This window comes from Pseudomonas sp. GP01-A4 (genome assembly GCF_058780865.1).
Genome location: NZ_JBYSWF010000047.1, coordinates 1 through 57098, shown reverse-complemented (window position 1 = coordinate 57098; position 57098 = coordinate 1). Strand labels below are relative to the sequence as shown.

The window sequence follows — 57098 nt, the reverse complement described above, 5'->3', positions numbered from 1 at the left end:
GACCGTCGAGGAGTACATGGAATACGCCGCGAAGATCAACACCATGGCCAGCGACGTGTATCGCTACCTGAGTTTTGACCAGATCGCCGAGTTCCGTGAAATTGCTGCAAGCGCCAACATCCCTGTGGTTCAAGCCTAAGGTTTTGTTGCTGTAAACGAACGCCGCGTATCGTCAGATGCGCGGCGTTTTTTTATGCGCCTCGATTGAGGCCCAGACCTTGTCCTGCGCCTGGGTGCACGGCGTGCCTTCCGGGTGTGCCTGGATCGTGGCGATCACCGCGCGTAACTCTGCCTTGCTCTGGTCCATTCGGGCTTGAAGCTCTTCTATCTGCGCAATCCTGCGCTCAAGCCTCAAGACGATATCGGCGCGTTTCGCCTCGCTCGGCGAATCGTCGGGCATCAGCGCCTTCAACTCCTGCAAGCTGAAACCGGCGCGCTGAGCGCCCTGGATCAATTGCAGCGTCTGCAACGTCTGCATGGGATAACGGCGATAGCCATTACCTTGTCGCTCGACCTGGATCAGCCCCTGGGCTTCGTAAAAACGAATCTTCGAGGCTGCCAAGCCGCTGCGTTCCGCCAGTTCACCAATATTCATCGCCAACTCCATTGACCTTAAAGTGACCTTTAAGCTTAGCCTGAGCGCTCCCAATGTGAGGAGTCAAGCATGTCGCCCTTTGAAGCGTTGCAATTGCCCAACGGCCAGCTCATCAGTAACCGCATCGCCAAGGCGGCGATGGAAGAGAACATGGCGGATGCGAACCAGGCGCCTTCCGAGGCCCTGATGCGCTTGTATCAAGCCTGGGCCGACGGCGAGCCCGGCCTGATCCTGACCGGCAACGTGATGATTGATCGCCGTGCCATGACCGGCCCCGGCGGCGTGGTGCTGGAAGACGAACGTCACCTGGACAAGTTTCGCCAATGGGCCGCGATTGGCCGGGCCAAGGGCGCGCAGTTCTGGGTGCAGCTCAACCACCCGGGCCGTCAGACCATGGCCAACCTCGGCCAGCAGGCCCTGGCACCTTCGGCGGTGGCCCTCGATCTCGGCGGCTTTTCGAAGATGTTCGCCCAACCCAAAGCCATGACCGAGGACGATATCCAGGACGTCATCACGCGCTTCGCCACCAGCGCGCGTCTCGCCGAAAAGGCCGGCTTCAGCGGCGCGCAGATTCACGCGGCCCACGGCTACCTGCTCAGCCAGTTTCTCTCGCCCTTGAGCAACCAGCGCACAGACCGCTGGGGCGGCAGCGTGGAGAACCGCGCTCGGCTGTTGCTGGAAGTGATCAAGGCCGTGCGCGCCGCCGTGAGCGCGGATTTCTGCGTGGCGGTGAAACTCAATTCCGCCGACTTCCAGCGCGGTGGCTTTGACGCCGCCGACGCCCACGCCGTGGTCGAGCTGCTCAACCCGCTGGCCATCGACCTGCTGGAACTGTCCGGCGGCAGCTACGAAGCCCCGGCCATGCAAGGCGAGGCTCGCGACGGACGCACCCTGGCCCGCGAAGCCTATTTCATCGAGATGGCCAGCGACCTGGCGAAAGTCGCCAACATGCCGGTGATGGTCACCGGCGGCATCCGGCGCTTGCCGATCGTGCAGCAAGTCCTGGACAGCGGCATCGCCATGGCCGGGATCGCCACCGCGCTGACCCTGGAGCCGCACCTGATCAAGCAATGGCGCGCCGGCCGCGATCTCAACCCGCAACTGCCGCCGATCCGCTGGAAGCGTAAACCCCTGGCCAGCCTGGCGAGCATGGCGGTGGTGCGTTATCAGCTTCGCCGCCTGAGCCGTGGCCGCCAGCCGAAACCCGGGGTGACGCCGCTGCTGGCGTTGATAAAAGACCAACTGTTTATCGCCCGCCGCACTCGGCAATATCGCGCCGCGATGACCAATTCTTCACATTGAGCGGGGAGCATTCAGCGCCATGGAACTGTCCTTAACTGATCAGCAGCTTTTTACCCTCACTGACGATTGGAGTTCTTCATGGCGAAAATCACCCTGGCCCAGCAATTGGCGACCACCCTTGAACAGGCGGGCATCAAGCGCATCTGGGGCCTGACCGGCGACAGCCTCAACGGCCTGACCGACTCCCTGCGCACCATGGACAGCATCGAGTGGATGCATGTGCGCCACGAAGAAGTGGCCGCGTTTGCCGCCGGTGCCGAAGCCGCCGCCACCGGCGAGCTGACCGTATGCGCCGGCAGCTGCGGCCCCGGCAACCTGCACTTGATCAATGGCCTGTTCGATTGCCATCGCAACCACGTGCCGGTGCTGGCCATTGCCGCACAGATCCCCTCCTCCGAGATCGGCCTGAACTACTTCCAGGAAACCCATCCCCAGGAGCTGTTCAAGGAGTGCAGCCACTTTATCGAGCTGGTGACCAACCCCGAGCAGATGCCTCACGTGCTGCACCGTGCCATGCGCTCGGCGATCCTCAACCGCGGCGTAGCGGTGGTGGTGATTCCAGGGGATGTGTCACTGTTGGAAGTAGAAGATAAATTCAAACCGTGGCCGGCCCTGCTGGCACCGCGCACGTTGCCGGCGGAACAGGACCTGCAACGCCTCACCGACATCCTCGAACACAGCGGCAAAGTCACCCTGCTGTGTGGCAGCGGCTGTGCCGGCGCCCACGATGAGGTGGTGGCCCTGGCCGACGCCCTCGGCGCGCCCGTGGTGCATGCCCTGCGCGGCAAGGAACATGTGGAGTGGGACAACCCGTTCGACGTCGGCATGACCGGCCTGATCGGCTTCAGCTCCGGCTACCACGCCATGCTCAACTGCGACACGCTGATCATGCTCGGCACCGACTTCCCGTATCGCCAGTTCTACCCGACCGACGCAAAAATTATCCAGGTCGACCGCAACCCACAGGCACTGGGCCGGCGTGCCACGCTGGACCTGGGCATTGCAGCTGACGTCAGCGAGACCATCCAGGCGCTGCTGCCGCGCCTGACCCGCAAGACGGACCGCAGCTTCCTCGAAACCTCGCTCAAGCATTATGAAAAAGCCCGCCAAGGGCTGGATGACCTGGCGGAACCGTCAAAGGCCGGCAGGCCAATTCACCCGCAGTATGTCGCGCGCCTGCTCAGCGAACTGGCGGACGACGACGCAATCTTCACCGCCGACGTGGGCTCGCCGACAGTCTGGGCGGCGCGTTACTTGAAAATGAACGGCAAGCGCCGGTTGATCGGCTCGTTCAACCATGGCTCGATGGCCAACGCCATGCCCCAGGCCATCGGTGCGCAAGCCGCGTTTCCCGGGCGCCAAGTGATTTCGATGTCCGGCGACGGTGGGTTCACCATGCTGATGGGTGATTTCATCAGCCTGGCGCAGCTGAACCTGCCGGTGAAGCTGGTGGTGTTCAACAACTCTTCTTTGGGCTTCGTCGCCATGGAGATGAAAGCGGCGGGCTACCTGGATACCGGCACCGAGCTGAAAAACCCGGACTTTGCCGCCATGTCCAACGCCATGGGCATCCTCGGTATTCGCGTAGAGCAGTCCGAAGACCTGGAACCGGCCCTGCGCCGCGCACTGGCCCACGACGGCCCGGTGCTGGTGGACGTGGTCACCGCCACCCAGGAACTGGTGATGCCGCCGAGCATCAAGCTGGAGCAGGCCAAGGGCTTCAGCCTGTACATGCTCAAGGCGGTGATGAGCGGACGCGGTGATGAGGTGATCGAGTTGGCGAAAACCAACTGGCTGCGTTAATAGCGCCGTAGTGGCCGACCACGCGGCCTGACCGCAGACAAAAAAGACCCCGCTTAAATAGCGGGGTCTTTTTTCGCACGGCTGATCAGCCGTGCTGTTTTTCCACCCACTTGCCATAGGCGTCGATAAACGCCTGCAAAAACGGCTTGGTCTTTTCCGAGACCTTGCCCGACTCATCGAACACGCTGCCCGCACCGCCCAGATAGGCTTCCGGCTGCTGCATGCACGGCACATCGAGGAACACAAGCGACTGGCGCAAATGGTGATTGGCCCCAAAACCGCCGATGGCGCCGGGAGACACACTGATCACCGCACCCGGCTTGCCGCTGAAGACACTTTGGCCATAAGGACGTGAACCAACGTCAATCGCATTCTTCAATACACCCGGCACGGAGCGGTTGTATTCGGGGGTCACAAACAGCACCGCGTCGGATGAACGCACGTGTTGACGGAAAGTACTGTAGGCTGCCGGCGGTGCAGCACCGTCGATGTCCTCGTTGTAGAGCGGCAAATCACCAATTTCGACAATGTTCAACTTGAGGTTGGCGGGCGCCAACTCGGCCAGTGCCAGGGCGACCTTGCGGTTGATCGACTCTTTTCTCAAGCTGCCGACCAGTACGGCAATCGTGTAGACCTTGCTCATTGGGGTTTCCCGATTTCTGACTTAAGGAGTTTGTAGTTATAGAGCCTGCGCGACGCTATCACCAGCGCGTTTTTGCAATCCCCAGGGACGTTTACACCGCAGATGGATTTGTAAGTAATGTCTGAAAAAGTCAACGAATAGTATTTTTTTTCAATAGGTAAACTACCCCGCTCTCCTACGGTCTACAGAACCGCAAATCGAGTGTTTATCTCCAGAGGTTCTAAACAGATGGCAGCAGTACTTGTCGGACAGTTCCATGCCAGAGACGCGGAAGGTCGCGTTTATTCGGTGCATGAGTTCCAGGAATCCAACCCGCCCCTCGACGGCCTGGCTGGCTCGGCGCCCACCACCACCTACAAGCTGGCCATTGGCGACCGCGTAGAAAAACTGGATGGCGATGAGTTCAGGCTGATTCAGTCGGGCACTATCATCACCCGCGAATCCGCCACGATCCACGCTTCATAAGACTTTATTCCCCATAGGCGATATCAACATTATCGCCGACGCCTCCCAGTGTCCGGTCCTTGCCGAACGAGAACAGATCAAAGTTGGTTTTGGCCTGGCTGGGAGGATAGTGGTACTGATAGGCCACGCCCCAAGGGTCCGTCAGCATGTCCTGATCCTTGAGATAGGGTCCCCGCCACTTCCCTTCTCCCGCTGGCTGAACCGTCAACACCGCCAGACCCTCCTCGTCGGTAGGATAACGCCCTACATCTTGATGAAAACGCTCGACTGCCTTGCCCAGCTCTTTCAACTGGACCTTGGCCGTGGCGATTTCCGACTGAGTCACGTCGCCGAAGATCCGCGGCCCCACCGCAACCGCCAACACACCGACCACCAGCACCACCACCAGCAGGTCCCACAACGAAAACCCGCGCGTGTCTGTTTTACCGAGCATCGATAAGGCTCCCCCGTGGATCCTCTGGTTGATACGCCCTTTGTATGACCTGCTGGTTGCAGGCGCCAAGGGACTTGATCGTGCAAGTCTAGTTGGGGCGCTGCCGTGGCGGGTCTTTTTTCCACGCCCGGGCCTGAGCCATTGAATCCACGTCGCGCTGAACATAGACTCCGGCCATGCGTTTACGTCATATCGAAGTCATTCAAGCGATTTTACAGACCGGACACCTCGGCACCGCCGCCGAATGGTTGCAACTGCCCGTGGCCGATGTGGACGCAACCCTCAAGGATGCCGAGCTGCAGTTGGGCTTCATGCTGTTCGCCAGTGTGCGCGGACGCTTGCAGGCCACCCGGGAAACCCTTGAGCTGCAGGCCGAAATCGCCCACCTCTATGCAGCCCTTGAGCCGGTGCAACGCCTGGCCAGCAGCCTGAAGCACCACCATGCCCCGCCCTTGCGCGCACTGTGCACCCCGCCGCTGGCCAATCAACTGCTGCCCCAGGCGATCGCCGTGCTGCGCCGACGTTTCCAAGACACGCCGTGCAACCTCTCCAGCCATTCCACCCGGGATATCGTCAAAAGCCTGCTGCTGCACGAAGCCGACCTCGGCCTGAGCCTGCACGACCCGGACCATCCGCAAATCCACAGCCAACCGCTGGCCCACGGCAAGTTGCAATTGCTCGCGCCCCATGGCTGGCTGAAGCCTCGGCAGAAGTACATTGCGCTACAGGAACTGGCCGGGCAGTCGATGATCGGCCTTGAAGGCCAGGACCCGCTGAGCCGCCTGCTGGACAGCAAGCTGCAAGCCCTGCGCCCGCTGCCGGTGGTGCAAACGCGGGTGCAGACGTACCAGATGATGCGCAGCATGGTAGAAGCCGGGGAAGGCCTGGCGATTGTCGACCCGTTCACCGCCAGCGGCGCACGGGAAGCCGGGCTGGATGCGTGCCCGTTGTCACCGCCGATTGTGGTGACCTTGTATGCGTTGACCCTGAAGGGCAGCGAGCCATCGCCCGCCTTGAATGCGCTGCTGGAGATTGTCACCGAGAAGGCTGAAAACCTGCTGACAAGCACATTGCCGTGAATGTGGGAGTTGTCGGGCCTTGGCGAGGCTGCGAAGGCGGCGGCACAGTCGATAAAGACGTTGCCTGACACACCGCTATCGCGGCCTCGCTGGGGCTCGACAGCTCCCACAAGTTTCGGGAGGGGGCCGGCGGTTGTGTGTTTGATCGCAAGCACTCGGCTTGCGCAAATCGAATGTGGGAGCTGTCGAGCTTCAGCGAGGCTGCGAAGACGGCGGCACTGTCGATAAAGAGGTTGCCTGACACACCGCTATCGCGGCCTCGCTGGGGCTCGACGGCTCCCACAGGGGGTCGGGGGAAGTCTGGGAGTTGTGTGCTCGGTCGCAAGTACTTGAATTGCGCAAATCGAGTGTGGGAACTGTCGAGCTTTAGCGAGGCTGCGAAGACGGCGGCACTGTCGATAAAGAGGTTGCCTGATCTACCGCTATCACGGCCTCGCTGGGGCTCGACGGCTCCCACAGGGGATCGGGGGAAGTCTGGGAGCTGTGTGTTCGGTCGCAAGTACTTGAGTTGCGCAAATCGAATGTGGGAGCTGTCGAGCTTCAGCGAGGCTGCGAAGGCGGCGGCACAGTCGATAAAGAGGTTGCCTGACACACCGCCATCGCGGCCTCGCTGGGGCTCGACGGCTCCTACAGTTGATCGGTGCAGCTCAGACTGCTTCCAATTCTGTCTTGAACAACCGATACCAGAAAATCGCCACTTCGCGCGTCTGCGGATCAATCCCGCGATAGCGCAGGTGGTCGATCCCGCCCATCACATACCCGCAGCGCTCATACAGCCGGCAGGCACCGAGGTTGTTGTTCTGGGTCTCCAGCATCATCCCCGGCAGGTTCTTCTTGCGGCTCCAGAACTGCGCCACGTCCAGCAATGCCTTGGCCACCCCGTGGCGCCGCGCGGGCAAGACCACCGCCAGCTCATCCACATGGGCAAAGCCGTTCCAGTTGGTGCTGACCACGATATGCCCCACGGGCCGGTCATCGAGGTAGGCCATGAACACCGCACTGTCGGCCGCGTCACGGAAGCTGGCGAATTCCTCGGGATCGATGCCGTAGCATTTGCGGTATGGCACGATACGCTCCACCGCCCACTGGTCGACGCGCTTGCCCATTTCCGGCTTGCCGTAGGCGTTGACTTCAAAGCTGAAGTCGTTCCCCCACACGTAGGCGTCAAATCCTTCGTCAGCCACCCGGACACTGAGGCCCGGGTACTTCGGGTTCATTACAGCTTGCATAAACATCCTTAACCCTTGATGCAGTCGACGGTGTAACAACGACCACTGCCGTCATCTTCGTGTTGCAGTCCATGAACATCGGCAACAAAGCCGGGGAAACTGCTATCGAACGTCCTGGCAAACGCCAGGTAATCAATGATCGAGCGAGTCGATTCGGTAAAGCGCTCACCCGGCATTATCAACGGAATGCCCGGCGGGTAAGGCACCAGCATGACCGCTGCGACCCGACCTGGCAAAGCGTCGATGGACACCGCCTCGACTTCGCCCTTGACCAACAGGTCGTAGGCGTCGGCCGGTTTCATCGCGATTTCCGGCAGTACCGTGTACATCCGCTTCAGGTGCTTGGCCGTGGCATTGCTGCGGTAACAGCTGTGCAACTGGTCGCACAGATCCTTCAAACCCAATCCCTGATACCGCGCCGGGCCCTGCTGAAACACCGATGGCAAACACACAGCAAGGCTCACGTTGGCGTCATAACTGCGCTTGAATTCCAGCAGTTCGGTGAGCAGGGTACTCCACTTGCCTTTGGTGATGCCCATGGAAAACAGCACGAGGAACGAATACAGCCCGGTCTTTTCCACCACCAGCCCACGTTCCCAGAGGAATTTACTGACCACCGCAGCGGGAATTCCGCACTCGCTCAAAGCCCCGCCGGCATTCAGGCCAGGCATCACCAGGGTGACTTTTATCGGGTCCAGCAGCACGTAGTCTTCGGCGATATCGCCAAAGCCATGCCAGTCGGCCTGGGGTTGCAGCAGCCAGTCTGCGGTCACCACCCGGTCAATGCCCGCCACCAGCGGCGGCTGCCAGATGGAAAACCACCAGTCTTCAGCGGCGATGTGCTGGCGCAGGTTGGCCAGGGCACGTCGGAAGCTCAGGGCTTCGTCAAACATCTCCTGCAGCAAGGAACGCCCCGCCGGCCCTTCCATCATTGCGGACGCCACATCCAGGGAGGCGATGATGCTGTACTGCGGCGAGGTGGAAATATGCATCATGAACGCTTCGTTGAAGCGGTCGCGGTCCAGCTTGCGCACGCCGCCATCCTGCACATGGATCATCGACGCCTGGCTGAACGCCGCCAGCAGCTTGTGGGTGGAGTGCGTGGTGAACACCAGCGGGCTGTCGGCCGTGCGCGAGGTGCCCATGCCGTAGCGCCCGGCAAAGAACTCATGAAAAGCCGCGTAGGCGTACCAGGCTTCGTCGAAGTGCAGCACCTCGACGCTGTTGCCCAGTTGCTGCTTGATCAGCTCGGCGTTGTAGCACAGGCCGTCATAGGTGGAGTTGGTGACCACCGCCAGCTTGACCCTGGCCGGTCGGCCTCGGGTCAGCGGGCTGGCGTCGATCTTGGCGCGGATCGACTCGGGGCTGAACTCGCTCAGGGGAATCGGCCCGATGATCCCCAGTTCATTGCGCTCCGGGCACAGGTACAGCGGGATGGCGCCGGTCATGATGATCGAATGCAACACCGACTTGTGACAGTTGCGGTCCACCAGCACCAGGTCATCCCGGCCCACCATCGAGTGCCAGACGATCTTGTTGGCGGTGGAGGTGCCATTGATCACGAAGTAGGTGTGATCGGCACCGAAGTTGCGCGCTGCCCGCGCCTCGGCTTCGGCCAACGGGCCGGTGTGGTCCAGCAGCGAGCCGAGCTCCGGCACCGACACCGACAAGTCCGAACGCAGGGTATTTTCCCCGAAGAACTGATGAAACGCCTGCCCCACCGGGCTTTTGCGATAGGCCACGCCGCCGCCATGACCGGGGGTGTGCCAGGAATAATTGGAATCCGCCGTGTGCTGCACCAGGGCCTTGAAGAATGGCGGCAACAGGCCATCCAGGTAGGCGCGGGCCGCACGGGCCACTTGCCGGGCAAGAAACGGCACGGTGTCTTCAAACAGATAAAGAATGCCCCGCAACTGGTTCAGCTCGCTCATGGCATCGGCTGGGGCGTTTTCCAGGGTGACCTGCTCACCGAGGGCGAAGATCGGCAGGTTTGGCGCCCGCACCCGCGCCAGGCGGATCAGCTCCACCATGTTTTGCATCAGATGGGTATTTTCCCCGGCGCCCTCGGCGGCAATCAGCATGCAGGCCAGGCCGTGATGGGTCGAAGCCACCAGGCGACCCTCGGCGTAGTCCACCGCCGAAAAGATACTGAAGCCCTCCTGCTCAAGCTCCCGGGCGATGCCCCGGACGCGGTCGCCGGCAACGGTGTCGGCCTTGATGTCGCGGTGTACGATCAGAACCGGGAACTTCAGGTCTTTGTACATGAGCGCTTGGCGTCCTGAGGGCTATGCCTTCAGGGTAGAAGCTCGGGGCCGATGTGGCGAATGAAGATGTTCAACCGGTGTTCATAAAGCGCCGTCGATGACCTCGCGCAACACCAGCGCCGCTTGCACCGCTTGCTGGCGAGTCGCCAGGTTGGTGAAGCCCATCAACAGACCTTGCTGACCACCGGGCTCGATACTCCAGCCCGACACGGCCTGTATCCCCAGCCCGGCACGTGCGGCGGCCGCAGCGACGGCCTGATCGCAGACATCCACCCGCAGCCGCGCCAGCAGGTTGATCCCGCCGGACTGCTCATCCACCTGCAAAAGCGCCCCGCAATGACTGGCCAGTGCCTCCACCAGAAAGCCGCGCCGCGCGGTGTAGAGCTGGCGCATTTTTTTCAGGTGGCGGGTGAAATGGCCCTGGTCGAGAAAGTCCGCCGTGGTGGCTTGCAACAATTCGGCGCTGCGGTTTTGCAGCACGCCGGCGCTGGCCTCAAAGGCCGGGAGCAGCGCCCGAGGCACCACCAGATAACCCAAGCGCAGCCCCGGGAAGAGCATCTTGCTGAAACTGCCGGAGTAGATCACCCGGTCGGCCGTGTCCTGGCTCTTGAGCGCGGCCAGGGGCTGGCCCTTGTAGCGAAACTCACTGTCGTAGTCGTCTTCCACCACCCAGCCGCCGTGGGCCTGTGCCCAATCGAGCAAGCGATGGCGCCGCGCAGTACCGAGGGCGACCCCCAGCGGGCTCTGGTGGGCCGGGGTGACAATCGCCAGCCGGGCGCCGGGCGCACGCCGTACGCCCTCCTCCACATCAAGCCCGTCGTGGTCCACCGGCACCGGGACCAACTGCACCCCCAAGTGCAGCAGCAGTTGCCGCGCATGCAGGTAGCCCGGGTCTTCGAACCAGCATGGCTGGCCGGCCATCTGCAGCGCATCACACACCAGCGCGAGGCACGCCGAGTAACCGGCACACACGAACACCTGCTCCGGCGAACACTCCACGCCCCGGTACAGCGCCAGGTATTGCGCGATCGCCACACGCAGCGAGCGGGCGCCACGCACATCGCCCATGGCCAGGCTGTTCACATCGACTCGGCGCACTTGCCGGGTGACCAGCCGCGCCCACAGCTTGCGCGGAAAGCTGTCGAGCGCCGGCAAGCCCAACTGCAATAAGCGCGGGGCCGACGCCGGCGCCACGGGTTCGGGTTCAACCGGCAACGACTTGATCGAGCGCTGCGGCAACGCCTCGGCCACCACTGTTCCCGCCTGGCCCCGCGCCAGGAAGAACCCTTCGCTCACCAGCAACTGGTAGGCCGTCTCCACTGTGCCCCGGGCCACCTTCAGTTCCTGGGCCAGGCTGCGCACCGACGGCACCCGCTCACCGGGGCGCAGTTGGCCCTGGTCGATGGCCTGGCGAAAGCGCCGGTAGATCTCCTGGTATTTGGGCAGTGACGACATGGTTATCCGGCTCACAGTGAATCAGCCCTGAAGTCTGATCTTGTCCCAACCCGCTTGTCCATTCTTGGCCCTATTGAGCCGGCGACCCGGCCGCCACACTGACGGCATCACTTCACGAAACAAGGAGCACCCCATGCAACACCGTCTCGACTACGCCCTGGCGGCGCCCGTCGGCTACAAGGCCCTTGGCTCGGTGCACAGCTACATCCACGGCTGCGGCCTGGAGAAGGAATTGATTGACCTGGTGTACCTGCGGGTCTCGCAACTCAACGGCTGCGCCTACTGCCTGGACTCACATTCGCGCGACCTGCTCAAACAGGGCGTGAGCCTGGAAAAGCTGATGCTGCTGGCCGCCTGGCGCGAAGCGTTGCCGTTGTTCAGCCCGCGTGAACGCGCCGCGTTAGCTTGGGCCGAGTCGGTCACCCAGGTCGCACACACCGAGGTGCCGGACGAACACTATGCCGAGGCCAAGGCCCTCTTCGATGACAGGGAAATTGCCGACCTGACCCTGGCTATCGCCCTGATGAACGCCCTGAACCGCGTCGCCATCAGCTTTCGCAAAGTCCCTGCCGCCGTAAAAGCGCACATGGAGCACGGCAACCATGAATGACTCTGTTGAGTTTGTGCACATCGAAAGCGACGCCGACTGCCTGGCCTGCTTTGCCGTTATGCAGCAACTGCGGCCAAAGCTCGAAGACCCGCACGCCTTCGTCCAGCAGATCCAGCGCCAGCGCGAAACCGGCTACCGCCTGCTGGCCGCCCGGGAAAACGGCCAGGTGCTGGGCCTGGCCGGTTATCGCCTGACGGAAAACCTGCTGTATGGCCGCTTTATCTACGTCGATGACCTGGTGGTGGACGCCTCCCTGCAACGCCGACGCCTGGGTGCGCACCTGCTGGACGAGGTACGCCAGCACACCCGCCGCCTGGGCTATCGCTACCTGGTGCTGGACACCGGCATGCACATGGCCCTGGCCCAACGCTTCTATTTTCGCCAGGGCCTGCTGCCACTGGGGATGCACTTTTCACAGGACCTCGACCAATGACCCGCGCCCTGCTACTGAGCTTCAGCCCCCACGGCAAGGCCGCCCAGACCTTCCGCCTGGCCCGCGCCCTGCTCCGCGAACAGGCACCCGAGGCCGAAGTGGTCGAACGCGACTACGGCGGCCAGGGCTTGCCGGCGCTGACCCGGGAATACGCCAACGCCCTGACCACGCCCGGCGGCCTGAGCGGCCCGGCAACCGAGCGCTCCGAGCAACTGATTGTCGAGCTGGAAGCCTGTGACCTGTTGATCATCTGCACCCCCGTGCACAATTTCACGGTGCCGGCGGCCCTCAAGTGCTGGATCGACCATGTGGTGCGCATCCACCGCAGTTTCACGGTGAATCCGCAGTTTGAGAAAGTCGGCTTGCTCAAGGACCGGCGCACCTTTGTACTGGTCAGCTCCGGCAGTTCGCGAAAAAACCGCGAGCCCGACTTCCTCACGCCCTACCTGCAGGCGATCCTTGGAACCGTGGGCATTCACGCGGTGGATTTCGTCTATCTGGGGGCCATGGTGCGTGGCGCAGCCGCCGTGCAGCGCAGCCTGGAACAGGCCCACACGCAGTTGGCCGAGGCATTTGACCGGCAAGCGGGCGCCCGGGCGGCAATCAGCGCTGGCGCGTAAAATTAATGGCGCTAGAATCAGCGCCATTTCTACGCCCGCCTCCCTGATACGAGCCACCCATGAGCTTTGATTTCGACACGATCCACTCCCGCCTCGGCACCGGCAGCACCAAGTGGAGTCGTTACCCGCAAGACGTTCTGCCGATGTGGATTGCCGACATGGACATCGCCGCACCACCGGCTGTGCTTCAGGCGCTGCACCAGCGCCTCGGTCAACAGATCCTCGGCTACAGCGTGGCCTGCGATGGCGTGCGCGAGGCGATCGTCGCCGATCTGTGGGCCAAGTACGCCTGGCGCGTACAGCCGGATGAGTTGCTGTTCCTGCCGGGGGTCGAGCCTGGTTTCAACATGGCGCTGCACGCATTTGTGCAGCCCGGCCAACCGGTGGTGTTGCAAACCCCCAACTATCGCCCGATCCGCCTGGCGCCCGGCCACTGGAACCTGCCGAAGATCGAAGTGCCATTTGAGCTGAGCGCCGAAGGCGAGTATCTCACGCCGTTGCCGGCAATGCGTGAAGCCCTCACCGGCGCCGGGGCGCTGCTGTTGAGCAACCCGCACAACCCGATGGGCAAGGTCTTCCCCCGTGAGGAACTGCTGGCCGTGGCCAGCGCCTGCCTGGACCAGGGTGCGCTGATCGTCTCCGATGAAATCCACGCCGAGCTGTGCTTTGACGGCCGCCGGCATATTCCCACCGCCAGCCTCAGCCCCGAGATTGCCCAGCGCACCATCACCCTGATGTCGGCGAGCAAGGCGTATAACGTCGCCGGGTTGAAGACCTGCTTCGCGGTGATCCAGAATCCCGAGATCCGCGAGCGCTTCAACCAAGCCCGCTGCGGCATGGTCGACAGCGTCAGCCCCCTGGGCCTGGAAGCCACGCGTGCGGCCTACAGCGACTGCGGCGACTGGCTGCAGGCGCTGGTGGCCTACCTGCAAGCCAACCGCGATTACCTGCTGAACGCCGTGCAAACCCGCCTGCCCGGCGTGGTCATGCATGCGCCTCAAGGCACCTACCTGGCCTGGCTGGATTGCAGCGCCCTGGGCCTGGACGACCCGCAACGGTTCTTCCTCGAACAGGCCAGGGTCGGCTTGAGCGCCGGGATTGAATTCGGCGATGACAGCCAGCAATTCGTGCGCCTGAACTTCGGCTGCCCACGGGCCATGCTGGAAGAAGGCATCGCCCGCCTGGAACGCAGCCTGCGTCACCGTTAAGGCGCAATTCACAACTTTTCGCAACGACCGCCGAACCCCTGCTGTTACTGTTTTTGCCGATTCGTCCCACCGGTAACAGCAGGAGTTCCATGGCATGACGACCCAGCCGCTCAACCGCTCGACCGACCCCAAAGCCCTTCCTCTCACACCGCCCAAGTCCGGCGCGGCGTTCCACGTGCTGCTCAAGAACAGCGCCAACAACAAGAAGGTGGAGGCCGGCGACAAAACCGCGCAAGGGCTCGCTGCCAGCAAGGAACAAGGCTATGAACTGGCCGCCAAGGACGCCGCACCGCCCACCACCCTGGGGGACTACAAGGCCATCGGCCCCGCGGACGAAGTCGGCCCCGGCCTGATCCGCTATGAAACCCAGGATGGCAAGAAAGTCATCGTCAGCGAAAAAGACAGCCCCGAGCTGTTCAAGCAAGTCAGCGCCGACTTCAAGGCACTCTCCGGCGTCAACGCCAGCGAAGCCGCCGGCTACCAGCGCCTGGGCGGCGACGCCACGGCCCCGGAAAAGCTCGGTGATTACAAATCCCTCGGCCCGCCCGACGAAACCGGCCCCGGCGTGATTCGCTACGAGACCCAGGACGGCAACAAGTTCGTCATCAGCCAGCGCGACAACCCGGAGGCCTTCCAGAAAGCCAAGGAAGCCTATGAAAGCTTCACCGGCCTGGGCAGCAGCGAAGACGCCGGCTATAAGCGCGCCAGCGACAACGAAGTGTGGCCGCCCTACGCCGGCACCGCCGTCGGCCCCAAGGATGAAGTCGGCCCCGGCCTGATCCGCTTTGAAAGCAACGGTCAGAAAATGGTCGTGGCCCGCGACGACAATCCCAAGCTGTTCGACTACCTGGCAGGCCTGCACGAGGTCTACACCAACCCCGACAAAAAGGCCGCCGTAGAGTCCGCGCTCAACGACGGCTCGACCCTGGCAGACGCCAATACCAAGGCGCCGGAGCTGAACGACTACAAGGGCTTCGGCTGGATCGAAGGCCAGCAAGGCAATGTGCTGACCTATGAAACCCACGACGGCACCAAGGTCGTCGTATCGGCCGACGTCAGCCCGGAACTGTTCAAGAGCGTGGCCACCGCCCAGGACACCTGGAGCAAGATCCACTCCAGTGAAGACGCCGGCTACAAGCTGGCCGGGCCGAATGACTTCCTGAAGAACACCGAGATCACCTTCGGTTCTCCCGACGAGCTGGGGGACGGCCTGATCCGCTATGAAACGAGCGAAGGCAAGGTCATCGTCTCCAAGGAGCTCAGCCCGCAGCTCTACGACGAAGTGGTGGCGAAATGGGAAGCCTGGAGCGCCGGCACCGTCGACGAGACCCGCGCCAAGTACAACCTGCCGAGCAACAATGAGCTCGACGTGCTCAACCTCGACACCGGCGTGCATGCCGACAAGGACGACGACAAGTCGCCGACCCAGAGCGTCAGCGAACTGGCCACCACCGAACTGATCGACACCTACCGCGCCGGCGTCAAGGACGGCTCGATTCCCAAGGACGACCCACGGGCCAAACTGGTCCGCGCCCTGGAAGCCCAGGCCGCCTACCAGAACGGCCATGGCATCACCGGCTACGAAGAATCCAAGCGCCCGTTCAACACCACCTGGCGCGAGTTCGATGACAAGCAGACCGAGCTCACCTCCGCCGACATGCACGACATCATCGACGGCAAGGCAGTGCAGGAGCAGATCGGCGAGTTGTTCAAGGACCCGACGGTGCAGGCCGACTACAAGACCAAGATGGACGACGCCATCAGTCACCTGCCCAACAAGGACGAGATCAAGCAGAAGCTTCTCGACCTGACCAGCAACCCCGACTATGTGCTGTACCTCAAGGACCTGCAAAAACAGGGCAAGAGCCACGAAGCCCAGCAAGACCTGAGCAACACCCTGACCTCGCTGTCGCTGTTCGACCCGGAAGCCGCCACCAAGGCCGCGCAGAATATCCAGGCCGATGGCCTCACCACCGACCTCAACGAGATTCTCTCGGACCCGAGCAAGATCTCCGACGACAACAAGGAACTGGCCACCAAGGACCTGTTCGGCCTGCTCAAGGGCGTGCTCAAGGGCAACCTGCTGGACCTGCCGCGCCGCAGCCAGGAAGTGCTGGAGAAATTCCTCAACGAAGGCCTGGAGGGCAAGGAGAAATCCTCGGCCGTGACCAAGGCCCTGGAAGAGCTCGGCGACGTCTACAAGAACAGCGGCACCATCAGCGAAGCCGACGTGAAAACCGCCCTGAGCAAACCGTATATCCCGGTGGCGGATCGCGGCATGCTCGGCGAAGTGTTCAACACCCTCAACAGCAAAGGCATCCTCGGTTCGATGGGCGCCGGCGTCAGCCTGTTCTCGGGGATTTACCAACTGGTGGGCAAAGGCGGCAAGCTCGGTGAAACCCCGGCCCAACGCATGACCATCGCCAAGGACTTCCTGAGTTTTGCCGGCGGCGCCAGCCACTTCGTCAAGCTCGGTGACAAGATCGGCGAAGCCCTGGGCAAGGGCGGCCTGGTGGACTTCCTCGGCCTGGACAAGACCCTGCCGGAAATCTGGGGCAAGGAAGGGGCGGCCGGCAAAGTCATCGACTTCAGCAAGCCCACCGAGATCGACTCAAAGGTCAGCAAGGAAATCGCTGCGGCCCTGGACGCGGTTCCCGACAGCCAGTACGACGGCGTGGCCAAGCTGTTTGGCGAGGGCGACAAGGCGGTAACCGAAGCTACCGAAGGCCTCGCCACTCACCTGGATGACGGCCTCAAGGCAGCCGGTGCGGCCAAGCTTGGCGCCTCCCAATCGGCGAAGATCGCCGGTTCCGTGATCAAGGTGTTGGGCCCGGCGACGGACATTGCCGGTGGTTTTGCCGACATTGTGCTCGGCGCCCTGGCGATCAAAAGCGGCGTGGACAGCAAAGACCCGTTGGCTCAGGCCGCAGGTGGCTTGCAAGTGGCGGGCGGTGCGTTCGGCGCGTCGGCCGGGGTATTGGGTGCGGCGGCGCTGTTTGGCGCAGGCACGGCGGCGGCGCTGACCGGGCCGCTGTTCCTGGTGGGCGTGGTGTTGGCGGTGGTAGGCGGGATCATCGGTTACTTCGTCGACCACAATAAAAAACAGAAGGCCACCGAGAAGGAAAACGACTGGTACCGCGACCTGGCCGGCGACGGTTTGTTGCAGGACAACTGGGCGGACAAGGTCGAATACGCCCACTACGAGATCCACCACTACCACGGCCGCGACACGCCGACCGATGACAGCCTGTTCCGCTTCCAGCAATCGGAGTGGGAGCATTTCGACTCCACACCACAAAGCGGCGGCTCGTCGAGCAACCGGCTGGATGGGGATTTGCACAAGGACTACAAGGACCCGAGTGAAACGCCCAAGGCACTGCCGGATGCGTCGGATGAGAAGCCTGGGTCCCGGCCATCGGGAGGCGGGCCTCGACTCAACTAACCCTCCAACGGCTGTATGCAAAACAAAATGTGGGAGCGGGCTTGCTCGCGAAAGCGCTGGATCAGTCATTGTAGATGTCGACTGTCACACCGCCTTCGCGAGCAAGCCCGCTCCCACATTTGGATTGGGTTCACCACTGGGCTCGGGTTTACAGCTTGGCGATCGACACTTCAGTCGACTTCACAAAGGCAATCACTTCACTGCCCACCTTCAATTCCAGGTCACGCACCGAGCGTGTGGTAATCACCGACGTCACGATCCCCGACGCGGTTTGCACGTCGATCTCGGACACCACTTCGCCGATCAGGATTTCCTTGATCACGCCTTTGAACTGGTTGCGCACGTTGATCGCTTTAATGGTCATGTCGGCTTTCCTTTGGTCTGTTGGGTCAATCCGCACGAATGCGCAGGCACTCAAAGTGCCCTATTCGTGAAACCAACAAAAGGAATATATAACTCTTTATTTATTCCATAAAAACATATGCAAGCTGTTGCACAGCCAACAGTGATTCAACAAAGTGCCCGCCTCCCCACTCCCAACCACCTCCCCAAGTAGCAGCTGTCGAGCCCAAGCGAGACTGCGTCAGCGGTCTGTCTGACACACCGCGAACGCAGCCTCGCTTGGGCTCGACAGCTGCTACGCCAGGGTGTTGCCCTGCCCTGCAAAGACGCTGGCACAGAGACTGCATATTCCTATAACGCATGATGGAACATGCCATATGAATTTTCTGAATATAAGAAAGCCTTCTCTTTTCCCGCCTTGCCCGGAGCTGTTCCATGAAACCCTTCTTCAATACCCTGTTGGGCGCCTGCGCCCTCGCCTTCAGCCTGCAACCCCTGGCCCATGCAGCGGAAACCGACCCTGCGCAAGTCAACCTGGACTACGCCTACTACTCCCCGGTGAGCCTGGTGCTCAAGCACTTCGGCTGGCTTGAAGAAGCGCTGCCGCAAACCAAGGTCGGCTGGGTGTTGAGCCAGGGCAGCAACCGTTCCCTGGAATACCTCAACAGCGGCGGCGTCGACTTCGCCTCGTCCGCCAGCCTGTCGGCGGTGCTCAGCCGGGCCAATGGCAGCCCGATCAAGTCGGTGTATGTGTACAGCCGCGCCGAGTGGACTGCACTGGTGGTGCGCAAGGACTCGACGTTCAAGAGCGTCAGCGACCTCAAGGGCAAGAAAATTGCCGCCACCAAAGGCACCGACCCGTACCTGTTCACCCTGCGCAGCCTGCAGAAAGCCGGCCTGAGCAAGGACGACGTGGAGCTGGTGCACCTGCAGCACCCGGACGGCCGTACCGCGCTGGAGAAAGGTGATGTGGACGCCTGGGCCGGTCTCGACCCGCACATGGCCGCCAGCGAAATCCAGGCGGGTTCGCGCCTGCTGTACCGCAACAAGGACTTCAACAGCTACGGCGTGGTCAGCGTGACCGACAAATACGCCAAGGAGCATCCACAGACCATCGCCAAGGTGCTCGGTGCCTATGAAAAAGCCCGCAACTGGGCGGTGAAACACCCCGACGAATTCGCCAAGCTGCTGGCCGACGAATCCGGCCTGCCGCTGGACGTGGCCAAGCTGCAATTGTCGCGTACCGACCTTAGCAGCCCATTGCTCACTGCCCAGGACGTGGTGTCGTCCAAGGCGGCCGCGCCGATCCTGGTGTCGGAAGAACTGGTGCGCCGTGGGGTGAATGTGGATCAGGTGATCGACCAGTTGATCGACCCAAGCTTTGGCCAGGCTTTGCCTCGTCCATAAGGGGAGCGTCATGCGCAGCAAAAGCGAAACCCTGCCCGTCGCACTCGCGCCAACGCTCACCGTGCAGCGCAGCGCCTGGCCGCGGCGGCTCAAGGGCCTGGCGTTGCCGGTGTTGATCCTGGTGATCCTTGAAGTGGTGGTGCGCATCGGCTGGCTGCCGTCCTACCAGATGCCGGCGCCCAGCGAGATCGCCGTGACCCTCACCGACCTCGCCGAAGGCGCGCTGTGGAAACACATCAGCGCCAGCCTGTTGCGGGTGCTGCTGGGGTTCACCATCGGCGCCGGCCTGGCCCTGGTGTTTGCCGCCTGGGTCGGCTTGAGCCGCGAGGCCGAGGCGTACCTGGAACCAACCTTCGCCGGCCTGCGCTCGATCCCGAGCCTGGCCTGGGTGCCGCTGTTGCTGCTGTGGCTGGGCATTGATGAGACCTCGAAGATCGTGCTGATTGCCATCGGCGCGTTCTTCCCGGTGTACCTCAATGGCGTCGCGGCCATTCGCGACATCGACCGCAAGCTGGTGGAAGTCGGGCAGATGTATGGCTTCAGCCGCACGCGCCTGGTGCGTCGCATCCTGTTGCCTGCCGCCCTGCCCGGCCTGTTCACCGGCTTGCGCAGCGGCCTGAGCCTGGCGTGGATGTTCCTGGTGGCGGCCGAGTTGATCGCCGCGACCAGGGGCCTGGGTTACCTGCTCAGCGATGGCCGGGAAACCTCACGGCCCGACATTGTGCTGGCGGCGATCATCGTGCTGGCGCTGCTGGGCAAGATCAGCGACGGCCTGTTGGCGGCCCTGGAAAAACGCTGCCTGGCCTGGCGCGATACCTTCAACGGCCAAGGCCCGGAGAATTGAGCATGAGTGAAGCGCTACTGGACATTCGCGTCGAGCGGAAAAACTTCGGCGCGACGACGGTGCTGACCAACGTCCATTTGGCCTTGCAGCCGCGGGAAGCCGTCAGTTTGCTGGGCCCCAGTGGCTGCGGCAAAAGCACCTTGCTGCGGATCGTCGCCGGGCTGGAAAAGGACTATCAGGGGGAACTGCTGCAAGGTGGTGGTGAGGTCGCGTTTGTGTTCCAGGAGCCACGGCTGATGCCGTGGCTGACGGTGGAGCAAAACATTGGTTTCAGCGATGACGATGGCTATGACAAGGCCTGGGTCGCGCAGTTGATCGATGAGGTGGGGCTTACGGGTTTTGGCCAGGCGTTGCCCAAGGCGTTGTCTGGCGGGATGGCGCAACGGGTGGCGATTGCTCGCGGGCTGTATTCACGGCCGCAGGTGCTGTTGCTGGACGAACCGTTCAGCGCAGTGGATGCGTTTACCCGCATGAAGCTGCAGGATTTGCTGCTGCAATTGGCTGAGCATCATGGAATCGCCTTGCTGCTGGTGACTCACGATGTGGACGAGGCGTTGTATCTGAGTGACCGGGTGTTGGTGATGGATAACCGGCCGAGCAGTATTCGCCAGGAGCTGGCGGTGGAGCTGGTGCATCCGCGGGATCGGCGGGATCCGCTGTTGGCGCGGCTCAAGGCACTGGCGTTGACTGAGCTGCAGCGGGCGCATGTGATCTGAAAGGCACGTGTTGAGTCCGCCCAAAATCAAAAGCTAAAGCGGGCACGGTTCAAATGTGGGAGCGGGCTTGCTCGCGAAGGTCGTTAACGATGACGCGGGCATCCTGATTCAACGCGGCGCTCTCAGGTTCTTCGCGAGCAAGCCCGCTCCCACAAGGATCGCATCAAGCAGCCGATTTACGTGGCGTCAACGTCACCCAATACCGCGTACGAAACTGCACATCCAGCGCCATCGTCGACGCCAGCAACACAAGAATTCGATCGGTATCGGCCAACTGAAAACTCCCGGTCACCCGCAGCGTTTCCAGGCTCGAGTCCCAACGCATCACCCCTGACCGATACCGCTCCAGCTCCCGCAAAAAATCACCCAAGAGCTGGTTCTGCGCAGTCAGCACACCGTCGCGCCAACCCAATTGCAACGCATCAAACCCCACCGCAGCGCCCATCCCCGACGCCTGCAACCGCGTCTGCTGCCCCCCCTGCAATGTCGCCACTTGCCCACGCAGGTCCTGCACCTGCACCGCGCCCTTCAACACCGACACCAAACACCCGGAAGACAACTGCCGCACACACACTTCAGCCTGGCTGACGATCACCTGGCCATAACGCGTCTGCACCGTCAGCGCACCAGCCCCCGGCACCGTCAACGCCATTTCCCCTTCCACCAGCGTCACACGGCGCCGGGCCGTATCCACGTCCACCGCGCTCGCGGTATTCAGTTGCAGGCTGCTGCCATCCAACAGCGGCACTCGCTTGCGTTCGCCAGTGGCGGTGTGCAGGTCGGCGCGCCACACGTCGATAGGCAATTGCCGGCTGAGCAACCACGCGGTTGGCAACAACGCGGCGACGCCCAAGGCACGCTTGAGTACTGCACGCCGTCCCGGTTGCGGACGATCAAGGCTGGCCATGGCCAACGCTGGCGGCAAGTCGGTAAACCGTTGGCGCAGCGATTGGGCTTTTTGCCAGATCTGCTCATGCTGGGGATGGCTGTCACGCCACTGCTGCAGGCGGGCGTGATCTCGTTCGGTGGCGCTGCCGGACTCCAGCAACGCCAGCCATTGCGCCGCCGCCCGGGCGAGATCCGGCGCAGTACGGCTCACAGTTCCACCAGCAGGCAATGCTCGTAAGCCTGGGCCATGTAGCGCTTGACCGTACGCTCGGACACCTTGAGCCGCTCGGCAATCTCCCGATAGCCGAGTCCTTCCAGCTGGCTCCAAAGAAACGCGCGGCGCACTACCGCCGGCAAACCGTCGAGCAATTCATCCAGGGCTTGCAGGGTTTCCAGCAGCAACCAGCGTTGCTCCGGCGACGGCACGCAAGCCTCCGGCAACTGCATCAACGCATTGAGATACGCCTGTTCCAGACTGCGCCGCTGGTGAAAATTCACCAGCAAGCGCTTGCCCACCGTCACCAGATAGGCCCGGGGCTCCTGCAATTGCGCAATCGGCTGCGCGCTGGCCAGCACCCGCAGGAACGTGTCCTGGCTCAGGTCGGCCGCATCCCAGGCGTTGCCCAAGCGGCGCCGCAGCCAGCTTTCGAGCCAGCTGCGGTGGTCGCGATACAACGTGTGAAGGCTGGGTTCAGCGAGGTGCCTCGGCACTACAGCATCATTCATGGCAAGTAACCTGCGCGGCGCGAGTCAGTCTCAAATGAGATTCATTCTATTTAATAACCCGCCGGCATACCACGTTCTTTTGCACACGATGTTTAAAGCATTGCGGCCTTTTGCCTGAGCATGTCGATAAACAACCCCAACTCGCGGCTCACCGGGTCGCCCTTGCGCAGCAGCATCCCGAACGGTGCCAGTTGCACCTCCAGCACCACCGGCAAGGCCACCACGAGGCCCATTTTCAAGTAATCCCGCAGGGCGCTTTCCGAGAGCACCATGATCGCGTCGGTGAGTTGAATCAGTTGCTGCATGGAATACACCGAACTGCACTCGATAATGTCCGCCGGCTGCGGCAAGGCCAGGTGTTGCAATGCTTCATCAAAACCAATGCGCGCCGGGCTGGTTTGCGGTTGCAGGATCCACGGCCAGTCACTGACCAGTTCCGCCAGCGGCAGATGCTCGCGCTGGGCCAGGGGGTGGCCGGCGTGCACCACCACCAGCATGCGTTCGTTGCCCAGGGGCTCAAAGGTGTAATGCTCACTGTCGGTGGCGGCGTTGCGCCGGGCGATGGCCAGGTCGATGCGGCCTTGCTCCAGCAACTGGATCACCTGGTCGCTGGTATCGCCCATGATGCGAATGCGCATCTGCGGGTTGAGGGTTTTGATCTGCGCAATGGAGTCCATCACAAGGTCCGGCGCCGCGCCCATGATGGTGCCGATCGACAAATACCCGTAGCCGCCCTGCTGGCGCATCATCAGTTCCTCGGCGCAGCGGTCGAGGCCACTCAGCGCCGACTCGGCAAAGCGGATCAATTCCTTGCCCAGTGCCGTCGGGCGCATGCCCCGGGGCAGGCGCTCGAACAGGTCACAGGCAAACATATCCTCGATCTCGCGCAACATGCGCGTCGCCGCCGGCTGCGACATGTTCAGGCTTTGGGACGCACGGTGCAGGTTCTGGCTGGAACTCAAGGCCACCAGCATATGCAGATGCTTGTAGCGCAGTCGGTTGAACAGGCTGCGGGAGATTGCGGGACTACTCATTTTTTTCCTTGTTATCGATACCCTGAGGTTATCAGTTGTAAGCGAGATTCGATTTGTAGCGTATAGATGGAGCGCCGTACAGTCCTTCCCATAAGAACAAAACAACTGGACTGAACAATGAAGACCCTGCCTGCGTCCTTGCTCGCCAAGATTTCCTGGCGGCTGCTGCCCTTTCTGCTGTTGATGTACATCATGGCCTTCCTCGACCGCGCCAACGTCGGGTTCGCCAAGCAAGCCTTCCAGGCCGACACCGGCCTCAGTGATGCCGCCTTCGCCTTTGGCGCCGGGGTGTTTTTTGTCGGCTATGCGCTGCTGGAAGTGCCGAGCAACCTGATCATGCATCGCGTCGGTGCCCGCCTGTGGATGTGCCGGATCATGGTCAGTTGGGGCCTGGTGTCCGCCGCCATGATGTTTGCCCATAACGAAACCAGCTTCTACCTGTTGCGCTTCCTGCTGGGCGTGGCCGAAGCCGGATTTTTCCCCGGGGTGATTCTCTACCTCACCTACTGGTTCCCCTCTGCCGTGCGCGGCAAGGCCATGGGTTTCTTTTACTTTGGCGCGCCCCTGGCCTTCATCTTCGGCAGCCCGCTCTCGGGCCTGTTGTTGGAGCTGGACGGGTTCTCTGGGCTGCACGGCTGGCAATGGCTGTTCGCGGTGGAAGGCCTGATGGCCACCGCGGTTGGCATCTGGGCCTACTGGTACCTGGACAACCGCCCCGCCGATGCCAAATGGCTGAGCGTTGCAGAGCGCCGCCAGATCCAGGACCTGCTCGACCGCGAAGACCAGCACAAAACCTCTCACGGCCGTAGCCTGCTCACTGTGCTGTGCCAGCCCAGCGTGCTGTACCTGTGCCTGGTGTACCTACTGATCCAGGCCAGCGTTTACGGCGTGGTGTTCTACTTGCCAACCCAGGTCGGTGGGCTGCTGGGGACCAGGGTCGGCTTGATGGTGGGCCTGGTCTCGGCGATTCCCTGGGTCTGCGCGCTGTTCGCCGCGTGGTGGATTCCCGGCTACTCCGACCGCACCGGTGAACGCCGCAAAGCCGCGTCCCTGACCCTGTTGATGGCCGCCGCCGGGATCGCCTGCTCGGTGACCTTTGCCAACCCGCTGCTGGGCATGCTCGCCCTGTGCTTTGCCGCCTCGGGCTTTATCGCCGTGCAACCGGTGTTCTGGACCTTCCCGTCCAGCTACCTGGCCGGCAGCGCAGCGGCCGCCAGCATCGCCCTGATCAACTCCTTCGGCGCCCTCGGCGGTTTTATCGCCCCGGTGCTGAAGAACTGGGCAGAAACCGCCTTTCACTCCCCTGCGGCCGGCCTTTACCTGCTGTCCGCCACCACTGTAGTCGCAGCCTTGCTGGTACTCGGTATCCATTCCCCAGGCCATAAAGCGACGAACACGCCGGCCACTGTTTAATCAAGGAGTCACACCATGGGCAATCTCACAATCAAGCACGTGCGCGCCTTTGTGCTGCGCGGCGGCGGCGCGGACTACCACGACCAGGCAGACGGCCACTGGATCGACGATCACATCAGCACCCCCATGAGCAAATACCCCGAGTACCGCCAGAGTCGCCGCAGTTTCGGGATCAACGTACTCGGCACGCTCGTAGTGGAAATCGAGGCCAGCGACGGCACCGTCGGGTTCGCCGTGACCACCGGTGGCGAGCCCGCCGCCTATATCGTCGAGAAGCACCTGGCGCGCTTCCTGGAAGGCGCCCGCGTCACCGATATCGAAAAAATCTGGGACCAGATGTACCAGTCCACCCTGTACTACGGCCGCAAGGGCCTGGTGATCAACACGATCTCCGGTGTCGACCTGGCGCTGTGGGACCTGCTCGGCAAAATCCGCCAGGAGCCGGTGCACCAGTTGCTCGGCGGCGCGGTGCGTGACGAATTGCAGTTCTACGCCACCGGCGCCCGCCCGGACCTCGCACAGAAGATGGGCTTTATCGGCGGCAAGATGCCCTTGCACTACAGCCCATCGGAAGGCGAAGAAGGCCTGCGCAAAAACCTCGAGGAACTGGCAACCATGCGCGAACGGGTCGGCCCGGACTTCTGGCTGATGCTCGACTGCTGGATGAGCCTGGACCTGAACTACGCCACCAAACTGGCAACCGGCGCCCATGAATACGGCCTGAAATGGATCGAAGAAGCGCTGTCGCCCGACGACTACTGGGGCTATGCCGCGCTGCGCAACAACGTGCCCAAAGGCATGTTGGTTACCACCGGCGAACACGAAGCCACCCGCTGGGGCTTTCGCATGCTGTTGGAGATGGGGTGCTGCGACATTATCCAGCCAGATGTGGGCTGGTGCGGCGGCCTCACCGAGCTGGTGAAAATCTCCGCCTTGGCCGATGCCCACAATGCGTTGGTGGTGCCCCACGGCTCGTCGGTCTACAGCTACCACTTTGTTGCGACCCGCCATAACAGCCCGTTCGCCGAGTTCCTGATGATGGCGCCCAAGGCAGACGAAGTGGTGCCGATGTTCCACCCGCAACTGCTCGGTGAACCCGTGCCGGTGAATGGCCGCATGCGCCTGTCGGTGCTCGACAAACCCGGGTTTGGCGTGGACCTCAACCCCGATTGCCAATTGCATCGCCCGTACAACCGCTGAGGACTCCTGCCATGAACATGCCCCACAACGCTTTCAAGGCCGCGCTGCGTAAAGACGCCGCGCAATACGGGATCTGGGCCGGCTTCGCCACCGCCTATGCCGCCGAGATCGTCGCCAGCACCGGTTATGACTGGATGCTGATTGACGGCGAACACGCCCCCAACACCGTGCCCAGCGTGCTCAACCAGCTCCAGGCCGTGGCTCCCTACACCACCGCCCCGGTGGTACGCGCGGTAAGCAGCGACGCCAACCTGATCAAGCAACTGCTGGACGTCGGCGCCCAGACGCTGATGATCCCGATGGTCGAAACCGCCGAGCAAGCCAAGGCCCTGGTGCGTGCGATGCGTTATCCGCCCCACGGTATTCGTGGCGTTGGTGGCGGCTTGACCCGCGCCACCCGCTGGGACGGCGTGTCGGATTACCTCAACACCGCCCATGAACAGCTGTGCCTGATCGTGCAGGTGGAGTCGCGCCTGGGCGTTGAAAACGTCGCGGCGATTGCGGCGGTGGAAGGCGTGGACGCGGTGTTTATCGGCCCCGCCGACCTGTCCATCGGCCTCGGTCACCCCGGCAATCCTGGGCACCCCGAGGTACAGGAGCGCATCCAGTACGCGGTCAATGCCACGCTGGCGGCCGGCAAGGCCTGCGGCATTCTCGCGCCCAACGAAGACGACGCCCGCCGCTATCAAGCCTGGGGCTGCCAGTTCATTGCGGTGGCCATCGACATCAGCTTGCTGCGCCAGGGTGCCATGTCGACCCTGGCCCGCTATCGCCCCGCCGCCGACGCCAAAGCACCGTCACGTACTTACTGAGGAGCCAAGCATGTCATCCGTACCGGTCTACCAGAACTTCATCAACGGCCGCTTTACCTCCAGCGATGCGCACCTGGATGTATTGAACCCGGCCACCGGCGCCCTGTTGTCGAAGGTCCCGGCGTCCACCTCCGAAGACATCGACCAAGCCCTGGCTGCCGCACGTCATGCGCAAAAAGACTGGGCGCGCAAACCGGCGATCGAACGTGCCGGGCACTTGCGCCGCATCGCCGCCAAGCTGCGGGAAAACGTCGCCCACCTGGCGCGCACCATCACCCTGGAGCAAGGCAAAGTCAGCGGCCTGGCGGAAGTGGAAGTCAACTTCACCGCCGACTACCTCGACTACATGGCCGAGTGGGCGCGCCGCATTGAAGGCGAGATCATCACCAGCGACCGCCCCAATGAAAATATCTTCCTGTTCCGCAAACCCCTGGGTGTGGTGGCCGGCATCCTGCCGTGGAACTTCCCGTTCTTTTTGATCGCCCGCAAGATGGCCCCGGCGTTGCTCACCGGCAACACCATCGTGATCAAACCCAGCGAAGAAACGCCGAACAACTGCTTCGAGTTCGCCAAACTGGTGGCCGAGACCGACCTGCCGGCCGGGGTATTCAATGTGGTCTGCGGCGATGGCCGCGTCGGTGGCGCCCTCACCGCCCATAAGGGCGTGGACATGATCAGCTTCACCGGCAGCGTCGCCACCGGCTCGCGGATCATGGCTGCTGCGGCGCCGAATATCACCAAGCTCAACCTGGAGCTGGGCGGCAAGGCGCCTGCCATCGTCCTCGCCGATGCCGACCTGGACCTCGCGATAAACGCCATTCGCGACTCAAGGATCATCAACAGCGGCCAGGTGTGCAACTGCGCCGAACGGGTGTACGTGGAGCGCAAGGTGGCTGACCAGTTCATCGAGCGCATCAGCGCCGCGATGGCTGCCACCCGCTACGGCGACCCCATCGCCCAGGCCGATGTGGAGATGGGCCCGCTGATCAACCGCCAAGGCCTGGACAGCGTCAATCGCAAGGTACGCACCGCCTTGAGCCAGGGTGCATCGCTGGTCACCGGTGGACAGATCGCCGACCTGGGCCAGGGCTTTCACTTCCAGCCGACGGTATTGGCCGGTTGCCACGCCGACATGGAAATCATGCGCGAAGAAATTTTTGGCCCGGTGCTGCCGATCCAGATTGTCGACGACCTGGATGAAGCCATCGCCATGGCCAACGACTGCGACTACGGCCTGACCTCTTCGATCTACACCCGCGACCTGGGCAAGGCGATGCAGGCGGTGCGCGAATTGTCGTTCGGCGAGACCTACGTCAACCGCGAGAACTTCGAGGCGATGCAAGGCTTTCATGCCGGCGTGCGTAAATCCGGGATCGGCGGCGCCGATGGCAAGCACGGCCTGTACGAGTACACCCACACCCATGCGGTGTACTTGCAGAGCTGAAGTGGTGCAACGGGCCTTGGCGCGGTAGCGTGCGGGCCCTTCCCCATCCATTGTTCCGAAGGATTGCGCTATGCCCCTTACCCCTTACAGCGGGCCGATCATCGACAGCCATTTGCACCTGTTCGACCCGCGCCGCCCCCAGGGTATTCCCTGGCCCGAGCCGGGAAACGCGCTGTATGCCGCACATTTGCCGGCGGATTATTGGCCGCTGGCAGGCGAACATAACGTGATCGGCGCGATTGCCGTGGAAGCCAGCCCGTGGCGCGACGACAACCGCTGGTTGCTGGAGACCCTGCGCAGCGACCTGCGCATGCTCGGTTTCGTCGGCAACCTTGACCCGCTGCACGGCGACTTTGCGGCAGACCTCGATGCCTTGGCCCATGAACCGCTGTTCCTCGGTTTGCGCTACGGCAACCTGTGGGACCGCGATTTGCCAGACGACCAGAAGCGCCCCGGCTTTATCGAAGGCCTGCGCCGCCTCGCCGAATACGGGCGTGGCCTGGACAGCGCCAACCCCAATCCGCGCTTGATCAAAGGGCTGCTGCATTTGAGCGATGCCTTGCCCGAGCTGCGCATCATCGTCGATCACCTGCCCAATGCCAGCGTGCCCGCCGGCGAAGAATCCGCGTATCACGCCGACCTGATGCGCCTGGCAGAGCGGCCGAATGTATTTGCCAAACTGGCGGAAATCCCCCAGGTCGGCCCGCAGGGTCTGATCCTTGACCCGGCGTTCTACAACGACCGCCTGGCCGTGCTGTGGGAAGCCTTTGGCGAAGACCGTTGCTTCTTCGGCAGCGACTGGCCCAACAGCGATCACCTGGCCAGTTTCGCCACCACCCTGGGCCTGGTGAAAGCCTGCATGGCGGGCAAACCCGAGGACGTACAGGGCAAGTTCTTCCTGCACAACGCGGTGCGCATCTACAGTCCTACGCCACCCCACGGAGGCAAGTAATGCAGACCCGAGCCTTTCGCATGAACCTCAACCCCGGTCAGCACGCCGAGTACCGTCGACGCCACGATGAGATCTGGCCCGAACTGGCCCAGGCCCTGCGTGATGCCGGCGTGGTGGACTACCGGATCTTCCTCGACGAGGCCAGCAACGCCTTGTTCGCCGTGATGACCCACGAAGAGCGGCACGGGCTCGACGCACTGCCGGGCACCGAGCTGATGCAACGGTGGTGGCAGTACATGCAAGACATCATGCCCAGCCAGCCGGACGCCTCGCCCGTCAGCGTGGATTTAATCCCGATGTTCAGCCTTACCCCAGGCTGAAACAGCGCGCTACCACAACAATAAAAAAGGATTCGACTACGTGGAAATCATTCTCTTCGGTGTGATTCTGCACTTCATCGGCGGCTTCGCCTCCGGCAGCTTCTACATCCCCTACAAGAAAGTCCGCGGCTGGGCCTGGGAAAGCTACTGGATCACCGGCGGCCTGGTGTCATGGCTGATCGTGCCGCTGATTGCCGCGCAACTGACCGTGCCCGGCTGGGCCGACATCCTGCGCCAGGCCGACAGCAGCACCTTGCTCTGGACCTACCTGTTCGGCGTGCTCTGGGGCATCGGCGGGCTGACCTTCGGCCTGACCATGCGCTACCTCGGGCTGTCCCTGGGCATGTCGCTGGTACTGGGCCTGACCTCGGCCCTTGGCGCCTTGATGCCGGCGCTGTATCGCGACCTGTTCACCGACGCCACCGAAGGCACCCTGACCTCAATGCTCGCCTCCCAGGGCGGGCATTGGGTGCTGTGGGGCGTGGCGGTATCGCTGGTGGGCATCGCCGTGTGCGGCAAGGCCGGGCTGATCAAGGAACGAGAAGTGCCGGAAGCGGTGAAATTCGCCAGCATCAGCGAGTTCTCGGTGGCCAAGGGCATGCTGGTTGCGGTGATCTCCGGGGTGCTGAGCGCGTGCTTCAGCTACGGTATTTCAGCCGGGCGCCCACTGGCTGCCGCGGCTGTCGAGCATGGCGCCAACAGCCTGTTCCAGAACAACGTGACCTTCATGGTGATCATGTGGGGTGGCCTGACCACCAACGGCCTCTGGTGCCTGTGGCTGAACTGGCGCAACCGCACGTTCCACAACTACACCGACCGCAGCACTCCGCTGCTTGGCAACTACCTGTTGGTGGCGTGTGCCGGCACCCTGTGGTTCCTGCAGTTTTTCTTCTACGGCATGGGCGAAAGCCGCCTGCAGAACGACGCCAGTTCGTGGGTGTTGCACATGTCTTTCATCATCATCGTGTCCAACTGCTGGGGCCTGTATTTCCGCGAATGGCAGGGCACCAGCGCCACCAACAAAGGCGTATTGGCCGCGGGTATCGCGGTGATTCTCGGTGCCATTGCCATGGTCGGTTACGGCAACTATCTCGGCTGAGGCCGCTTTTTTTCAGGAGTTCACTTATGTTACTTGCAGACAAAACCGTGATTATTACTGGCGCCTCCCGTGGAATCGGCCGCGCCGCCGCCAGGGAATGTGCACGCCAGGGTGCCCGTGTGGTCATCGGCCACAGTGGTAGCGGCCAAGGCACTGAAGCGGCGTTTTCGTTGATCGAGGAAATCAAGGCGTTCGGCGGCCAAGCAGTGGAGGTGGGCGGCGATGCGGCTGATCCGGACACCGGCGACAAACTGGTGGCCGGCGCGCTCAAGGCATTCGGCAGTGTGGATGTGTTCGTCAACAACGCCGGGATCTGTCCGTTCCACTCGTTTCTCGACATGCCGCGTGAGGTGTACCTGAAGACGGTCAACACCAACCTCAACGGCGCCTACTTCGCCGTGCAAGCGGCGGCAAACCAGATGAAAAACCAGGGCAAGGGCGGCGCGATCATCGCCGTCAGTTCCATCAGTGCGCTGGTGGGTGGCGGGATGCAGACGCACTACACGCCGACCAAGGCCGGGCTGCACTCGTTGATGCAGTCCTGTGCGATTGCGTTGGGGCCGTATGGTATTCGCTGTAATTCGGTGTTGCCGGGGACGATTGCCACCGATATCAACAAGGAAGACTTGGCCGACGAGGAGAAGCTGGCGTACATGACTTCGCGCACGCCGTTGGGGCGCCTGGGTGAACCCGACGACGTCGCGGGGCCCATCGTGTTCCTCGCCTCGGACATGGCGCGGTATGTGACCGGAGCTTCGCTGTTGGTAGACGGGGGATTGTTTGTCAACTTGCAGTAGCGTTGGGAAGCGGGCCGCCGCGACGGGGCGTCCCTGCCCCGTGCTACCTGCGTTCGGCCAGCGTGGTTTAACGGGGCGCCTAAGATCAAGATCAAAAACAGATCAAGAGCACAGCGGCCTGAAAGCCGACTTGAGTGTTGAAGAGCAAAATCAAAATCTAAAGCGAGCACGGTCAAAAAATGTGGGAGCGGGCTTGCTCGCGAATGCGGTGTGTCCGTCACCCAATGCATCAACTGACAGACTGCATTCGCGAGCAAGCCCGCTCCCACATTTGGACCGTGTGCGCCCTTGATCTTGCTCTGGCTTCTACCACTCAAACCGGCCTGTAGGCCGCTGTGCTCTTGCTTTTGATTTTGATCTGGCTCTGACTGCCCCAATAAGCCCGAGCCACAGCGAGGCGCCGACAGGCGGGGCAGAGCCCTGTGCTTACTTTGGGCTGGGCCGGCATTCCGGCTTTTCCAAAGCGAGTCGCTGTAAGAGCGAAACCATAAGCAGCCGTTACTCAACTAACGGATATGTACACTAAAAACCCCCTACCCCTCACAATCGAAAACCTCCCCACGCCTAACCACACTACCCGCCGCAAGCACCGCTCCCGGTGCCAACACACCATTGGCTCCAACCCGCGACTGATCCCCAAGCAGCGCGCCAAACTTGTCACAGCCGGTGCGCTGCAACTGCCCGTCAATGCGCACCTGCACTTCCTTGTCGTCACGCTCGTTCCGGTAGTTGGCCACGATACTGCCGGCTTCCAGGTTAACCCCGCGGCCCAATACCGAATCACCGACAAAGTTGAAATGCGCCAACTTGCTGCCGCTGAAGACAAAGGACGTCTTGAGCTCGGCACCCGGTCCGAAGATGCAATATTCATCCATCCAGCAACCGCCGCGAAGGTAGGCACCGGCAGCGATAAAACAGTGTGCGCCGATGATCAGCGGCGCTTTCAAAACAGCGCCCGCCTCCACGACCGCAGTACGGTGCACGGCAATCTCGTCATGAATCTCATAGTCATCATCAGAAAGCCCCGCCAGCAATTTGCGAACGATTTCCGGCGCCTGGGTCACCAACTCCCACGGCGCAAGATCCACCCAGGGTGCCAGCGGCGAACGGGAAAAATCAGCGATGTAATCGGTCAGTCGAATCAACGTCGAGCCCTCTACAGATCAGAGAAGCCCGAAACGCTAACACCCCCGTCACTGCCCGTCGAGCAGCACCGGTTTGCCCAACTCGCCGATCTTCTCCAGCCGCGCCCGCACGATGTTGCGGCTGATATTCAGCAGGCGCCCGGTCTGCAACTGGTTGCCATGGCAATAGCGATAGGCCGCGCGAAAGATCGTCTCTTCGATGTGCTCGTAGAGGTCCGGAATGTTCTGTTCGAACAACGCAGTGAGCGCCGCCTCCAGGCTCACCGGCCCAGTGATCGCAGGCGCGGCCTGGTTCGCCTCGTCCTGGCGAATGCCGGAAGAACGCATGTCCACCAGGTGCAAATCCGGCGGCTGCACCAGTTGATTGCGGCACACCAGCAACGCATGGTGAATGGCGTTTTCCAGCTCGCGAATATTCCCCGGCCAGCTGTGTTCCAGCAGCTTGCGCTCGGCATCGATGCTCAGTGACGCGCGGTTGTAGCCGAGGCGCTGGCAGTGCTCTTCAAGAAAAAATTCCGCCAGCGGCAGGATGTCGCCGGGCCGTTCCCGCAGGGGCGGCAGGCGGATGGTGGCGACGTGCAGGCGGTAGAACAAATCCTCACGAAAATGCCCCGCCACCACCGCGTCGGCGAGGTTGACGTTGGTGGCCGCCACCAGCCGTACGTTGATCGGAATCGGTGTGCGCGAGCCCAGGCGCACCACTTCTCGCTCCTGCAACACCCGCAATAATTTGACCTGCATGTTCAACGGCAAATCGCCGATCTCATCCAGAAACAGCGTGCCGCCGTTGGCCGCTTCGAACCAGCCGGCCTTGTGGGTGGTGGCGCCGGTGAATGCGCCTTTCTCGTGGCCGAACAACTCACTTTCCACCAGGGTTTCGGCGAAGGCGCCGCAGTTCACCGCCACAAACGGTTCACGCCCGCGACGGCTCAGGTGATGGATATGCCGCGCGACCAATTCCTTGCCGGTGCCGGTCTCGCCGATGATCAAGGTGTTGGCCTCACTGGGGGCCAGGCGCTCGATACGCGCCAGCAATTCCTGTGAGCGCGGGTCCTTGAAGACCAGCACGGTGGCGCGCACCGACTTGGTCAATTCACGGGCATTGGGATGGGTGATCAGCGACATGGTGCATTCCTGGCAGTAAAAGCGCGTGTCAATAGTGCATGAAGTTTTCTATACCATTTAATTATTAATTAATATTTATATATTCCCAAAACGAATATACCAACACATCGCACCTCGCCTGCTGCTGGAGCAGCAATCAGCCAGCACCTGCGTGTGTGCAGATCAACACCAAGCCGTTGCCAGGCAGTTCTTCGAAAACCCGCAAAGCCACGTTCTACAAGGCGTGCAGCGCGTTTTTCGGCTGATGGCATGCAATCTGCTCTCTCCCTCTCAACGCCACCTGCCCTGTAGGAGCTGGCTTGCCAGCGAAGAGGCCCTAAAGCCTTGCACCGACTAAACGGACGCTTTCGCCGACAAGCCGGCTCCTACAGGGGGTCGCGATCACTTAGCAGGGAGATCCCAATGAAAAGATTCTGGCGCAACAGCATCGCCACCATGTTCGCTGTGCTGGTCAGCACCGGCGTGCTGGCCGAACAGGCGCCACCGGCGTCGGTGAAGATCGCGATCGTCGCCTACACCCAGGGCGGCAAACCGGTGTTCGGCGGCATCGCCGGGCGCGTCATCGAAGACGGCTGGCTCGAAGCGCAACTGCGTGAGCGCGGGGTCAAGCTGGAGTGGATCGCCCTGCCCCATGCCGGCGCCGGGCCGCAGATCAACGAAGGCTTCAGCAACAACAGCCTGGACTTCGCCGTACGCGGTGACCTGCCCTCGGTAATTGCCGGCGCCGGTGGCGTACCAGGCAAGCTGATCGTGCCCGGTGGCAGCGGCAACAATATTTACCTGGTGGTACCGGAAGGCTCCGCCGCGAACACCATCGAAGACCTCAAGGGCAAGCGCCTGGCGCTGCATCGCGGTCGGCCATGGGAGTTCGCCTTCAGCAACTTCCTGGCCAGCAAGGGCCTGAAGCTCGACGATTTCAAGATTGCCAACCTCAACCCGCAAGTCGGCGCCGCGGCTGTGTCTGCCGGCAAGGTCGACGCAGCAGTGTTGCTCAGCGAGGCCTATGCCCTGGAAGACAAAGGCGTGGGCAAGATCATCTGGTCGACCAAGCAAGGCAGCAACGACTGGCGGCTGGTGTCCGACCTGTGGGGCACCGAGACCTTCGTACAGCAGCACCCGGATATCACCCAATTGCTCGCCACCGCCTGGGTGAAAGCTGCGTGGTGGATTTCCCAGCCACAGAACCAGGACGCCTATTACCAACTGTCATCCCGCGCCGGCACCGCCGAGAGCGTGCTGCGTCGCGACGACCAGAACGACCCGGTGGCCTGGAAGGATCGCTGGGCGCCAAAAAGCGACCAGCAACTCAAGGCTCATTACCAGGCCCTCACCACCTACGCCCTGGCCAATCACCTGATTCGCGACACCTACGACATCGGCCCGTCACTGGCCACCGGCTTTACCAACCAGGCCCTGATCGACCTGAAACTCACCGACTACTGGCCGGCCCTGCGTGGCCAGGTCAGCACCAATCCGTAATAGGGAAATTGAGCATGAAACTGCCGCACTCCTTTGCCTTCGGCCTCAGCGTCCTGGCCCTGTCCATGAGCGTGTTTGCTGCCGACACCTACGCCCCCAAACCTGACCCGCTGCAAGGTGATGGCCGCGTCTCGGCTTTCTACACCTGGGAAAAAGCCATCCCGGCCGTTCCCGGCAAACTGCTGCGCAGCGAGCCGCTGGACAACACCCTGAGCCTGGCCAATGCCGCCAGCGCCCAACGCATCCTGTACACCTCCACCGACGGCATCGATAACAAGACACCGATCGTGGTGTCCGGCGCGTTGTTCCTGCCCAAAGGCACGCCGCCTGCCGGTGGTTGGCCAGTGGCGAGCTGGGGCCATGGCACCGTGGGCGTGGCGGATGTGTGTGCGCCGTCGTGGCAAGGTCGCTCCTACCGTGACGTGGCCTACCTCAATCGCTGGCTGGCCGAAGGCTTTGCCGTCGTCGCCACCGACTACCAGGGCCTCGGCGTACCCGGTGGCCATCCGTTGCTGAACAGTCGCATGGCCGCCTACGGGATTCTCGACGCCGCCAAGGCCGTGGTGGCCGGGGTACCCGGGCTGGCCGACAAAGTGCTGATCGTCGGCCAGTCCCAGGGCGGTGCCGGCGCCTTCGCCGCAGCCGCCTATGCCGCCACCTACGCTCCGGACCTGGGAGTGAAAGGCAGCATCGGCACCGGCGTGATCTACACCCTCGACTACGCGAAGAACCCCAGCGAGGAAGTGCGCAACAAGGTCGATCCCACCCTGGCCTACGGCTTCTACACGTTGCTCGCCGCCCAGCAATACGACCCGAGCATCAACCCCGCCGACTTCTATACCGACAAGGCCCTGCCGATTTTCGAGCAGGCCCGTACCAGTTGCCTGTTCGCCCTCGAAGGCGATGTCGAAGGCCTCGGCCTGAGCATCGCCAACACCAAGAAAGACTACAAGGGCAAGCAACTCGCGCCGTGGCTGGCGCAGGTGTCTTACCCGACGCTGAAAACCTCGAAGCCGATTTTCATCGGCACCGGCGCCGAAGACACCACGCCGGCCGCCGCGACCCAGGTCAAGCTGATGCAGGACGCCTGCAAGGCTGGCTCCATCGTCGAAGGCCACCTGTACAAAGGCCTGGGCCACAGTGCCACGGTCAATGCATCGCTCAAGGACTCGATCCCGTTTGCCCACAAAGTCATCAACGACCAGCCGATCACCCCGATCTGCGCCCCCACCGAGCAATAAGCAGGAGGCTTGCATGAGCATCGAATTCTTTACCCGCCTGCCCTTGCACGGCGAAACCCAGTTCCTGCCCGGCGACCCGCGCAACCGGGGCGACTGGCATCGCGGCGGGCCCAGCACCGGCGCGGTGTCGGGCTTCAGTGTCGGTGATCATTTCACCTACATCGACTACCTCGGGCAAATCGCCAGGGCTGCGGAGATCAACGGCTTTGGCGGCGCACTGATGGTCAACGCGCCCACCGGCGAAGAACCGTGGACCGTCTGCGCGCTGCTGGCCCGGGAAACCCGTACCCTGCAATTCGTCACCGCCTTCCAGCCTTACCACTACACCCCGTGGGTGGCGGTGCAGCAGGCGGCGACCTACCAGCGGGCCACCGGCAACCGCCTGGTGTGGAACATCATCAACGGCGGCTCGGACGTGATCCAGCGCCAGGTCGGCGACTTCAGCGACCACGATGAACGCTACGAACGCGCCACCGAATTCATGGACGTGGTCAAGGGCTATTGGCACAACGAGTCCTTCCACTACGACGGCAAGTTCTACAAGGCCGACGGTGGTGGCCTGCGCGGGCCATTGAAGAAGGCCAAGCTGCCGCTGATCTGTACCGCCGGCTCATCCATCGCCGCCCGGGAGTTTGCCGCCAAGCACGCCGACTTCTACCTGATGCGCGCCGAACACCCGGACGAAATCGCCGCCCTGATCGCCGACCTGCGCGAACGCGCGCTGAAGTGGGGCCGCACTGACATTCGCTTCGGCCTGTCGATTGACGTGATCACCCGGGAAACCGAAGAACTGGCCCGCACCGAAGCCAAACGCTTCTTCGACGAAGGCATCGCCCGCGGCGCGGTCAAGGCCGTGGCGGCCCACGCCGGGTTGCGTACGGCGCGCAAGCTCAGCTACGAGCACGGCTTCAGCGAAAAAACCGAGACCCAGGGCTTCGATGACTTCTTCATCCACCCCAATGTATGGACCGGTTTTGGCTACATCGGTATTCCACCGGGCTGTGCGCTGGTGGGCAGCTACGAGAACGTGGTGGCGCGGATTCGCGAGTACAACAGCATCGGCATCGACCTGTTCTTCCTCGCCGGCTATCCGCACCTGGAAGAAGCCTACCGCCTCGGCGAGCACATCCTGCCGCACTTTCGCAGTGAACGCGCCGAGTTGAGTCGTCCCCAGGAGCCGGTGTTGGAACTGCGCTCCGCCAACGGCCCGGCCGGAGTCTGATGCCATGAGCCTACTGCTTAGCCGTCGGGACTTTCTCGGCTACAGCGTGACCGTCGGCGGCGGCTTGCTGCTGGCCGGTTGCGGCCCCGCTGACACGCCCAAAAACGTCACCGGCAACGATCAACCCCGCTACGGCGGGCGCCTGCGCCTGGGGATTCTCGACGGCAACCAGAGCGGCAACCTCGATGCCCACAAACCCATTGGCAGCGGCATCGTTCGCGGCTTTGCGTTGTACAGCAAGCTCTGGGAATGGGACGAGCAGATGCAGCCGCGCCTGGCTCTGGCCGAGTTCGCGGAGCCGAATGCCGACGCCAGCAGCTGGACCCTGCGCCTGCGCCCCGGCCTGGAATTCCACAACGGCAAGACCATCGACGCCGACGACCTGATCTTCTCGATCCGCCGCCTCACCGACCCGCAGCTGGCCTCGCCCTACGCGGCGCTGCTGCACTGGGTGGACCGCGACAACCTGGTCAAGCTCGACAACCGCACCGTGCGCCTGAGCTTCCGGGAGGGGCGTAGCTACATGCCGCTGGCAGAAACCTGGGTCAATTTCGGCGGCATCGTGCCGGTGGACTACCACCCGGTCTCCAACCCGGTGGGCGCCGGCCCCTACAAGCTCAAAAGCTTCACCCCCGGCCAACGCTCACTGTTTACCCGCTTCGAGAACTACTACAAGGACGGCAAGCCCTACGCCGATGAGCTGGAGATCATCGACTTCAAGGATCAGGTCTCGCGCCTGGCCGCCCTGCGTTCCGGGCAAATCGACATGGCCAACGTGATGCCCACCGAGCAGTTGCCGATCCTGCAAAAGGACCCGCGCCTGAAGGTGATCACCTCGGTGACCGGTAACTGGCTGTCGTTCGACATGAACCTCGACAAGCCGCCGTTCAACGACCCACGGGTGCGCGAAGCGTTTCGCCTGATGGCCGACCGCGAAGAACTGGTGCGCCGCGCGTTGAATGGCCAGGGCCGGGTGGCCAATGACCTGTATGCGCCCAGCGACCCGACCTTCAACCACGACCTCGGGCCACGCCCCTACGACCCGCAACGGGCGGCGCAACTGCTCAAGGACGCCGGCCAGGAAAACCTCGAGGTGGAATTGATCACCACTCCGGGGCCTGGCTTGAGTTCGGCGCTGGTGCTGGCCGAGCAGGCCAAGCGCATTGGCGTGACCCTGAAGGTCAAGCAGGTGGACCTGGCGACTTTCCAGGGCCCGTTGAAAAACGACTGGACCCTGAGCACCGGCGGCAGCATCGGCGCGCCGTTCCTGGCCAGTGCGATCCATACCGACGCGCCGTTTGCGGTGTCCAACAAGACCCACTTCAACGACCCGCAATTCAGCGAGCTGTTCCTGGCCGCCATGGCCCAGCCCGACCTGGAAAAACGCAAGGCCCTGGTGCATCAGGTCCAGCAGATCCAGTACGAGCGCGGCGGGATGCTGATCTGGGGCTACGCCGACTTGCTCGACAGCGTTTCCACCCGCGTCGGCGGGGCGCAGTCGGAAGAGTCGCTGTTCAGCACCTGGCGCTTTGAAAAGCTCTGGCTCAAAGACACGGCCTGACCCACTTACACCGCATCGCCCTGTAGGAGCCGGCTTGCCGGCGATGGCGTCCGGTCGACCGGCGCAGGGCCCAAGGGCCTCATCGCCGGCAAGCCGGCTCCTACAAGGGACCGTGCGCTCTTCATTGTTTTTTATGGGGCACCTCTGCCATGCACGCTATCGCCTTGCGTTTACCTCTGCTGCTGGCCGCAAGCCTGCCAATCCAGGCGTTTGCCGCCGATACCCAACTGCAAACCGTGACCGTGCAGGCCAGTGCCAGCCAGTCCGATGATGATGCCCTGCCCACCCGCCCGCCGACGTCGGTGTACGGCGGCACGGAGACCAAGGTCCTCGACACGCCGCGTTCGGTGGTGCAGATCAACGCCGAGCAGTTGGCCAACGACTCGATCCGCAGCGCCGATGACCTGGTCAAATACGCCCCCGGCATCACCCGGGGCGGCGGCCAGAACGCCGGCATCGCCCCGCAGTTTCGCGCCCAGGGCTCCGAGGTATTCCAGGACGGCCAGCGCGGTTACGGCGTGCGCCACCCGGCGAACTTCAACGCCTACGAAGGCGCCGACATCGTCGCCGGGCCGTCGTCGGTCACCTACGGTTCGGTGTCCGGCAGCGGCGGCTATGTGAACTACCTGAGCAAGAAACCCGACTTCAATGAGTTCAAGACCAAGCTCAGCGGTGAACTGGGCTCGTGGATACCGGACGGCACGTCCCGCAGTTCCAACAAATTCAGCATCGACAATACCGGGCCACTGAACGACAACCTGGCCTATCGCCTGAGCATCACCAAGCAGCGCCAGCAGGACTTCTACGACAACGTCGACAACAATTTCGACGCGTTCTACGGCGCCCTCGCCTGGCGCAACGACAACGTGCGGGTGGACTGGAACGCCAGCTACGACAACTACTACGACTACAACATCACCCACGGCTGGAACCGCGCCACCCAGGACCTCGTGGACAACGGCAAGTACTACGCCGGGCGCGCCACGCCGATTATCCAGAACGGCAACACCCTGTGGTCGCCGGTGCTGGCCTCTGGCGCCGCCGATGCGCCAACCCTCGGCTGGGTCAAGCGCCAGCGCAATGCCCAGGGCCAATACAGCGTGGTGGACGGCAGCTTCCAGACCGCCTCGCCCAACACCCAGAGCAACCCCGGCAGCCTGCGGGGCTGGGTGTATGACCCGACGCTGGCGGGCAACGGCGAACGCTCGCTGTCCTCGCAAACCGGGCAACGCAAGGAAGACGAAAGCAGCTCCCGGCGCTTTACCACGCAACTGCGCGTCGAGGCCGACTTGTCGCCCACCATCACGCTGGCCAACAGCACGTTCTACGAACGCTCCAAGGACATCACCGATGCCGTGGGTTCGTTCCAGGTGCAGTCCAAAGACAACATCTTCGACAACCGCTTCGAATTCCGCTCGCGCAATGAAACCCGCCTGGGCGGCTGGACCCTGCGGGATGACAGCAACACCGGCCTGATCTATCGCCGCGAATTCAACCAATCGATTGCGGCCAATAACAGCTTCGGCTCCACCATCAACGCCTATGACCTGACCCAGAACCCCTCGGGCAAGAACCCCGGCGACCTGCTGGGCCTTACCGGTGCCAACCCCGCCGGCGGCAATGGCGCATGGATCGGCCAGCCCGGCGTGCCGCAGTATTCCAACTACTACGGCTGGCTGAACCTGCCACCGATGTACCCGGCCGGGCACGGGCTCTACGCCGAGTCTGTAGCGCCCTACACCGCCGAAAGCACCTGGACCACCAAGACCCTGTTCAGCCAGCACAACCTCAAGTACGGCGACTACTTCGGCCTGAACATCGGTGCCAGCCGCAGCTGGATCGAGGCCGAGATCGACAACCCGTTCGTGCTCGCCGGCGGCAACCCGCGCAAGGACAGCGACAACTACCGGCTGTTCGCGTTCCAGGTCAGCCCCTACGTCAAGCCCACGGAAAACACCACGCTGTACTACACCTTCGATCGCTCGCTGGCGGTCAACACCGGGTTCTTCTCCAACGGCCTGGGCTGGGGCAGCGGCAGTGGCGCCAACCAGCTCAACCCGTTGGCGTTCCAAAGCCTGAGCGTGTTGCACGAAGTGGGCGTGAAGGTCGAAGCGGTGCCCAACCAATTGTTCATGACCCTGGCCGCGTTCAAGCAGGCTCGGGACCAGGCGCCAGACAGCAACAACAGCATCGCGCGGCTGGTGATCAAGGGCGTGGAAGCCACCGTGCGCTATCAGCCGGATGACCACCTGCGCAGCGGCCTGAACCTGTCCAAGCTCAATGCCTACAACGAATTCACCTCCCAGGCGGGATTTGCATCGGCCGGGTTCGTGCCCGACAACGGCACGGTGTTCGGCGATAACAACAGCCTCAACCAGCGACCTTCCGGGCGTTTCGACGCGGTGCAGATTCCCGAATACACCGCCAGTGGCTACGTCGACTACCGCTTCGACTCGGGCTTTGGCGCCGAGCTGTCCGGCTGGTGGACCAGCAACTGGTACCTGAACCTGAGCAAGACCGTAAAGATCCCCAACGAATACAACCTCGACCTTGCCGTGTACTACCGCCAGCCGCAGTGGAGCACCACCTTGCGCGTGCTGAACCTGACCAACGAACTGAACTTCGTCAGCGGCCTGGCCGGCTCCACCAACACCTTCCTGCAACCGATGCCGGGCCGCACCTTGCTGGCCCAGGTCGACTACCAGTTCTAACCCTCAAAGGAGCCCCAGCATGTCCATTGAATTTGTCGGCATGATCTTCCCCCGCCAATGGTCCGAGACCCGTGGCGTCCGCAGCCCGGATTTCGACCTCGACTTTATCCGCCACCACGCCCGCGCCCATGAACACGCAGGCTTTGACCGGGTACTGATCGCCAGCGGGCCCGGCAGCGCCGACAGCCTGCAAATCGCCGCCTACGCGGCGGCGCACACCGAGCGCCTGGGCTTCATGATCGCCCACCGCCCGGGGCTCACTGCGCCGACGGTCGCAGCCCGCGCGTTTGCCACGCTGGACCACACCACCGGCGGCGGGCGCATTCGCCTGCATGCCATCACCGGCATCACCGCCGAACCCCAGGAAGGCGACTTCCTGCTGGACAAGACCGAGCGCTACCAACGCACCGACGAATACCTGGAGATCGTGCGGCGCACCTGGACCGCCGAGGAGCCTTTCGACTTCGAGGGCAAGTACTTCAACATCAAGGGCGCGTTTTCCCCGGTCAAGCCGCTGCAACAGCCGCATATCCCGATTTCGTTTGGCGGCTCGTCGGACATTGCCTACCAGATTGCGGTCAAGCATGCGGACCTGTATGCGCTGTGGGGCGAACCGTTGAGCGGTGTGGCGGAGCAGATTGCCAAGCTCAAGGCGGCGGCCAGTGCGGCGGGTGTACAGGCGCCAAGGGTGAGTTTGTCGGTGCGCCTTATCTTGGGCGCGACCGAGGAACTGGCCTGGCAACGGGCCGAGCAGATTCTGGAGCAGATCAAGGCCAACCCGCAGTTCGCGGCGGGCAGCCCGTGGCAGAAGCGGATCAAGGGAACGGGATCGGAACGGTTGCTGGCAGCGGCGGCTTTAGGCGATCGGCATGACCGCGCGTTGTGGATGCCGACGGCGACGGCCGTTGGGGCGTATGGCGACACCACGGCATTGGTGGGCACACCGGAGACCGTGGCCCAGGCGCTGCTGGATTATGTGGATCTGGGGGTCACGACGTTTTTGAACCGGGGGTACGACCCGCTGTATGACACCGTGGATTATGGGCGGTGGATCATCCCGGCGGTGCGCGAAGAGGCTCGGCGCCGCAAGGCCGCGTAAAGGCGGCCTCCGCTATCGCCGGCAAGCCGGCTCCTACAGGTGTGCGCCTTTTACCGTAGGCGCCGGCTTGCCGGCGATCACTGCGCAGCAGTGCCAATCAGCCCAGCGATGGCGAATGCTCAAGCAACGTCTGCGTATACGCCGCCTGCGGCTGATCCAGCACGCTATCCACCGCGCCCTGCTCCACCACCCGCCCGACCTTCAGCACCAACACCCGGTCGGCAATCGCCCGCACCACGCCCAGGTCATGGGTGACGAACAGCAACGTCAACCCGTCCCGCTGCAACTGGCGCAGCAAATCCAGAATCGACGCCTGCACCGAGACGTCCAGCGCCGAGGTGATTTCATCGCAGATCAGCAGCTTCGGTTCGCACAGCAATGCCCGGGCAATTGCCACGCGCTGGCGCTCACCGCCGGACAGGCTATGGGGATACAACTCGCCCACCGAAGCCGGCAGCGACACCCGCTTGAGCACCGCCTCCACCCGCTCACGCGCGGCACTGCCTTTAACCGCAAAGAAGTGCTCCAGCGGTGCGCTCAAGGTCTGGTACACCGTCTGCCGGGGATTCAATGCCCGGTACGGGTTCTGGAAGATGTACTGAATCTGGTGCCGCAAGCCCGCCTCGCGCTGCCGTGCCTGTAACGGCAGCGGTTGCCCCGCGTAACGCAGCTCGCCTTCGGCATTCTCCCCCAACCCGGCAACGGCCCGCGCCAGGCTGGTCTTGCCGGAACCGGACTCGCCCACCAGCGCCAGGCACTCCCCCGGCAGCAATTGCAGGGACACGTCAAACAGCACCTGGCGGTCGTACGCCACGTTCAACCCGCTGATTTCCAGCAAGGCCTTGTCGGTGCGCGCGTCCACCGCAGCAATCGGCGCCAGGGCGATGCGCTGCAACGGCTGACCATGGGGTGCAAGACACGCCACTTCATGCCCTGGCGACAGCGGCTGCAATAGCGGTTCCTGCTGCGAACACCCTGCCCGAAAACGCTCGCACCGCGGCCCGAAGCCACAGCCTTGAGGCCGCTGCCCAGGCGCGGGGGCATGCCCGCCAATCGCCCGTAATTCTCGGCGCCCGGCCACATCGGGAATCGCCGCCAACAAGCCCCGGGTGTAGGGATGGGATGGCCGACTGAACAAGGCGTCCCGAGTAGCCGTTTCAACAATCCGCCCGGCGTACATCACCATCACCCGGTCCACCAGGTCCTTGATCACCGCCAGGTCATGGGACACATACACCGCCGCCACGCCCTGGCTTTTGCACAAGCGGCGCAAGGTGGCGAGGATATGCGCCTGGGTGGTGACGTCCAGGGCGGTGGTCGGTTCGTCCAGCACGATCAGCCGCGGTTGCAGCACAAACGCCAGGGCCAGCATCACTCGCTGTTGCTGGCCGCCGGACAGTTGATGAGGGAAGCGGCGCAAGAACTGCGGGTCATCCGGCAAGCCGACATCACGCAAGGTTTCAATGATGCGCTGTCGCTGCGCCGCCTTGTCCAGGCGCAGTTGATGCACCGCCAGGGTTTCATCCAACAGGCTGCCAATGCGCAGCGCCGGGTTGAGCGCCGTGGCCGGGTCCTGGGCGACATAGCCGATCAGGCTGCCACGGGCACGGCGCAACGCTTCACCTTCCAGGCCCAATAACGCCTGGCCCGCGACATGCACCTGGCCACCGACAATCCGTGCGCCGCGTCGGGCATGGGCCAGCAGCGCGGTAGCCAAGGTGGTCTTGCCGGACCCCGACTCACCCACCAGCCCGAGGATTTCCCCGGCTTCCAGGCTGAAGGACACGCCGGACAACACGTCCACCTGCCCCGCCAATTCAACCCGCAAGCCACTGACCTGCAGCACCGTCGTCGTCATCTGCGCGATTGCATTCATGGCTGTTTTTCTCCCAGGCGTGCGCTGCTGCGGCCGATGCCTTCAGCGAGGATATTGGTGCCATAGGCAAACACGCCGATCAGCACGGCGGGGGCCAACACCGCCCAGGGCTGCACCAGCAACCCGGCCTGGTTTTCATTGATCATCAAGCCCCAGTCCGCCGCCGGCGGCGCCACGCCATAACCGAGGAAGCTCAGGCCCGAGAGCATGCCCACCCCCCAGGTCAGCATGTTGCCAAAGTGCACCAGCAACGGCGTAAGGATGTTCGGCAGGATCTCCTTGAACAGGATCCGCCGCCGCGAGTAGCCCATCATCTGCGCGGCCTCGACAAACTCCTGCCCCGCCACTGCCACCGCGCTGGCCCGCGCCAGGCGGATCACCCCCGGGATAAACGCAATCGACACCGTGAGCACGATCAACCACGGCGCGCGGCCGAGCATCGAGACAATCAACAGCACCAGAATCAGGTCGGGGAACGCCAGGGACACGTCCGCCAGCCAGGTGATCAACTGGTCCAGGCGCCGCCGCGACAGCCCCGCAAGCAAGCCGAGAGTACTGCCGACGGCCAGGGCAATGCTCGCCGCCGCCACGGACATCCACAGCACCGAGAGGCCGCCGCTGAGCAGCCGCGACAACACGTCATGCCCCAGGAAGTCATACCCGAGCAGCGCCCACCCCGTGGGCGCGCCGTACACCGGCCCGACCATGTCCGTCGAGCCATGGGGCGCCAGCAACGGACCGAACAGCGCCACGGCAATGACCAGCAAGGTGATCAGCGCGCCCTTGCGGGTTTGCGGTTCGGCCAGCCAGCGGGAAATTCGCGTTTTGCTCATGCATCACCTCGGGAGCGCCGCCACCACGGGGTGATGCCCCGGCGGTTGCGCGAAATCAGGGTCACGCGACGGGCCGTGCGCAGCTTGGGCGTGAGCAGCACCGTCAACAGGTCGGCCAACAGGTTGATCAGCACCACCGCCAGGGTGATCACCAGCACGATGGCCTGGATCATCGGCAAGTCGCGCATCTGGATCGCCGCGTTGAGGGCGGTGCCGATGCCGGGGTAACTGAAGATCACTTCGGCCAGCACTGCGCCGCCGATCAGCGTGCGCAAGGTCAGCGCCACGCCCTGGATCGCCGGGACCAGCGCGTTGGGCAAGGTATGCCGCCACACGATCCGCCAATGGGGAATGCCCCGCAGCCGTGCGGCGATCACGTAGTCGGACTCCAGCGCGTCGATCATCGCGGCGCGCACCATGCGCGTGAGGTACGGCAGCGCTGACAGGCTCAGGGCCAGAACCGGCAGCACCAGGAACGGCAACTGGCGCCACAGCGACTGATCCGGGTCGAGGATCGACACCGCCGGCAACCAGTCCATATGCGGCATGGAAAACAGCAGCACCAGGCCGATGGCCAACAGAAAGCCCGGCGTGGCCTTGAGGAAAATCAGCAACGACAGGCTCCAGCGGTCGAGGTGGCTGTCGCGGCGCAGCGACAGGTACACGCCGAGGCCCAGCGCCGCCGGCACCACCACGGCGATCACCCCGGCGAGCAACGCCAGGGTGTAGCCGAAACGCCCCCACAGGATGCTGCCGACCGGCGCGTTGGAATCCAGTGACACCCCGAGGTCGCCACTCAGGGCCGAGCCGAGCCAGCGCAGGTATTGGCGCAGGATCGGTTGGTCCAGCCCCAGTTGATGTTGCAGGGTGAGGATGCTTTCCAGTGGCGCGTCGGGGCCGAGGATCACCCGGGCCGGGTCCGATGGCAGCGCCTGGGTGGCGATAAACACCACCAGGCTGATCACCCACGCGGTGAGCAGGCCGTAGCCCAGGCGGCCGATAAACCACGATAACCAGGCCGGCGTTCGCAGGGGGTTAGACATGGTTCAACCACAGCTCGTCAAAGCGCCAGGAGGCGAAGGTGGTCTGTTCCGGCGCAAGGCCGCCGACCCGTACCGAGGCGGCGTCCAGCACATCGTTGAAACCCCAGATCAGCAGGCCACCGCGTTCGTGTTGAATCTGCTGGGCCTCGTGCACCAGGCCTTTGCGCAATTGCACATCCGGCTGGGCCAGGGCCTGGCGATACAGCGCATCGAAACGCTGGTCATGGAAGTTGCTGCGGTTGTAGATCGCCAAGGGCGCGTCGTTGTGCAACGCCGATGCGAGGAAGCCACGGGCCGGGGTCGAACCCGGTGATAGTTGCCACTGCTCGCGCTGCGGGCCGTTGAATACCGCGCCGTCGACCTGGGTCACGCGGACCTCCACGCCAGCCTTCTTCGCCTGTTGGGCAAACACCAAAGCGGCATTCACGCCGGAGCCTGACGGGGTCGTCAGCTCCACCCGCAGATCGGTCTGCCCGGCCTGGCGCAGCAGCGAGCGCGCTTGCTCAAGGTCATGGGGGCGCTGCGCAATGTCGTGGTTGTAGGTGGGGTCGTGGGGCGAATACAGGTCATTGGCGATGCGCCCGAAGCCGTTGAGGCCCCGGTCCACCAACTCTTGCCGATCAGCCAGCAAGCGAAACGCCTGGCGCACCCGTACGTCGTCAAACGGCGGCTTGGCCAGGTTCAGGTTGAAGCCGGTAAACGAGGTGCTGGGCGACACGCACAGCGACAGGCGCGAGTCGGCCTTGAGCAGCGCGCTGTGCTCGGCCTGCACGCCGCTGGCGACATCGATCTGCCCGGCACGCAATGCGGCCACCCGCGAGACCTGGTCCTTGAATTCGATGATTTCCAGTTCGTCGGCATAAGGCTGGCCGGGTTTGTAGTAATTCTCGAACCGGCTGTAGAGCGAGCGCTGGCCGGGCACGAAGCGCTTGAGTTTGTAGGGGCCGGCCCCCACCGGATTGGTGATGGGGTCGTAGTCGGTGGGCACGATGCCGCCGAAGCTGATCAGGGTTTCATCCAGCGGGAAAAAGCTCTGGCCCTCCTTGAAACGGATTTCGATGGTGCGCTCATCCAGCTTGCGCAGCGCATTGCGGTCGATGGCGCCCACCAGTCCGGCAAACGGCGAGGCAAGTTTCGGATCGGTGAGGCGCAGCAGCGAGAACAGCATGTCGTCGGCGCCGATGGTCTTGCCGTGGTGGAACTCCAGGCCCGGCTTGATGCGGATGGTCCAGGCGCTGGCATCGGCGTTCGGCTCGGCGAACTCGGCCAGGGCCAGGCGGGTACTGACGTCGGTGTTCCATTCCCAGAACTTGCTGTACAGCGCCCAGCCGCGAATGATCCCGCCGCCCACCGGTTTGTGGGCATCGAGGTTGCCGGACTGGTCGCCGTCGATAATGCCGATGCGCAGGCGTCCGCCGGTGGTCGGTGTGGTCGACAACACCGCAGTCGGCGCCGCCCCGCTGTCACAACCACCCAGCAGCAAGCCGCCGCCGATGGCCAGGCTGTTGCCGAGAAACACTCGGCGGGAAAATCCTTCGCTCATCAGCTACGCCTCTTGCTGCTGCACGGCGTTCAGACGCGGCACATCAAAACCATGGTCCAGGTCGAGCAACGGGAACAGCAGGTCTGCCACCCGGTGCGCCTCATCGATCAGCGGGAAACCCGACAGGATGAACGCCGAGGTGCCCTGGGCTTCGTACTCACGGATACGCTCGGCCACTTGTTCGGCGCTGCCCACCAGGTAAGTGCCGGCGGCCGGGCCGAGGATGTTGAAGCCGAACAGGCTCGGGCCGAGCCACACGTTGGGGTAGATCTCCAGCTCGCGAGCCGTGGGCAGGCGGCCGGCGCGAATGGTCTCGACGTTGCGCTGGGTTTGCGGGTCGTCGCTGTGGTAATCCTCGAAGCTCACCCCGGGTGGCAACTGGCGCTCGATGGCATTGCGCGCAGTTTGCAGCGAGGTGCGTTGCAGCAGTTTCTCGGCGTGGGCCCAGGCTTCTTCTTCGGTCTCGCGCACGATGATTTGCAGGCGGGTACCGAAGGTCAGCTCACGGTCGATCTTCGCGGCTTCGGCGGCGACCTTGCGGAACTTGTCCCCCAGCTTCGGCGGCGTATTGGCGAAGCTCAGGTACACGTCCAGCAATTGCACCGAGTGTTCCACCCCTGGCCCCGAGGTGCCGGCGCCCCACAGCGGGATGCCCGGTTTCTGGTACGGCGGATGCCAGCCGCCCAGCGGATGCTTGGCCGCTCCCGGCGCACGCGGTGCGAGCTTGACGTATTGGCCGTCATAACCCCGAGTATCGCCGGCATAGAAGCCCTGGAAGGCGCGCCAGTATTCGAGGCTGAAGGCGTAGCGCTCATCGTGGGGGTAATGCACGCCGAGGGTCGCCAGGCCCGCATCATTGCCATTGACCACGTTGAACAGCAGGCGGCCATTGGAGAATTGGTCGAAGGTCAGGGCCCATTTGGCCAGGACTGCCGGTGACAGCTCGCCCGGGTGTTGCGCCACCAGGAAACGCAGGCGCTGGGTGGCGTCGATCAGCGAGGCGGCCACCGCCAGGCTTTCGTTGGGGCTGGAGCCCAGCAGCGAGCCGTAGAAACCCAGGCGATCACTGGCGACCGCGAGTTGCTTGAGATGCTGGAAGTCGGTCTTCCAGCGCCCTTCGGGCTCCCATGGATAAGGGCCGTCGGGGGTGGTGAGGTACCAGAGAATTTTTACCGCCATGGGGCAACATCCTTGAATGGAACCGCCCCTTGTAGGAGCCGGGGGGGGGGGGCGATGACGGTGGCACATCCAACAGGAATGTCGCCTGATGCACCGCTATCGCCGGCAAGCCGGCTCCTACAGGGGTCGTGGTGGTTTCAGTCACCGTGATAAGGGTGTGTTCAGTTTTTGCGGTCGATGGCGGGGACCAGGCCCAGCGCCGTGGCTTGCTCAAACAACCCACTCATCTTCCACTGCTGGGTCAACACCCCCGGCCCGTATGCCCGCGAACCGCCCAGGGCATCCGCCAGCAATTGCAGTTGCGCGCCCTCCTCCAGCAACAGGATGAACTCAGCCGTGGCCCGCAACCCCTGCTTGCCCCACACCGTGGAGCCGCCGTTGGCTTCGAGGATCGCCAGGTTGAAGGGGTTTTCCGCGATCTTGTCGAGGATGAAATCCACTTCCTGCTGGCGACGGTCGATGTACACCGGCAGTTCCCGCGCCAACTGGTAACGCTGCACCGGCACGTAATGGAACGGCAGCGTGCGGTGGGTCTGGGCCCAGGCCCCAAGGTACGGCGAGTGCACGTGGGAGACGGTGGTCACGTCTGCATGCTGCTGGAACAGCTTGGTGTAGCGCCCCAGGCCGCCCTTGCCCTTGCCGACAATCACGTTGCCGGCAAAGTCGGTGACGGTGGCCTGCAGCGGCTTGCGGTAGTTCCACGGGCCGCCGTAGTTGACCGACACCAGCAGTTCCTGGCCCGGCACGCGCTCAATAAAGCCCACGGTGCCGTTGGCGGTGATGGTGTTGGTTTCGCGGAAAACCGTGAAGGCTTCTTCGGCTTCCAGCAGGACCTTGTCGATAAAGGCCTGCAGTTCCTGGGTGATCGGTTGGGCGTGGACAATGGCAGTCATGGCAGTTTCTCCGGGTTCAGGCGCGGCGCTTGGCCAACAGTTCATGGGCAGCTTGCAGAGGGCGCGGGTCGACCCAGTCGGCGATCGCAAAATCGCGCTCCAGGAAGCCGTGCAGGTACAGGAAGTCTTTCTGGATGCCGAGGAAATCCAGGCGCTCGGCCGACAGGTCCGGCGCCAGGGTGGTATGGAAATCACCGCGATAGGCCTCGGCCACACCGGCACTGCCGGCGCGGGTTTCTTCTTCGAGAATCGCGTTCAGGCCGTCGCGATTGTTCGCGGCCCAGTCAGCCGCGTTCAGGGTTTGTGCGAGGAAACGCACCACCAGGTCAAAGTGGTTGTCCAGCAGGCTCTGGTGGACAGTGATCGGGCGCGGCGTGCCGTTGTTGATGCGGTAGCGCGGCTCGGCGATCAGGTCCAGGTCGATGCCCACCACCAGGCCCAGACGGCGCGCGGCGTCGGCGGCCGAAGCGCCCTTGACGTACACCGCGTCCACTTCGCCGCGCGCCAGGTAATCGAGGCCCGACCACAGGCGTTGCAAACCTTCCTGTGGGTTGGGCGCCTGCTCCTGATCGTGCAGCGCGACCTCCACCAGTTGCACGTCATCAAAGCCCAGGCCGGCCAGGCTCAACGCGCCTTTGTAACCGTGCAGGCTCATGGCCCGGGCGATGCTCCCCGGACGGCTGTCACCCCAGGCCGGCAAGGCCAGGCGCTTGCCTTTCAAATGCTCGGGACGCGTGATGCCGGAGTCCGGGCGGACCAGGATGGTTTGCCATTCCTCGATCCAGGTCAGGCCGATCAAACGGCTCGGCGCGCCGGCGGCACGGGCGGCCAATGCCGGCACATTACCGCCTTCGCGAAACAGCCCCGGCAGCTCGTGATCGTAGTGGTGATGGCCCAGTTGACGGGCCTCCTGCAAGGTCGAGACCGACAGGCCGTCGGCGGCGAATTCGTCGCCCAGCCAACCGAGTTTGTAGGCGATGCCGGAGGCGGTCGGTACCGGGCAGCGGGTAAACCAGATCTGCTCAAGCGCTGGCTTGGGCAGGATCGCGGAAAGGGTCATGGGCAGCTCCATTGAATTGGGCAAGGCAGTCCATGGAGGTATTGCAGAGGCCGTGCCAATTGGCCAAAGCCCCGGTTTGCAGGGCTTTGGCGCAAAGAGTCGAAGTACTGTTGCTGGCCTGTCAGCAGCGCTGCTGCTGGCCCAGCAGTCACCCGTTCGCCACTGCTGCCCCAGCAACACTCCGTTATCGCAGGCCCCGCCAGGGGTGGTTTTCGGCATTGGCGCAGAACTTGCTCAAGGCACCTTCAATGCCCGACATCCAGCGCAATCCCCTGTAGGAGCTGGCGTGCCAGCGATGGTGGTTAACGATGACGTGTACTGACGGGTTTACGCGGTGCACTTGAGTCCATCGCTGGCAAGCCGGCTCCTGCAGAGGGGCTTAAACACACGGGCCAAATCAGGGGAAGAAACTATGAGTACGTTCGAACAGGTACCGGTACGCCAATTGCTCAGCGAGGCCGAAGCCATTGCCGCAGCCAAGGAAATCGCCGTGGAGATCGCCGCGATTGCCGCCGACAGCAGCCAGAACGGCCAGTTGCCGTGGCGCCAGGCGCAACTGCTGTCCCAAAGCGGCCTGACCGCCATCGGTGTGCCCAAGGCATTCGGCGGGCTGGGGGCCTCGGTGCAAACCATCGTCGAAACCGTGCGCCTGGTCTCGGTGGCCGATGGTGGTGTGGGCCAGTTGCTGCAGATTCACAACGTGATGCTGCGGGGCATCTTCAACGGCTATCCGGATGCGGTGCGTGATCGCCTGGTGGCCGATGTGCTGGCCGGCAAGCGCTTTGGCAACGCCCTGGCGGAAGTCGGCGGCAAGAACAAGTTCGCCCTCAAGACCCGCGTCGAGCGGCGTGCAGATGGCAAGCTGGTACTCAATGGCAGCAAGTTCTACTCCACCGGTTCCTACCTTGCCGAATGGATCTCCCTGACCGCGGCCTCGGATGACGGCGGCGCCGGCGTGCTGCTCAACCGCAACGCACCGGGCCTGACCCTGGTGGATGACTGGGAAGCCTTCGGCCAGAAAAACTCGGTCAGCGGCACGGTGAATTTCGACAATATCGAGCTGGATGAAGACTTCGTTTCGAAGCGCAAGGGCCCGATGAAACGCACCGGCCTGACCTTCCCGCAGATCCTGCATGCGGCGATCGATACCGGGATTGCCTCGGGCGCGCTGACCGCGGCGGTGGAGTACCTCAAGCACAACGCCCGGCCCTGGGTGGAAAGCGGCGTGGACCACGCCAATGAAGAGCCGCACATCATCAAGCAGATCGGCGAATACGCGGTGGCCCTGCGTGCAGCCGAGTCGCTGTTGCGGGATGCGGCGCGGGTGTTCGACGCACATGAGCTGGACCCGGAGAACAAGGAACTGCAGGACGAATTGATCCTGTCGGTGGCCACGGCACGGGCGCATTCGGACAGTGCTTCGTTGAAGATCTCCAGCGATATTTTCTCGTTGCTGGGGGCCAGTTCGTCGCTGAGCAAATGGAACCTCGACCGGTTCTGGCGCAACGCCCGGGTGCATACCACCCACGACCCGATTCGCTGGCGCTTGCACCATGTGGGCAACTACTACCTGAACGGGATTGATCCGGGGGAGTACACGGCGATCCTCAATGCCAAGGAAACCCAGGGCGCTACCACTCGCTAGACCAGCCCAACACATCCCTGTGGCGAGTGAGCTTGGTCCCGCTGGACTGCGCAGCAGGCCCTGTTTTTGGGGTCGCTTCGCAACCCGGCGGGAGCAAGCTCCCTCGCCACAGTTTGGGAAGGATCAATAAACCCAATGAGCTTTTCATGATCGAAAAACACCCCCTTCTGCGCAGCCTGGCGATCTACCGCGAAATGCCCTGGCGCTTCGCTCTGGTCGCCGGGCTGTTCGTGGCCATCAACCTCGGCCTGGTCTGGCAACAATGGCTGATCGGCCATGCGGTCAACGATGTCAGCGCCGGTCGCGCAGTGATCCGCCACGCCGACGGCAGCCTCGATGCCAGCCTTGGCTGGCACTGGCTGTGGCTGATGCTCGCCGTGGCCCTGGGCCGTGGCGCGCTGCAATACGCCGCCAGCGTCATGTCCCTGGTGCTCAGCCAGGAACTGCTGACGCGCCTGCGCGAACGCATCCTCGCCCAGGTGCAAAGCCTGCACCTGGGTTATCACTGGCAGCACGGCATGGGCGAGATGATCACCCGCACCACCCGCGATGCCGACAAGGTGCGTGACGCGCTGATCACCTTCTGGCGCCAGGTGGTGGAAACCCCGCTGGTGGTGTTGGCCACCGTGGGCCTGTTGAGCTGGTACAACCCGTGGCTGGGCTTGGTACCGCTGCTGCTGACCGTCACCGGATTGTGGATTTTCGTGCTGCAAACCGAACGCCTGGTTGAACTCGACCGCAGCGTCGGCGCGGCCTACGACCGCGTCAACCAGGACCTCAGTGAAGGCATCGGCGGGGTGCGTGTGATCAAATCCTTTGCCCTTGAGCAGAGCCGTATCCAGGGTTTTTCCGAACAGGTTGCAGTGTTCGCAGGCTTGGCCCGCCAGGCGCTGGCCTATTCCAGTTCACGCATTCCGCTGCCCCAGGCCGTGGTCGCCCTCGGCCATGTGTGGATCCTGGTCTACGGCGCCCACCTGGTGGCGGCCGGTCAGTTGGGCATCGGTGAACTGGTGACCTCGCTGCTGATCGCCACCACCCTGGTATTTCGCATCGAAGGCATTGGCCGGGTGATGCAAACCTTCGCCGATGCCCGGGCCAGTGCCGAACGTATCTGGCAACTGCTGGACGCCCCCGCAGCGATACGCAGCGGCAGCGCCACCCTGCCCGCTTCGCCCCTGGGGTTGCGCCTGGAGCACGTCAGTGTCAGCGCTCCCGGCGGTGGGCGGGACATTCTGCATGACTGCTCGCTGGCCCTGGTGCCCGGCGAAATTGTCGCGTTGGTGGGCGCCACCGGCACCGGGAAAAGCCTGCTGGCCAGCCTGTTGCCACGCCTCACTGATGTGAGCACCGGGCGCGTGCTGCTGGGCCATGACGGCACTGGCTGGCAAGACATTCGCGAACTTGACCTCGGTGCGTTGCGCCAACGGGTGCACGTGGTGCCGCAAGAGAGCTTCCTGTTCGCCGGCAGCCTCGCCGCCAACCTGCGCCTGAACGCTCCCGACGCCACTGATGAGCAATTGCTTGAAGCCCTGCGCCTCGCCGCAGCGGACGACATCTTGCTGCGCCTGCCCCACGGCCTGGCCACACCGCTGGGTGATCGTGGCGTGACCCTGTCCGGCGGCCAGCGCCAGCGCCTGTGCCTGGCGCGGGCGCTGCTGGGCCAACCGGACATCCTGTGCCTGGACGACGCCACCAGCGCCCTCGACGCCATCAGCGAACGGCACGTACTGAACAACCTGCGAGAACTGCGCGGTACCACCGTGCTGGTGATCTCCAGCAAGTTGTCGACCATCCTCCTGGCCGACCGGGTGCTGATGCTCGCGGACGGCAAAATCGCCGCCACAGGCACCCACGCCGAACTGCAACACACCAACCCGCACTACCGCGACCTGCTGGGGATCGACCATGGCTAATCCAATCGCCGGCAAAGCCTTGAGCGATATCGAAATTGAAGAAATGCTCGCGAAAAAGGCCCTCGACCGCAGCATGTTCAAACGCTTGCTGCCGCTGCTCAGGCCAATCCGCCGCTCGATTTTCGCGGTGATCGGCATTGAGCTGTTGCTGGTGTTCACGGTGTTTTTGCGACCCTGGTTCGTGCGTGAACTGCTGGACCGTGGCTTGATTCAGCAGGCCGACCACTGGCTGCTGGACGAGCGCCTGGTGCTATGGCTGGGCGCGGGGCTGGCCGCCAGTTGGCTGGTGCGATTCCTGCTGGCCGGGGTCTCGCAGTTTGTTGCCGGTGGCGCGGCGATCCGCGTGTTGAACGCCCTGCGGGTGCAGGTGTTTGCGCATGTCCAGGGGTTGAGCGTCAGCTACTTCGACCAGACCCGTGCCGGGCGGATCATTTCCCGGGTTGACCGCGACGTGGACGCCCTCGAACCCTTGGTGATCCAGGGCCCGCCTGAACTGCTCGGTGCCTTGCTGCGCTGTGGCCTGGCATCGGTGATGTTGTGGCGTATCGACCCGCGTTTCTTCCTCAGCCTGGTGGCCACCGTACCGTTGCTGGTGCTGGCGACCTGGAGTTTCAAGCGGATCTCCCAGCGCAACTGGGCGCGGGTTGCGGAAAACCGCAGCCGTTTTACCGCACACCTGGTGGAAAGCGTCAGCGGCGCGCGGATGCTGCAGCAGTGCGCCCAGGAGACGCCGAACCTGCGGCGTTATCGCGGGCTGTTGGATGACTTCAACCATGCACTGATTCGCGGCAGCTTGCGCTCGGGGTGGTTTGCGCCCTTTACGGCGCTGCTGAGTTCGGCGGGAATCGCCTTGTTATTGCTGGTGGGCGGCTATGGGCTGGCGGCCGGTGAAGTGTCGGTCGGGCAAGTGGCCGAAAGTCTGTTTTACGTGTTCCTGTTCTTGGGGCCGTTGCAGGAGCTGTCGGACCTGTTTGAACGCTACGCCACCGGATCGGCGTCGGCGCAGCGGATTTTCCTGTTGCTCGATACCCAGGCGCAGATTACCGACAGCGCTAAACCGCGCCATTTGGGCCGAGCGCGGGGTGAGGTGCGGTTCGAGCAGGTGGGTTTCAGTTATGTGCCAAGTGCGCAGGCGCCGGTGATCAATGGGCTGGATTTGCATATTCCTGCGGGTGAGGTGTTGGCGATTGTCGGGCCTTCGGGGCATGGGAAAAGCACGCTGGTGCAGTTGCTCACGCGGTTTTATGAGGTGCAGTCGGGCGTGGTGCGGCTGGACGGGATTGATGTGCGGGAGCTGGCCCAGCATGCGTTGCGGCGCAATGTCGGGGTGGTGTTGCAGGACAATGTGTTGTTCAGCGGGAGCATTCTCGACAACTTGCGGTTGGCGGCGCCGTTGGCGGATGACGCGACCCTGGTCGCGGCGGCCCGGGAGCTGGGCGCCGATGAGGTATTGGAGCGGTTGCCGCATCAGTACCACACCGAGGTTGGGCCTTTGGGGGCGCATTTGAGTCATGGGCAGCGGCAGCTCGTTTGCCTGGTGCGGGCGTATCTGGCGGACCCGGCGGTGCTGGTGCTGGATGAGGCGACTTCGGCGGTGGACATTCACACAGAGCGGCGGATTCAACGGGCGTTGCGCAGGCTGTGTCTGGGGCGCACGGCGATCATCATTGCCCATCGGCTGGCGACGATCCGGGATGCGGACCGGATTGCTGTGGTTCGGCATGGGCAAGTCGTTGAGCTTGGGGCGCATGATGCGTTGATTGATCGTGGGGGGGCTTATGCGGCGTTGTATCAGACGTATTTGCAGAGTGCTCGGGTGGGGGATTTGGTTGTCGGGTGATTGGGGGTATATCCGTTTTTTGGGTGATGTTTGAGATTGGTTCCGCTCTTACAGCGGCTCACTTTTGAAAAGCGCAAAAGTAAGCATGGACTTGCTCCCTCCAAACGTACGCCAT

49 protein-coding genes (1 of these 49 running past the window's edge) are annotated in these 57098 nt (G+C 63.1%); 30 read left to right on the top strand and 19 right to left on the bottom strand.

The window, feature by feature from the left end; all coding sequences use genetic code 11:
* Positions 1–139, top strand: partial view of a bifunctional aconitate hydratase 2/2-methylisocitrate dehydratase gene (gene acnB / locus AC3WKX_RS23505; protein WP_102605234.1) — the final stretch only. It extends 2462 nt beyond the left edge of the window; the window shows 139 of its 2601 coding nt (coding positions 2463–2601); its start codon lies beyond the left edge, outside the window; its stop codon occupies positions 137–139.
* Positions 140–172: 33 nt separating this feature from the next.
* Here the strand turns inward: acnB and AC3WKX_RS23500 are convergent, their stop codons facing one another.
* Positions 173–595, bottom strand: a complete 423-nt coding sequence (locus AC3WKX_RS23500) for a MerR family transcriptional regulator (RefSeq protein WP_008431339.1) — start codon at positions 593–595, stop codon at positions 173–175.
* Positions 596–664: 69 nt separating this feature from the next.
* On the opposite strand from AC3WKX_RS23500, the gene AC3WKX_RS23495 reads away from it, so the two are divergent.
* Together AC3WKX_RS23495 and poxB are read left to right on the top strand one after the other, a co-directional pair.
* Positions 665–1897, top strand: coding sequence for an NADH:flavin oxidoreductase/NADH oxidase family protein (locus AC3WKX_RS23495; RefSeq protein ID WP_102605235.1), 1233 nt, complete (start codon positions 665–667; stop codon positions 1895–1897).
* Between the two features lie 78 nt (positions 1898–1975).
* Positions 1976–3700, top strand: coding sequence for a ubiquinone-dependent pyruvate dehydrogenase (poxB, locus tag AC3WKX_RS23490; protein WP_008431335.1), 1725 nt, complete (start codon positions 1976–1978; stop codon positions 3698–3700).
* 85 nt (positions 3701–3785) lie between these two features.
* On the opposite strand, the gene AC3WKX_RS23485 is transcribed toward poxB, so the two are convergent.
* A complete protein-coding gene (locus AC3WKX_RS23485) occupies positions 3786–4343 on the bottom strand; it encodes an NADPH-dependent FMN reductase (protein ID WP_008431334.1) in 558 nt (185 codons plus the stop codon).
* Between the two features lie 228 nt (positions 4344–4571).
* Here AC3WKX_RS23485 and AC3WKX_RS23480 point away from each other — a divergent pair, with 228 nt between their 5' ends.
* Positions 4572–4808, top strand: coding sequence for a hypothetical protein (locus tag AC3WKX_RS23480; RefSeq protein WP_003209248.1), 237 nt, complete (start codon positions 4572–4574; stop codon positions 4806–4808).
* A 4-nt stretch (positions 4809–4812) separates the two neighbouring features.
* Here the strand turns inward: AC3WKX_RS23480 and gspG are convergent, their stop codons facing one another.
* Positions 4813–5241 (bottom strand): type II secretion system major pseudopilin GspG, encoded by a 429-nt coding sequence (gene gspG, locus AC3WKX_RS23475; protein ID WP_102605236.1) that lies wholly within the window; start codon positions 5239–5241, stop codon positions 4813–4815.
* Between the two features lie 176 nt (positions 5242–5417).
* Between gspG and AC3WKX_RS23470 the strand changes: the two genes are divergently transcribed.
* Positions 5418–6320 (top strand): LysR substrate-binding domain-containing protein, encoded by a 903-nt coding sequence (locus AC3WKX_RS23470; RefSeq protein WP_102369042.1) that lies wholly within the window; start codon positions 5418–5420, stop codon positions 6318–6320.
* A gap of 647 nt (positions 6321–6967) precedes the next feature.
* Here the strand turns inward: AC3WKX_RS23470 and AC3WKX_RS23465 are convergent.
* The 3 genes from AC3WKX_RS23465 to pdxR all read right to left on the bottom strand — a co-directional run bounded on the left by AC3WKX_RS23465 (position 6968) and on the right by pdxR (position 11268).
* On the bottom strand, positions 6968–7537 hold the full coding sequence (locus AC3WKX_RS23465) for a GNAT family N-acetyltransferase (protein ID WP_003217028.1): 570 nt from the start codon (positions 7535–7537) through the stop codon (positions 6968–6970).
* 20 nt (positions 7538–7557) lie between these two features.
* Positions 7558–9813 carry an Orn/Lys/Arg family decarboxylase gene (locus AC3WKX_RS23460; protein WP_087693840.1) on the bottom strand — a complete coding sequence of 752 codons (2256 nt, stop codon included), beginning with the start codon at positions 9811–9813 and terminating at the stop codon, positions 7558–7560.
* An 81-nt stretch (positions 9814–9894) separates the two neighbouring features.
* Entirely contained in the window at positions 9895–11268 is a 1374-nt protein-coding gene (pdxR, locus tag AC3WKX_RS23455; RefSeq protein WP_102605237.1) for a MocR-like pyridoxine biosynthesis transcription factor PdxR, read from the bottom strand.
* A 133-nt stretch (positions 11269–11401) separates the two neighbouring features.
* Here pdxR and AC3WKX_RS23450 point away from each other — a divergent pair, with 133 nt between their 5' ends.
* From AC3WKX_RS23450 to AC3WKX_RS23430, 5 genes are all read left to right on the top strand, one after another.
* Positions 11402–11878 (top strand): carboxymuconolactone decarboxylase family protein, encoded by a 477-nt coding sequence (locus AC3WKX_RS23450; RefSeq protein WP_102605238.1) that lies wholly within the window; start codon positions 11402–11404, stop codon positions 11876–11878.
* The gene (locus AC3WKX_RS23445; protein WP_102605239.1) at positions 11871–12311 is read left to right on the top strand and encodes a GNAT family N-acetyltransferase; all 441 of its coding nucleotides are present in this window, start codon (positions 11871–11873) and stop codon (positions 12309–12311) included. Before AC3WKX_RS23450 ends, AC3WKX_RS23445 begins: the two co-directional genes overlap by 8 nt.
* A complete protein-coding gene (locus tag AC3WKX_RS23440) occupies positions 12308–12931 on the top strand; it encodes an FMN-dependent NADH-azoreductase (RefSeq protein ID WP_102605240.1) in 624 nt (207 codons plus the stop codon). Before AC3WKX_RS23445 ends, AC3WKX_RS23440 begins: the two co-directional genes overlap by 4 nt.
* A 59-nt stretch (positions 12932–12990) precedes the next feature.
* Positions 12991–14139 carry a MalY/PatB family protein gene (locus AC3WKX_RS23435; protein WP_102605241.1) on the top strand — a complete coding sequence of 383 codons (1149 nt, stop codon included), beginning with the start codon at positions 12991–12993 and terminating at the stop codon, positions 14137–14139.
* Between the two features lie 94 nt (positions 14140–14233).
* Entirely contained in the window at positions 14234–17581 is a 3348-nt protein-coding gene (locus tag AC3WKX_RS23430; protein WP_102605242.1) for a hypothetical protein, read from the top strand.
* Between the two features lie 148 nt (positions 17582–17729).
* Here the strand turns inward: AC3WKX_RS23430 and AC3WKX_RS23425 are convergent, their stop codons facing one another.
* Positions 17730–17945: a TOBE domain-containing protein gene (locus tag AC3WKX_RS23425; protein ID WP_003217010.1), complete on the bottom strand. Its 216-nt coding sequence runs from the start codon at positions 17943–17945 to the stop codon at positions 17730–17732.
* Between the two features lie 413 nt (positions 17946–18358).
* Between AC3WKX_RS23425 and AC3WKX_RS23420 the strand changes: the two genes are divergently transcribed.
* From AC3WKX_RS23420 to AC3WKX_RS23410, 3 genes are read left to right on the top strand one after another with little or no spacing between them, the layout of a single operon-like run.
* Positions 18359–19330, top strand: coding sequence for an aliphatic sulfonate ABC transporter substrate-binding protein (locus tag AC3WKX_RS23420; protein WP_003217008.1), 972 nt, complete (start codon positions 18359–18361; stop codon positions 19328–19330).
* A 10-nt stretch (positions 19331–19340) separates the two neighbouring features.
* Positions 19341–20174, top strand: coding sequence for an ABC transporter permease (locus AC3WKX_RS23415; protein ID WP_102605244.1), 834 nt, complete (start codon positions 19341–19343; stop codon positions 20172–20174).
* 2 nt (positions 20175–20176) lie between these two features.
* Positions 20177–20890: an ABC transporter ATP-binding protein gene (locus AC3WKX_RS23410; RefSeq protein WP_008431321.1), complete on the top strand. Its 714-nt coding sequence runs from the start codon at positions 20177–20179 to the stop codon at positions 20888–20890.
* Between the two features lie 163 nt (positions 20891–21053).
* Here AC3WKX_RS23410 and AC3WKX_RS23405 read toward each other — a convergent pair whose 3' ends face one another.
* From AC3WKX_RS23405 to AC3WKX_RS23395, 3 genes are all read right to left on the bottom strand, one after another.
* Complete coding sequence (locus AC3WKX_RS23405) at positions 21054–21989, bottom strand: FecR domain-containing protein (RefSeq protein ID WP_102605245.1); 936 nt, start codon at positions 21987–21989, stop codon at positions 21054–21056.
* Entirely contained in the window at positions 21986–22504 is a 519-nt protein-coding gene (locus AC3WKX_RS23400; RefSeq protein WP_102605246.1) for a sigma-70 family RNA polymerase sigma factor, read from the bottom strand. Before AC3WKX_RS23400 ends, AC3WKX_RS23405 begins: the two co-directional genes overlap by 4 nt.
* A gap of 92 nt (positions 22505–22596) precedes the next feature.
* Positions 22597–23538, bottom strand: a complete 942-nt coding sequence (locus AC3WKX_RS23395; protein WP_087693849.1) for a LysR family transcriptional regulator — start codon at positions 23536–23538, stop codon at positions 22597–22599.
* Positions 23539–23655: 117 nt separating this feature from the next.
* Here AC3WKX_RS23395 and AC3WKX_RS23390 point away from each other — a divergent pair, with 117 nt between their 5' ends.
* From AC3WKX_RS23390 to lra1, 8 genes are all read left to right on the top strand, one after another.
* Entirely contained in the window at positions 23656–24951 is a 1296-nt protein-coding gene (locus AC3WKX_RS23390) for an MFS transporter (protein ID WP_102605247.1), read from the top strand.
* A 15-nt stretch (positions 24952–24966) separates the two neighbouring features.
* Positions 24967–26151, top strand: a complete 1185-nt coding sequence (rhmD, locus tag AC3WKX_RS23385) for an L-rhamnonate dehydratase (protein ID WP_102605248.1) — start codon at positions 24967–24969, stop codon at positions 26149–26151.
* A gap of 11 nt (positions 26152–26162) precedes the next feature.
* On the top strand, positions 26163–26963 hold the full coding sequence (locus AC3WKX_RS23380; RefSeq protein WP_102605249.1) for an HpcH/HpaI aldolase family protein: 801 nt from the start codon (positions 26163–26165) through the stop codon (positions 26961–26963).
* A 10-nt stretch (positions 26964–26973) separates the two neighbouring features.
* Positions 26974–28407, top strand: coding sequence for an aldehyde dehydrogenase (gene aldA, locus AC3WKX_RS23375; RefSeq protein WP_102605250.1), 1434 nt, complete (start codon positions 26974–26976; stop codon positions 28405–28407).
* A 70-nt stretch (positions 28408–28477) separates the two neighbouring features.
* Entirely contained in the window at positions 28478–29359 is an 882-nt protein-coding gene (locus tag AC3WKX_RS23370; RefSeq protein ID WP_087693854.1) for an amidohydrolase family protein, read from the top strand.
* The gene (gene rhaM, locus AC3WKX_RS23365) at positions 29359–29679 is read left to right on the top strand and encodes an L-rhamnose mutarotase (protein WP_102605251.1); all 321 of its coding nucleotides are present in this window, start codon (positions 29359–29361) and stop codon (positions 29677–29679) included. The genes AC3WKX_RS23370 and rhaM overlap by 1 nt, the downstream gene beginning before the upstream one ends.
* A gap of 40 nt (positions 29680–29719) precedes the next feature.
* Positions 29720–30778 carry an L-rhamnose/proton symporter RhaT gene (gene rhaT, locus AC3WKX_RS23360; RefSeq protein ID WP_102605252.1) on the top strand — a complete coding sequence of 353 codons (1059 nt, stop codon included), beginning with the start codon at positions 29720–29722 and terminating at the stop codon, positions 30776–30778.
* Positions 30779–30804: 26 nt separating this feature from the next.
* Positions 30805–31575 (top strand): L-rhamnose 1-dehydrogenase Lra1, encoded by a 771-nt coding sequence (lra1, locus tag AC3WKX_RS23355; protein ID WP_008431301.1) that lies wholly within the window; start codon positions 30805–30807, stop codon positions 31573–31575.
* Between the two features lie 533 nt (positions 31576–32108).
* Here the strand turns inward: lra1 and AC3WKX_RS23350 are convergent.
* On the bottom strand, positions 32109–32720 hold the full coding sequence (locus AC3WKX_RS23350) for an LbetaH domain-containing protein (protein WP_102605253.1): 612 nt from the start codon (positions 32718–32720) through the stop codon (positions 32109–32111).
* Positions 32721–32768: 48 nt separating this feature from the next.
* Entirely contained in the window at positions 32769–33845 is a 1077-nt protein-coding gene (locus AC3WKX_RS23345; protein WP_003216996.1) for a sigma-54 interaction domain-containing protein, read from the bottom strand.
* Between the two features lie 402 nt (positions 33846–34247).
* On the opposite strand from AC3WKX_RS23345, the gene AC3WKX_RS23340 reads away from it, so the two are divergent.
* The 6 genes from AC3WKX_RS23340 (at position 34248) to AC3WKX_RS23315 (ending at position 43158) form a co-directional block, all read left to right on the top strand.
* The gene (locus AC3WKX_RS23340; protein WP_003216993.1) at positions 34248–35324 is read left to right on the top strand and encodes an ABC transporter substrate-binding protein; all 1077 of its coding nucleotides are present in this window, start codon (positions 34248–34250) and stop codon (positions 35322–35324) included.
* Positions 35325–35338: 14 nt separating this feature from the next.
* Positions 35339–36565 carry an alpha/beta hydrolase family protein gene (locus AC3WKX_RS23335; RefSeq protein ID WP_008430961.1) on the top strand — a complete coding sequence of 409 codons (1227 nt, stop codon included), beginning with the start codon at positions 35339–35341 and terminating at the stop codon, positions 36563–36565.
* Positions 36566–36578: 13 nt separating this feature from the next.
* Positions 36579–37787, top strand: coding sequence for an LLM class flavin-dependent oxidoreductase (locus AC3WKX_RS23330; protein ID WP_008430959.1), 1209 nt, complete (start codon positions 36579–36581; stop codon positions 37785–37787).
* A gap of 4 nt (positions 37788–37791) precedes the next feature.
* Positions 37792–39348 carry an ABC transporter substrate-binding protein gene (locus AC3WKX_RS23325; protein WP_102605254.1) on the top strand — a complete coding sequence of 519 codons (1557 nt, stop codon included), beginning with the start codon at positions 37792–37794 and terminating at the stop codon, positions 39346–39348.
* Between the two features lie 149 nt (positions 39349–39497).
* Positions 39498–42059: a TonB-dependent receptor plug domain-containing protein gene (locus tag AC3WKX_RS23320; RefSeq protein WP_087693862.1), complete on the top strand. Its 2562-nt coding sequence runs from the start codon at positions 39498–39500 to the stop codon at positions 42057–42059.
* 19 nt (positions 42060–42078) lie between these two features.
* Positions 42079–43158 carry an LLM class flavin-dependent oxidoreductase gene (locus AC3WKX_RS23315; protein WP_010171267.1) on the top strand — a complete coding sequence of 360 codons (1080 nt, stop codon included), beginning with the start codon at positions 42079–42081 and terminating at the stop codon, positions 43156–43158.
* A gap of 97 nt (positions 43159–43255) precedes the next feature.
* Here AC3WKX_RS23315 and AC3WKX_RS23310 read toward each other — a convergent pair whose 3' ends face one another.
* The 7 genes from AC3WKX_RS23310 to AC3WKX_RS23280 form a co-directional block, all read right to left on the bottom strand.
* Positions 43256–45034: a dipeptide ABC transporter ATP-binding protein gene (locus AC3WKX_RS23310; RefSeq protein ID WP_102605255.1), complete on the bottom strand. Its 1779-nt coding sequence runs from the start codon at positions 45032–45034 to the stop codon at positions 43256–43258.
* Entirely contained in the window at positions 45031–45867 is an 837-nt protein-coding gene (locus AC3WKX_RS23305; RefSeq protein WP_102605256.1) for an ABC transporter permease, read from the bottom strand. Before AC3WKX_RS23305 ends, AC3WKX_RS23310 begins: the two co-directional genes overlap by 4 nt.
* Positions 45864–46910 carry an ABC transporter permease gene (locus AC3WKX_RS23300; protein ID WP_102605257.1) on the bottom strand — a complete coding sequence of 349 codons (1047 nt, stop codon included), beginning with the start codon at positions 46908–46910 and terminating at the stop codon, positions 45864–45866. The genes AC3WKX_RS23305 and AC3WKX_RS23300 overlap by 4 nt, the downstream gene beginning before the upstream one ends.
* Entirely contained in the window at positions 46903–48453 is a 1551-nt protein-coding gene (locus AC3WKX_RS23295; protein ID WP_102605258.1) for an ABC transporter substrate-binding protein, read from the bottom strand. Before AC3WKX_RS23295 ends, AC3WKX_RS23300 begins: the two co-directional genes overlap by 8 nt.
* A 3-nt stretch (positions 48454–48456) precedes the next feature.
* Positions 48457–49632 (bottom strand): LLM class flavin-dependent oxidoreductase, encoded by a 1176-nt coding sequence (locus AC3WKX_RS23290; RefSeq protein WP_102605259.1) that lies wholly within the window; start codon positions 49630–49632, stop codon positions 48457–48459.
* A 161-nt stretch (positions 49633–49793) separates the two neighbouring features.
* On the bottom strand, positions 49794–50525 hold the full coding sequence (locus tag AC3WKX_RS23285; protein WP_003216972.1) for a class II aldolase/adducin family protein: 732 nt from the start codon (positions 50523–50525) through the stop codon (positions 49794–49796).
* A gap of 16 nt (positions 50526–50541) precedes the next feature.
* The gene (locus tag AC3WKX_RS23280) at positions 50542–51585 is read right to left on the bottom strand and encodes an ABC transporter substrate-binding protein (RefSeq protein WP_102605260.1); all 1044 of its coding nucleotides are present in this window, start codon (positions 51583–51585) and stop codon (positions 50542–50544) included.
* Positions 51586–51997: 412 nt separating this feature from the next.
* Here AC3WKX_RS23280 and AC3WKX_RS23275 point away from each other — a divergent pair, with 412 nt between their 5' ends.
* The 3 genes from AC3WKX_RS23275 to AC3WKX_RS23265 all read left to right on the top strand — a co-directional run bounded on the left by AC3WKX_RS23275 (position 51998) and on the right by AC3WKX_RS23265 (position 56983).
* A complete protein-coding gene (locus AC3WKX_RS23275) occupies positions 51998–53230 on the top strand; it encodes an acyl-CoA dehydrogenase family protein (protein ID WP_102605261.1) in 1233 nt (410 codons plus the stop codon).
* A gap of 146 nt (positions 53231–53376) precedes the next feature.
* On the top strand, positions 53377–55143 hold the full coding sequence (locus AC3WKX_RS23270) for an ABC transporter ATP-binding protein (protein ID WP_087693868.1): 1767 nt from the start codon (positions 53377–53379) through the stop codon (positions 55141–55143).
* Positions 55136–56983, top strand: a complete 1848-nt coding sequence (locus AC3WKX_RS23265) for an ABC transporter ATP-binding protein (protein WP_102605262.1) — start codon at positions 55136–55138, stop codon at positions 56981–56983. Before AC3WKX_RS23270 ends, AC3WKX_RS23265 begins: the two co-directional genes overlap by 8 nt.
* Positions 56984–57098: the final 115 nt, after the last annotated feature.

Excerpts from the sequence above, each read along its gene's own strand:
- AC3WKX_RS23500 (WP_008431339.1), bottom strand. The coding sequence starts at position 595 with ATGAATATTGGTGAACTGGCGGAACGCAGCGGCTTGGCAGCCTCGAAG.
- AC3WKX_RS23495 (WP_102605235.1), top strand. The coding sequence starts at position 665 with ATGTCGCCCTTTGAAGCGTTGCAATTGCCCAACGGCCAGCTCATCAGT.
- poxB (WP_008431335.1), top strand. The coding sequence starts at position 1,976 with ATGGCGAAAATCACCCTGGCCCAGCAATTGGCGACCACCCTTGAACAG.
- AC3WKX_RS23485 (WP_008431334.1), bottom strand. The coding sequence starts at position 4,343 with ATGAGCAAGGTCTACACGATTGCCGTACTGGTCGGCAGCTTGAGAAAA.
- AC3WKX_RS23480 (WP_003209248.1), top strand. The coding sequence starts at position 4,572 with ATGGCAGCAGTACTTGTCGGACAGTTCCATGCCAGAGACGCGGAAGGT.
- gspG (WP_102605236.1), bottom strand. The coding sequence starts at position 5,241 with ATGCTCGGTAAAACAGACACGCGCGGGTTTTCGTTGTGGGACCTGCTG.
- AC3WKX_RS23470 (WP_102369042.1), top strand. The coding sequence starts at position 5,418 with ATGCGTTTACGTCATATCGAAGTCATTCAAGCGATTTTACAGACCGGA.
- AC3WKX_RS23465 (WP_003217028.1), bottom strand. The coding sequence starts at position 7,537 with ATGAACCCGAAGTACCCGGGCCTCAGTGTCCGGGTGGCTGACGAAGGA.
- AC3WKX_RS23460 (WP_087693840.1), bottom strand. The coding sequence starts at position 9,813 with ATGTACAAAGACCTGAAGTTCCCGGTTCTGATCGTACACCGCGACATC.
- pdxR (WP_102605237.1), bottom strand. The coding sequence starts at position 11,268 with ATGTCGTCACTGCCCAAATACCAGGAGATCTACCGGCGCTTTCGCCAG.
- AC3WKX_RS23450 (WP_102605238.1), top strand. The coding sequence starts at position 11,402 with ATGCAACACCGTCTCGACTACGCCCTGGCGGCGCCCGTCGGCTACAAG.
- AC3WKX_RS23445 (WP_102605239.1), top strand. The coding sequence starts at position 11,871 with ATGAATGACTCTGTTGAGTTTGTGCACATCGAAAGCGACGCCGACTGC.
- AC3WKX_RS23440 (WP_102605240.1), top strand. The coding sequence starts at position 12,308 with ATGACCCGCGCCCTGCTACTGAGCTTCAGCCCCCACGGCAAGGCCGCC.
- AC3WKX_RS23435 (WP_102605241.1), top strand. The coding sequence starts at position 12,991 with ATGAGCTTTGATTTCGACACGATCCACTCCCGCCTCGGCACCGGCAGC.
- AC3WKX_RS23430 (WP_102605242.1), top strand. The coding sequence starts at position 14,234 with ATGACGACCCAGCCGCTCAACCGCTCGACCGACCCCAAAGCCCTTCCT.
- AC3WKX_RS23425 (WP_003217010.1), bottom strand. The coding sequence starts at position 17,945 with ATGACCATTAAAGCGATCAACGTGCGCAACCAGTTCAAAGGCGTGATC.
- AC3WKX_RS23420 (WP_003217008.1), top strand. The coding sequence starts at position 18,359 with ATGAAACCCTTCTTCAATACCCTGTTGGGCGCCTGCGCCCTCGCCTTC.
- AC3WKX_RS23415 (WP_102605244.1), top strand. The coding sequence starts at position 19,341 with ATGCGCAGCAAAAGCGAAACCCTGCCCGTCGCACTCGCGCCAACGCTC.
- AC3WKX_RS23410 (WP_008431321.1), top strand. The coding sequence starts at position 20,177 with ATGAGTGAAGCGCTACTGGACATTCGCGTCGAGCGGAAAAACTTCGGC.
- AC3WKX_RS23400 (WP_102605246.1), bottom strand. The coding sequence starts at position 22,504 with ATGAATGATGCTGTAGTGCCGAGGCACCTCGCTGAACCCAGCCTTCAC.
- AC3WKX_RS23395 (WP_087693849.1), bottom strand. The coding sequence starts at position 23,538 with ATGAGTAGTCCCGCAATCTCCCGCAGCCTGTTCAACCGACTGCGCTAC.
- AC3WKX_RS23390 (WP_102605247.1), top strand. The coding sequence starts at position 23,656 with ATGAAGACCCTGCCTGCGTCCTTGCTCGCCAAGATTTCCTGGCGGCTG.
- rhmD (WP_102605248.1), top strand. The coding sequence starts at position 24,967 with ATGGGCAATCTCACAATCAAGCACGTGCGCGCCTTTGTGCTGCGCGGC.
- AC3WKX_RS23380 (WP_102605249.1), top strand. The coding sequence starts at position 26,163 with ATGAACATGCCCCACAACGCTTTCAAGGCCGCGCTGCGTAAAGACGCC.
- aldA (WP_102605250.1), top strand. The coding sequence starts at position 26,974 with ATGTCATCCGTACCGGTCTACCAGAACTTCATCAACGGCCGCTTTACC.
- AC3WKX_RS23370 (WP_087693854.1), top strand. The coding sequence starts at position 28,478 with ATGCCCCTTACCCCTTACAGCGGGCCGATCATCGACAGCCATTTGCAC.
- rhaM (WP_102605251.1), top strand. The coding sequence starts at position 29,359 with ATGCAGACCCGAGCCTTTCGCATGAACCTCAACCCCGGTCAGCACGCC.
- lra1 (WP_008431301.1), top strand. The coding sequence starts at position 30,805 with ATGTTACTTGCAGACAAAACCGTGATTATTACTGGCGCCTCCCGTGGA.
- AC3WKX_RS23345 (WP_003216996.1), bottom strand. The coding sequence starts at position 33,845 with ATGTCGCTGATCACCCATCCCAATGCCCGTGAATTGACCAAGTCGGTG.
- AC3WKX_RS23340 (WP_003216993.1), top strand. The coding sequence starts at position 34,248 with ATGAAAAGATTCTGGCGCAACAGCATCGCCACCATGTTCGCTGTGCTG.
- AC3WKX_RS23335 (WP_008430961.1), top strand. The coding sequence starts at position 35,339 with ATGAAACTGCCGCACTCCTTTGCCTTCGGCCTCAGCGTCCTGGCCCTG.
- AC3WKX_RS23330 (WP_008430959.1), top strand. The coding sequence starts at position 36,579 with ATGAGCATCGAATTCTTTACCCGCCTGCCCTTGCACGGCGAAACCCAG.
- AC3WKX_RS23325 (WP_102605254.1), top strand. The coding sequence starts at position 37,792 with ATGAGCCTACTGCTTAGCCGTCGGGACTTTCTCGGCTACAGCGTGACC.
- AC3WKX_RS23320 (WP_087693862.1), top strand. The coding sequence starts at position 39,498 with ATGCACGCTATCGCCTTGCGTTTACCTCTGCTGCTGGCCGCAAGCCTG.
- AC3WKX_RS23315 (WP_010171267.1), top strand. The coding sequence starts at position 42,079 with ATGTCCATTGAATTTGTCGGCATGATCTTCCCCCGCCAATGGTCCGAG.
- AC3WKX_RS23310 (WP_102605255.1), bottom strand. The coding sequence starts at position 45,034 with ATGAATGCAATCGCGCAGATGACGACGACGGTGCTGCAGGTCAGTGGC.
- AC3WKX_RS23305 (WP_102605256.1), bottom strand. The coding sequence starts at position 45,867 with ATGAGCAAAACGCGAATTTCCCGCTGGCTGGCCGAACCGCAAACCCGC.
- AC3WKX_RS23300 (WP_102605257.1), bottom strand. The coding sequence starts at position 46,910 with ATGTCTAACCCCCTGCGAACGCCGGCCTGGTTATCGTGGTTTATCGGC.
- AC3WKX_RS23295 (WP_102605258.1), bottom strand. The coding sequence starts at position 48,453 with ATGAGCGAAGGATTTTCCCGCCGAGTGTTTCTCGGCAACAGCCTGGCC.
- AC3WKX_RS23290 (WP_102605259.1), bottom strand. The coding sequence starts at position 49,632 with ATGGCGGTAAAAATTCTCTGGTACCTCACCACCCCCGACGGCCCTTAT.
- AC3WKX_RS23285 (WP_003216972.1), bottom strand. The coding sequence starts at position 50,525 with ATGACTGCCATTGTCCACGCCCAACCGATCACCCAGGAACTGCAGGCC.
- AC3WKX_RS23280 (WP_102605260.1), bottom strand. The coding sequence starts at position 51,585 with ATGACCCTTTCCGCGATCCTGCCCAAGCCAGCGCTTGAGCAGATCTGG.
- AC3WKX_RS23275 (WP_102605261.1), top strand. The coding sequence starts at position 51,998 with ATGAGTACGTTCGAACAGGTACCGGTACGCCAATTGCTCAGCGAGGCC.
- AC3WKX_RS23270 (WP_087693868.1), top strand. The coding sequence starts at position 53,377 with ATGATCGAAAAACACCCCCTTCTGCGCAGCCTGGCGATCTACCGCGAA.
- AC3WKX_RS23265 (WP_102605262.1), top strand. The coding sequence starts at position 55,136 with ATGGCTAATCCAATCGCCGGCAAAGCCTTGAGCGATATCGAAATTGAA.